Source organism: Catellatospora methionotrophica (genome assembly GCF_011297335.1).
Taxonomy (GTDB): Bacteria; Actinomycetota; Actinomycetes; order Mycobacteriales; family Micromonosporaceae; genus Catellatospora; species Catellatospora methionotrophica.
The window spans coordinates 228,799-285,067 of sequence record NZ_JAAOTJ010000005.1 but is presented as its reverse complement, the minus strand read 5'-3'; the positions used below and the strand labels follow the sequence as shown (position 1 = coordinate 285,067).

The window sequence follows — 56,269 nt, the reverse complement described above, 5'->3', positions numbered from 1 at the left end:
AGATCGCGTACGAGGTGAAGAACGGGAAGAGGGGCCGGATGCTGCGCAATCCCACGTACACCGGGATCGGGCCGAAGTTCTGGCAGTCGATGGACATGCTGTCCAGCGAGATCGAGTACTGGGGCACGCCGAACTGCGGCAAGGGCCAGCCGACGCAGGTCGGGCACACCGGCCACCCGTCCGCCCCGGCCCGCTTCCAGAACGTGCGCGTGGGGGTGCGGGCATGAGCGAGCGGAGCGAGCGAATCATGAACCGGTCCGATGCCGGTGACGAGCGCAGCGAGGAGCGGGCATGAGCGAGTCCATTGCCGAGCAGGTGCTGGACCTCGCGGCGCGGGCGCTGCCCGGCGCGGAGGTCGACGTCACCGCGCACGCCGTGCACCGGGCGCTGACCCGGTTCGCGAACTCGCGCATCCACCAGAACGTCGCCGAGGACACCGTCTCCGTACGGCTGCGGGCGCACCTCGACGGCCGCACCGTCACCACGACCACGACGCTGACCGGCCCGGAGGGACTGACCTCGCTGGTCTCGCGGACCGCCGCCGCGGTGCGCTCGGCCCCGCGTGATCCGGGCTGGCCCGGCCTGGCCCCGGCGGCCTCGCTCGCCTTGCCGGGCACGGTCGACGAGGCCACCCGCGACGCCTCCCCCGACGACCGCGCGGCCCGGGTGCAGGCCTTCATCGAGGCGGCGGGCGGGCTGGAGACGGCCGGCTACTGCCAGACCGGCCACTGGTCCGGGGCCTACCGCAACTCGGCCGGCCAGGCGCTGGCCGCGCAGGCCACGACCGCGGACCTGGACGGCATCGCCCGCGACGCCGGGGCGGACGGGGTGGCCCGCCGCTCCAGCGTGCGCCTGTCCGACCTGGACGGCGCGGCGCTGGGCACCCGTGCCGCGGGCAAGGCCCGGTCGCAGGCCGACCCGGTCGAGCTGCCGCCCGGCCGGTACGAGGTGGTCCTCGAACCGGAGGCGGTCTCCGACCTGCTGACCAACTTCGCCCTGTTCGGCTTCAACGCCAAGGCGGCACAGGAGCGGCGATCGTTCGCCGAGCTCGGCACGGCCCAGTTCGACGAGGCGATCAGCCTGTACGACGACCCGCGCGAGCCGTTCGACGGCGAGGGCACCCCGCGCACCAGGCTCGCCCTGGTGGAGAAGGGTGTCACCACGGCACTGGCGCACGACCGGCGCACCGCGGCGGCGGCCGGGGCGGCCTCGACCGGCCACAGCGGCAGCCCCGCCTGGGGGCCGATCCTGGACAACCTCGGCTTCGCCCCGGGCGGCGACCGCATCGAGGAGATGATCTCGCGGGTCGGGCGCGGCCTGCTGATCACCGATCTCTGGTACACCCGCGTGCTCGACCCGCGCACGCTGGCGCTTACCGGCCTGACCCGCAACGGCGTCTGGCTGATCGAGAACGGCGAGGTCACCCGGCCGGTGCACAACATGCGCTTCACGCAGCTCTACCCGCAGGCGCTCGCGCCGGGCGCGGTGCTCGGCGTCGGCGCGGAGGCCGTGCCGCAGCCCTCGCGGGTCTTCCTCGGCGCGTGGACCGCCCCGGCCCTGCACCTGGCGTCCTGGAACATCACCGGCGGCGCGGCCGGCTGAGCCGCGACCATAGCGCTGTCAAGGAGTGCTCGTTTCGGGACGCTCAAGCGTCCCGAAACGAGCACTCCTTTTCACACCTACCCCGACCGGACGGTGCGCAAGGTCGCGAATCGGGCTCGCTGAACGGCATTACCGCTGGTGGTGGACCCCGGCAATGGCGCGATGTGACACATCACAGTGTCCCGAGTCACATGATCGACATCTTTCGGCGTAACGTGTCCGTGATTGATCCACGCACGTGTTCCCACGACTGCGTACCTCAGGGAGCGACGAAGATGACGACGACGGCAACGAGGCCGGCCGGCGCGAAACCGCGCGCCGCGATCGAGGCCAAGACGTTGCGAACCGACCGCTGGTGGCTCGCACCGGTGCTGACGGTCATTGGCCTCACCGCCTGGGTCGCCTACGCGACGTTCCGGGTGTTCATGCAGAAGCTGTACTGGATCGACGCATACCATTATCTGACGCCGTTCTACTCCCCCTGCGTCTCCAAGGGCTGCTACCCGGCCGCCGCCGAGTTCGGACGGTTCCTCCCGGACAACCCGCTGATCCCGTTCGCGGCGCTGTCCCTGCCGTTCCTGCTGCTGTTCCGGCTGACCTGCTACTACTACCGCAAGGCGTACTACCGGTCGTTCTGGCTGTCGCCGCCGGCCTGCGCGGTGCCCGACGGGCACGCCAACTACTCCGGCGAGACGCGCTTCCCGCTCATCTTCCAGAACGCGCACCGCTACGCCTTCTACGCCGCCGTGCTGATCTCGCTGATCAACACCTGGGACGCCGTGCTGGCCATGCACTCCCCGAGCGGCTTCGGGTTCGGCCTGGGCAACGTGATCCTGTGGATCAACGTGATCATGCTGTGGGCGTACACCGCCTCCTGCCACTCCTGCCGGCACATCATCGGCGGCCGCCTGAAGCACTTCTCCAAGCACCCGGTGCGCTACCGGCTGTGGACCTGGGTGTCCAAGCTGAACGCCCGGCACATGGGCCTGGCCTGGATCACGCTGGCGACGCTGGCGATCACCGACTTCTACATCATGGGTCTCGCCGCCGGCTGGTGGAGCGACCTGCGGTTCATCGGCTGAGCCGGGATAGGTGTCACAAATGATCAACATTGAGAAGCACTGGTACGACGTCGTGGTCATCGGCGCCGGTGGCGCGGGGCTGCGCGCCGCGATCGAGGCACGGCTGGCCGGCAAGAAGGTCGCCATCATCTCGAAGTCGCTGTTCGGCAAGGCCCACACGGTCATGGCCGAGGGCGGCGCGGCCGCCGCGATGGGCAACGTCAACCCGAACGACAACTGGATGGTCCACTTCCGCGACACCATGCGCGGCGGCAAGTTCCTGAACAACTACCGGATGGCCGAGCTGCACGCCAAGGAGGCGCCGGAGCGGATCTGGGAGCTGGAGACGTACGGCGCGCTCTTCGACCGGACCAAGGACGGCAAGATCTCGCAGCGCAACTTCGGCGGCCACGAGTACCCGCGCCTGGCCCACGTCGGCGACCGCACCGGCCTGGAACTGATCCGCACCCTGCAGCAGAAGATCGTGTCGCTGCAGCAGGAGGACAAGGCCCAGCACGGCGCCTACGACGCCCGCCTGCGGGTCTTCGCCGAGTGCACCATCACCGAGCTGCTGCTCGACGAGTCCACGGGCGAGAAGCGGATCGCGGGCGCGTTCGGCTACCACCGCGAGTCCGGCGAGTTCGTGCTGTTCGAGGCCCCCGCCGTGGTGCTGGCCACGGGCGGCGTCGGCCGCTCCTACAAGGTCACCTCGAACTCGTGGGAGTACACCGGTGACGGCCACGCGCTGGCGCTGCGCGCCGGAGCCAAGCTGATCAACATGGAGTTCCTGCAGTTCCACCCGACCGGCATGGTGTGGCCGCCGTCGGTGCGGGGCATCCTGGTCACCGAGTCGGTCCGCGGCGACGGCGGCGTCCTCAAGAACACCGAGGGCAAGCGCTTCATGTTCGAGTACGTCCCGGACGTGTTCCGCAAGCAGTACGCGGAGACCCCCGAAGAGGGCGACCGCTGGTACACCGACCCGGACAACAACCGGCGTCCCCCCGAGCTGCTGCCCCGCGACGAGGTGGCCCGCGCCATCAACTCCGAGGTCAAGGCCGGGCGCGGCACCAAGGCCGGCGGTGTCTACCTCGACATCGCCTCGCGCCGCCCCGCCGCCGAGATCCTCAAGAAGCTGCCGTCCATGTACCACCAGTTCAAGGAACTGGCCGACGTGGACATCACCACGCAGCCCATGGAGGTCGGTCCGACCTGCCACTACGTGATGGGCGGCGTCGAGGTCGACCCGGACACCGCGTCCGCGGGCGTGCTCGGCCTGTACGCGGCCGGCGAGGTGTCCGGCGGTATGCACGGCTCCAACCGCCTGGGCGGCAACTCCCTGTCCGACCTGCTGGTCTTCGGCAAGCGCGCGGGCGAGTACGCCGCCAGCTACACCGACACGCTGGGCAAGCGCCCGAAGGTCGACGACAAGCAGGTCGCGGCCGCGGTCGAGGAGGCGCTCACGCCCCTGGCCCGCGACGGCGGCGAGAACCCGTACACCCTGCAGAGCGATCTTCAGGATGTGATGGGCGACCTGGTCGGCATCATCCGCCGCAAGGGCGAGCTGCAGGAGTCGCTGTCGCGCCTGTCCGAGCTGCGCGAGCGCATCCGCAAGGTCGGCGCGAGCGGCGGCCGCCGCTACAACCCGGGCTGGCACCTCGCCCTCGACCTGCGCAACATGCTGGTCGTGTCGGAGTGCACCGCGAAGGCGGCGCTGGAGCGCGAGGAGTCGCGCGGCGGCCACACCCGCGAGGACTTCCCGAAGATGGACGCCAAGTGGCGGCAGGTCAACCTGGTCTGCGCGATCACCCCCACCGGCGACGTGGACCTCACCCACCAGCCGATCCCGACGATGACCCCCGACCTGCTCGCCCTGTTCGACAAGTCCGAGCTGGCCAAGTACATGACCGACCAGGAGCTGTCATGACTCTCAGGCAATTCAAGGTCTGGCGTGGCGACGCGTCCGGTGGCCAGCTGAACGACTACAAGGTCGAGGTCAACGAGGGTGAGGTCGTGCTCGACGTCATCCACCGGCTGCAGGCCACCCAGGAACCCGACCTGGCCTGCCGCTGGAACTGCAAGGCCGGCAAGTGCGGCTCCTGCTCGATGGAGATCAACGGTATGCCCCGCCTCGGGTGCATGACCCGGATGTCCACCTTCGAGGAGGACGAGACCATCTCGATCACGCCGCTGCGGACCTTCCCGGTCATCCGCGACCTGGTCACCGACGTGTCCTTCAACTACGAGAAGGCACAGGAGATGCCCGCGTTCGCGCCGCCGGCCGACCTGGCTCCGGGCGAGTACCGGATGCAGCAGATCGACGTGGAGCGCTCGCAGGAGTTCCGCAAGTGCATCGAGTGCTTCCTGTGCCAGAACACCTGCCACGTCGTACGCGACCACGACGACAACAAGCCGGCCTTCTCCGGCCCGCGCCTGTTCATCCGCGCCGCCGAGCTGGACATGCACCCGCTCGACGCCCGGCACGACCGCAAGGAGATCGCGCAGCAGTCCCAGGGCCTGGGCTACTGCAACATCACCAAGTGCTGCACCGAGGTCTGCCCCGAACACATCAAGATCACCGACAACGCCATCATCCCCATGAAGGAACGGGTCGTGGATCGCCGGTATGATCCGCTGGTGGTATTCGGACGCAAGATTCTCCGCCGTGACCAGCTCGCCGCCACCGTGCCGAGCGGTCCCACGGTGCACGCCGGCCCCGTGACGGTCGCCGACGGCCAGGCCCCGGTCGACTTCGGCCGCGAGCTCACCCCGCCCCAGCCGGCCGAGACCAACGCCTCAGGCCACGTGAACCTGAACGAGATGCTCTCCGACCGGGCGGCCGCCGCGTCCCCGTTCGGCGACGACATCACGTTCCCGATCAACCCGAACAGCCTGAACTACTACCACCCGGAGCGCTGACCCCGGCTCAAGACGATCTTGCGCACCTGTCGCCCTCGGCGGCATACGCGCAAGATCGTCTTTTTGCTGCCCACCACCAGCCCACTCAGGGGCGATGTGTCACTGTTCGCGGCCGGGTTGCGGGTGAAGATCTGTTTCGTGGACGATGGACGCCCTCATGGGGCCGCCATCGTCCACGAAAACGGATCTTCAGGCGCCGTCGCCCATGAATTTGGGGAGAGCGGCGACGATGGGCGCGTCGGCGGGCAGCCAGGGCACGGTGTGCAGTTCGTGGGCGGCGAGCCAGCGGAACTCGGCGTGCTCGATCAGCTGCGGCACGCCTTCGAGCAGACGGGCGGTGTAGACCTTGAGCACCGCGCGGCCGTGACCTAACATCACGTCCTGCCCGACGCGCTCGCCGACCTCGACGAGCACCCCCAGTTCCTCCTCGCACTCGCGCACGAGCGCGTCATGCTCGCTTTCCCCCGGCTCCACCTTTCCGCCAGGAAACTCCCACCGTCCGGCCACCTCGGCCGGTTCGGAACGCTCACAGGCCAGCACGCGCCCGTCGGCGATGATGGCTGCACCGACGATGATTCGGATCTCGGAGGAGAAGTTAGGCACGGCGGACAGCGTGCCAGACAAACCGCCTTCATGGTGAACACGGTGTCACCGAGCGAGTCCGCGCTGCACACACCGTCCCGTGAAGTGCTGGAAGTCGGTTTTGTTCGCGTGGACACGGGCCGCGCGAGAGGGCAGGATAGGTCTCACCGAAGTGTCGGTGCGGACAAGATTCGGCCACAAGCCGATATCGCCGCGTGGGAGATAGCGGAGGTGCGGATGGGTGCGGTCTGGCGACGGGGCCAACGACGCGACTACATCAGCGACGCACTTTCCCAGCTCACCGGATGGGTGCACGAGGGCGACTGCCTCAAACGCACCCTCCCCCTCGACGACACCCAACACGCCGTGCTGACCGAGCGCATCTCGGTGGCGGCGGACACGTTCGGCGTACGACCCCACATCCGCCGTCTCGACGGCCGCACCCAGATCCAGCTATGCGGCGGCGACAACGGTGCGCTCACCGACGCCGAGATAGGCATGGCTGCCCGCGTCGAGGCCGCCTACCAGTCGCTGACCGGGTGAGCAGAGTCGCTGTTTGGCCAGGTGGCGCCGGGGTGGCTCGCTCCACTAAATTCTGCTGGTGGGTTCAGTCAGAACTGCAGGCCTCGCCGATTTCACCGACAGCGCGGCAGCCGTCATAGCGAGCCAGAAGCCAGTCGACGCCGGAACCGCCGCCCCCGAAACACCCGGCGGCCTGCGTGCCCGTTTCGGCAACGCGCTGCGATTCGCCTTCCCCGCACTGCTGACGTACGTCGCGATCAGGGCGGTCGGCGTCCTCGTGCTGTGGGTCTTCGCCCGGCACGCCGGGGTGTCCGTCCTCGAAGTCCTCGGCCAGCGCTTCGACGCGGTCGGATACACCCAGATCGCCGAGCACGGATACGACTTCACGCTCCACACGAAGCCCGACGGCACCCTCACGACGACCAACCTGACCTTCTTCCCCCTCTTCCCGGCGCTCGTCGCGCTGGTGAAGACGATCACTTTCCTGCCCACCCCGGTCGCCGGAATCCTCGTGGCCTGGGCCGCCGGACTGGCCGCCGCGTGGGGCGTCTTCGCGCTCGGCAACCACCTCTTCGACCGTCGCACCGGCGTCATGCTCGTCGCGCTGTGGGCGGCCCTGCCCGCCGCGGTCGTCGAGTCGATGGCGTACACCGAGACGCTCTTCACCGCGATCGTGGCCTGGACACTGCTCGCCGTGCTGAAGCGGCGATGGCTGCCCGCCGCCGCGCTGGCCGTGCTCGGCGGCCTGAGCCGCCCGAGCGCGACGGCCCTGGTGGCCGCGGTCTGCCTCGCCTCGCTGGTCGCGATCGTCCAGCGCAGGGACGGATGGCGTCCGTGGGCAGCGCTGCTCGCCGCGCCGCTGGGCTACGCCGGATACATCGCCTGGGTCTCGATGGTGGTCGGCCGGGTCGACGGCTACTTCTACATCCAGCAGCACGCCTGGAACATCAGCTTCGACGGCGGCCAGGACACGGCCCGGCGGTTCGTGCGGCTGCTCACCGAGAGCATGCCGCTGACCTACTACGTGAGCGCCTTCACCATCCTGACGGCGGTCCTGCTGCTCGTGCTCACGCTGATGGACCGTCAGCCGTGGCCGCTGTGGGTGTTCTCGCTGACCCTGATCGTGCTCACCCTCGGCACCTCCCAGTACTTCTGGGCCAAGGGGCGCTACCTGATCCCCGCGGTCACCCTGCTGCTGCCGATCGCGGTGAGCCTGGCCAGGACGAAGGCCCGGACCATGATCGTCGTGCTCGGCTTCCTCACCCTGGCCTCCGCCTCCTACGGCACCTATCTCACCCTCGTCTGGAAGTACTCCCCCTAGCCGGCACACGCCTCACACACGGGCTTCAGGGAAGAGATTCGATGAACGTTCTCGTACGGCCCGCCGCCACCGCCGACGAGACCCGCTGGCGCGAGCTGTGGGACGGCTACACCCGCTTCTACGAGCGTGAGCCCGACGAGGCGATCACCCGGCACCTGTGGGCGCGCATCCTGGACGCCGACGTGCCTGTCCACGCCGTCGTCGCGGAGTCCGACGGCATCGTCCTCGGGATCGCGAACTACCTGCTCCACGAGAACACGTCCGCCCTCACCCCGTCCTGCTACCTCCAGGACCTGTACGTCGACCCGGCCGTTCGCGCCCGAGGCGTCGGCGCCGCGCTGATCGACTGGCTGTGGGCGCAGACCCGGGCCCGAGGCTGGGCGACGCTGTACTGGCAGACCCGCGAGAACAACTACCGGGCCCGCGCCCTCTACGACCGGTACACCCCGCACAGCGGCTTCCTGCGCTACGTCCTGCGCAGCCCGCAGGCCTGACGATCAGGAGCGGCGCGGACTGCCCGCTCGCTGGGTCAGCAGCACCCCGGCCAGGACCAGGACCGTGCCGCCTACCATCGCGGCGGTCGGGGTCTCGGCGAGGAAGACCGCACCCAGCGCAACCGCCACCACCGGCAACAGATAGGTGACGACCGAGGCCGCCGTAGGACCCACGTCGGCGATGAGGCGATAGTTGAGAACGTACGCGGCACCGGTGCCCAACACGCCCAGCACGACGACGCTGGCGACCGCGTCGACGCGCCAGGTGATCGCCTGTCCGCCGGACACCGGCAAGGCCAGCGCCAGAAGCTCGACCCCCAGAGCAGAGCGAGCAGCGCGAGCCGAAGCGCGTTCGCCTTGTTCAAAGGTCGGTCCTCCTCGTGGCATACGATCCCGCTGCGCTGGTCCCTTCGTCTCGCGACTCACACCAGGGCGCGAGTCAGGAACAGCCCTGTCATCAGGAAGGTCAGCGGCGAGGCGAGCGCGGCCACACCGGCTGCCACCGGCCAGCGCAGGTGCCGCAGCAGGAGCACGACCGGCAGCAGCAGCGTATGGGACCGGAACTGCGCCTGCCCCGCGCCGACGACCAGCGGCGTGATCAGCAGCAGCGGCCCGTACACCGCACCGAGCGCCCAGTCCAGCGCCGTCGCTCGCCGCCGCACCGCCGCGATCACCAGCCCCACTACCGCTAACAGCACCAGACCGGTGCTGAACAGCAGCTCGGCGGAGACCGTGTGCGGCTGCCACTCCAGCAGCGTCAGGTACGTCGTGACCGGGTTGTGCACCCCGTGGCCGTAGTTGCTGGACTGGATGGCAAGGTACGCGTCCCACCGGCCGGTGGTCAGCTGCATGACGCCGAACACCGCGAGCACCCCGGCCCCGGTCATGCCCCCCACGTACGCGGCCACGGCCAGCCTGCGCCAGGCCCATCGACCGGCCGGGATCAGCAGGAACACCACCGCCGCCGGGGCCAGCAGCACGGCCAGCGGGTATGCCGTCGCGGCGACCATGCCCGCCAGCCCGGCGAGCCCCCAGCGCCCGCGTGCCAGCAGCAAAAACGTGACCAGGATGAGCAGCACCGCGAGCGATATCGGGAACGTCGCGTGGAAGTAGACCCCGCTGGGCAGCAGCGCGGCGACGGCGAGGCAGGCGGCCCGGACGGCGGTGCCCGCTCCGGCGAGCAGTCGCGCCAGGACGACCAGCATGCCCAGGCCGCACATCTCGACGACCAGCACACCGGCAACGGCTGAACTCAGGCCGAGCTTCATCAAGACCAGCACGAGGTATGGCAGCAGCGGGAACCAGCCGGCGCTGCCGCACAGGCCGTCGGGTTTGGGCCCGCTCGGATAGACCTCCGCGCACCGTCCCGCGCTGTATCCCGTCTCCGCGATGCCGAGGTAGATACCGCCGTCCCAGCGGATCCGAGAACCGGTGTCCAGCCAGTCGAAACCGAGCCAGTACGCGGTGGCACCGTGCAACACGTGGCCGAGCAGGTACGCGAGCAGCGGCAGCCACGTAAGCGTCCAGATCCGGACCGGCCAGCCCGGCGCGGCGACGCTGCCGATGGGAGCGCGGGCCTGCCGGGGCACGCGCGGCGGCGATACGGCACCGGGGGCCGCGACCTCGTCGCCCTCCAGCACCGAGCGCGGCGTGCTCACTCGGGCACCGCTTCGAACCGATGCGGGGCAAGCGCCGGAAGGGTCCCCCGTTCACACAGAACGTGCATGGGCGTCACGTTAGGCGAGCGCCGCCGCGCCCGCCGCCCCGTCTACTCTCGCCGTCGTGAGCCCGGCGATCCGTGGGTGCGCCTAGCTGCTGCGGGCGTAGTACAACTCCGCGTGGCAGTCGGGGCGGCAGGCGCAGACACCCGATTTCAGCAGCTTGACCTGTAGGGGGACCGGCGTGTTCGGGTGGCAGGCGATGTAGTGCCGAAGCAGGAACACCCGGGTGCCGAACTCCCTCGCCTCCGCGGCGGCCAACCTCACCAGAGCATCGGCCGGGGACTTCGGGTTGAGCAGGGCATTCCACACCACCGAGTCGTCCTCGTCGGCCATCAGCCGGGCGAGAGCGGCGGCCGGGGCCATGGGATTACGTGCGACGTAGAGCCGAACAGGCCTGATCTCGTCGTCGGCCAGCGCCTTGAACCTGGCAGCCGACGTCCAGTGGTTCCTGGCTTCCAGTACGCGACGGTATCCGGCCGTCCACTCGGCCCGCGTTCGCACCACCCGCTCGTACACGGTCGCGATGCTGCCACGAGCCGATACGATCCGCGACCCGTTTCGCACTTCAGACAGTCCGCTCACGCGCGGCTCCAGTGGCGGCATCATGGTGACCGACGAACTGATCCAGATGCTCGCCGTACACGCACCTGGAGACTTCGACGCGGAGGTGAGGACGTGCGGGCAGAGCGCGCCGACGACGAGTTTCTGCGGATCAGGCTGACCAGCGAGCTGGCGCGGATCGGGAGATCGTCGTCAAGTACGAGGAGGGGCTCGGCTTCCACCGGGCGAGAATCGAAGCCAACAGGTACGAGTTGGGTAAGCTCGACGAGCGACTGGGAGGCTGACGGTGGATGTGATCCGAGCGATCGACGAGGCGACCCGGGCCGAGCATGAGCGCTGGGTGGCCGAGGTGCAGGGTTGGGTCGAGGCCGCACGCGAGCGAGGCGACGAGGTCGCGGTCCGCCGCTATTTGTCGCAGATAGACCGTCTCGAGGCCATTCCGAAGCCCTGGGAGAACCAGCAGCGCGCCGCGTAGCCACAGGTCAAATGACCCGACGATGACAACCCCACCAGACCGGCCGAGAGCGCCCCGCTCGACCGGCGGCCACGGCAGACAACCGTTGGTCTGCCGGTGGTACTCATGTCACATGGCGCTTCGAAGCTATGCCGACGTACCGAACCGGATCGTGCGCCTGTTTCTTGAACAGGCAGGGCGTCAATACGACCAGAACCGGGGCCTGCCGCTCTTTCGGAGCATGACAGCTCCTCTGCTGGCCCGCTTCGGCAACTCCTGCGCCTACTGCGGTCACGCGACTGCCTTAGTAGCGGAGCATGTTGTGCCGATCAATCGCACGGCGGTCGGATTGCACGCCTGGGGAAACATCGTCCCGGCGTGCGAACCATGCAACAAGATCAAGGCCGGCCATCCATGGGAAGAACACCCGCGGCTCGACTGGCCGCGTAAGAGCGCTATTGCCGCCTACATCGCCGAGTACCAGTACCAGCCGGACATCACCGAACTTCGTATCGTGGTGGAGAAACTCTACGAACTGGCCGACACGCAAACCCGAGCATTGATCGACTTCGGGCTCGTCGCGTCGCGACCGCACATCGCTGGCCTGCACACTTCGGTACCCCCAAGCCCGTGAACTCCGGTCGCGGCCTCGACCAGGCAGCTACGTTATGAGCGGGTTCCGGATTCTTCCCATCCTGTTCGCGGAACAGCCGCGCACATCTCGCATCCCCTTGGCCCCACGCTGAGACCGCGTTTATGACGCGCCAACCTCGTTAATGCGGGCCGCGACGATGCTCCCGGGCAAGGGCCCGTCAGGCTGCCGGATCGCCGATGGCTCGGTCGAGTTCCAGGAGCGCGATCGGAGTGCCCTCGCCGAAGTCGTGGTCGTGGCTGCGGCCGGTCTCGGCGAAGCCGTGCTTGGCGTAGAAGCGGCGCGCCTGAGCTGAGTCCCGCAGTGTCCACAGATGCACGCGGTCGTAGCCCGCGCCCCGCAGCCGGTCCAGGGTGTCGGTGAGCAGTGCCGCCGAGAGACCGGTGCCCCAGAAGTCCGGGTGGGCGAAGAGGGAATGGATCTCCGCCAGTCCAGGACGAGACGAGGCCCCGGAGCGGATGAACGCACCCGGCCGGTCGTCCAGGAACCCGAGCAGGACCGGATCCCCGCCCTCGGCCAGGATGGCGTGCCATTTGGTGCGCCGCTCCTCGATCCCGGCGGCCGCGATCCTCGGCGTGCACAACGGGCCGTGCGAGACGCCCCAGGAGTTTGCGTGGATCTCACCGAGGATGTCGCCGTCGCCAGGTCCCGCCTCGCGGATCGTGATCATGCTGGGCATGAAGCCGACCCTATACCCAGGTCCTGAGGCCCCGGGCTGGCCCCTGAGCAGGGGCGCAGCCAGGGTGAACCAGAATCCGTCAGACGTTGAAGCGGAACTCGACCACGTCGCCGTCGGACATGACGTACTCCTTGCCCTCCATGCGGACCTTGCCGGCCGCCTTCGCGGCTGCCATGGACCCGTTCGCGACCAGGTCGTCGTACGCGACGATCTCGGCCTTGATGAAGCCGCGCTGGAAGTCGGTGTGGATGACCCCGGCGGCCTCGGGGGCGGTGGCGCCGACCGGGATGGTCCAGGCGCGCGCCTCCTTCGGGCCCGCGGTGAGGTAGGTCTGCAGGCCGAGGGTGCCGAAGCCGACCCGGATGAGCTGGTTGAGGCCGGGCTCGGACTGGCCGATCGACTCCAGCATCTCGGCTGCGTCCTCGGGCGACAGGTCGATCAGCTCGGACTCGATCTTCGCGTCCATGAAGACGGCTTCGGCGGGGGCGACCAGGGCGCGCAGCTCGTCGAGGAAGGCGGCGTTGTGCAGCTCGGCCTCGTCGACGTTGAAGACGTACAGGAACGGCTTGGCCGTCATCAGGTGCAGCTCGCGCAGCTCGGCGAGGTCGATGCCGGCCTTGGCCGCGCCCGCGAACAGGGTGGTGCCGCTGTCGAGCAGGGCGTGGGCGGCCTTCGCGGCGGCGACGATGCCGGCCCGGTCCTTGCGGACCCTGAGCTCCTTCTCGAGCCGCGGCAGCGCCTTCTCGATGGTCTGCAGGTCGGCGAGCATCAGTTCGGTGTTGATGGTCTCGATGTCGTCCTTCGGCGAGACCTTGCCGTCGACGTGTACGACGTTGGGGTCGCTGAAGGCGCGGACGACCTGGCAGATGGCGTCGCAGTCGCGGATGTTCGCGAGGAACGCGTTGCCCTTGCCCTGGCCCTTCGAAGCGCCCTTGACCAGGCCCGCGATGTCGGTGAAGCTCACCGGGGCGGGCAGGATGCGCTGCGAGCTGAAGAGCTCGGCGAGCTTGTCCAGCCGCTGGTCGGGCAGGCCGACGACGCCCACGTTGGGCTCGATCGTGGCGAACGGGTAGTTCGCCGCGAGCACGTTGTTGCGGGTCAGCGCGTTGAACAGGGTGCTCTTGCCGACGTTGGGCAGGCCGACGATGCCGATGCTGAGGCTCACGACATCAAAGCTTACTGACTCGTCCCGCCCTCCCCTCCTCCCCGCCCTGTCCCGGTGACCCCGATCGCCCGAGGAGACGTCCGATTTCCGCTAGCAGGTCGGCGGGCAGGCGGGCAGGGTGGAAGGCGTGGAGAGTTATTACCGGGCGGTGAGCAGCCGGGACTCGCGGTTCGACGGGCGGTTCTGGTTCGGGGTGACGTCGACGGGGATCTATTGCCGGCCGTCCTGTCCGGCGCGTACGCCGAAGTCGGAGAACGTGAAGTACTTCGTCAGTGCGGCCGCCGCGGCGCGCAACGGGTTCCGGGCGTGCCGGCGGTGTGCGCCGGACGCGGTGCCGGGGTCGCCGCAGTGGGACAACCGGGCCGATGTGACGGCGCGGGCGGTCCGGCTGATCGGGGACGGGGTGGTGGACCGGGGCGGGGTGCCGGAATTGGCGGCCCGGCTCGGGTACACCGAGCGGCACCTGAACCGGCTGCTCAGTGATGAGCTGGGGGCGGGGCCGCTGGCGCTGGCGCGGACCCAGCGGGCGCAGACGGCGAAGACCCTGATCACGAAGACGGGGCTGGGGCTGTCGGAGATCGCGTTCGCGGCGGGATTCGGCAGCATCAGGCAGTTCAACGACACCTTCCGGGAGGTGTACGGGTGCGCGCCCTCCACGCTGCGGCGCGAGGCGGCTCCGGTCGACGGGGTGCTGTCGCTGCGGCTGAGCTACCGCGCTCCGCTGCACGGCGAGGCGCTGTTCGGCTTCCTCGGGGCGCGCACGATCAGCGGGGTCGACGTCTACGAGGACGGGCGGTACAGCCGGTCGATGAGCCTGCCGCACGGCATGGCGACGGTCACGCTGTGGCCCGGCACTCCCGCGCCGCACGGTGGCGAGACGGGGGTGGGCTCGGGGTTCGTCGAGGCCGCGTTGCGGCTGGCGGACATGCGGGATCTGACGCCCGCGGTGGCGCGCTGCCGTCGGCTGCTGGACCTGGACGCCGACCCGGCCGCCGTGGACGCCGTGCTGGCCGCCGATCCGGCGCTGGCCACGGCCGTGGCCGCCGAGCCGGGGGTGCGGCTGCCGCGCAGCGTGGACGGGTTCGAGATGGCGGTGCGGGCCGTGGTGGGGCAGCAGATCAGCGTGGCGGGCGCGCGTACCGTGCTGGCCCGGCTCCTGCCACCCGCCGAGGCCGCGGCTGACCGGTCCGACCTGCCCACCAGGCTCTTTCCGACGCCGGAGGAGTTGCTGGCGCTGCCCGACGAGGCGTTCTCGATGCCCGCGTCCCGGCGGCGCACCCTGCGCGCGGTCGCCGAGGCGGTGCGCGACGGGCTGCGGCTGGACGCGGGCAGCGACCGGGCCGCGACCAGGGAGGCGCTGCTGGCGCTGCCCGGGGTGGGGCCATGGACCGCCGACTACATCGCGCTGCGGGCGCTGGGCGATCCCGACGTCCTGCTGACCACCGACCTGGGCACCCGGCGCGGCGCGAAGGCGCTCGGCCTGCCCGACGACCCCGTGGAACTGGCCCGGCACGCCGAACGCTGGCGGCCGTGGCGTTCGTACGCACAGATCCGACTCTGGAGAGCAGCATGATCACGATTGAGACCCCGGCCGGGCCGTTCACGATGACCGGTGACGGCACGGCCGTCACGGCGGCGGCCTTCGACACGACGCTGCCGTCCGTGTGGGCCGCGCCCGGTGAGGTGCCCGCCGCGGCGGTCGCCGCGGTGCGCGCGTACTTCGGCGGCGACCTGGCCGCACTGGACGGCGTGGCGGTCAGCCAGCACGGACCGGCCTACCTGGAGCAGTGCTGGGACATGCTGCGCACGCTGGACGGGCCGGTCTCGTACCGCCGCCTGGCGGAGCTGACGGGCCGCCCGGCGGCGGTGCGCGCGGCGGCGCAGGGCTGTGCCCGTAACCAGATCGCATTGATCGTGCCGTGCCACCGGGTGCTGCGCACCGACGGCAGCCTGGGCGGCTACCGCTGGGGGCTGGACGTCAAGCGGTGGCTGCTGGAGCACGAGTCGGCGCACCGCTGAGACCCGACTCACGCTGGTTCACGTATTTCCTACTAGCCCGATAGGAGTTATCGAGTTACGCTGTCCAGGTAATTGCTGAGTCGCTCGTGGAGGGTCCCGTGCCGCGAACGTTCCGATGTCGCAGTGGATTCGCACACCTGCCCACCCGACCCGCAACGACCAGGAGTTCCGATATGACAGTCATGCTCACCGAGCCCGCGTACACCGACACGCAGCTTCCGACCGTCCGCCGTGCCGCCGCCATCGCGGCCGACGGGGACGAACCCCTCACCGTGACGCTGACCCTCAAGCTGACCGGCCCCGACGCGGCGACCGCGGCGACCCGGCTGGTACACGCGCTGGCCGACGCCGAGCCGCTACGCGACACGGTCTGGGACGGCGAGATCGCGCCGCCCGAGCTGCCGGTGGCACCCCCGCTGCCGGAAAACCTCGTGCTCATCGATCCGACGAGCCGCACGGTGACCGTGCAGGGGCAGCCGGTGCGGTTCACCCGCCGCGAGTTCGAGCTGCTGTTCTTCCTGGTACGCCACACCGGCGCGGCGTTCACCCGGCTGCAGCTGATGCGGGCGGTCTGGGGGCACGAGTTCAGCGGCGAGCGCACCGTCGACGTGCACGTGCGCCGGGTGCGCGCCAAGCTCGGCGTGCACGGCACCGGCCTGGCCACCGTGCACGGCTTCGGCTACCGGCTGGAGCCGGGCAACGGGATCGGGCTGCGCCGGGCCGCCTGAGGCCGACCGCGCCGCGCCGCGCCCTGCCGCAGTAGGGTCTGTCGCCATGGCAGACGAGCAGAAGAACAGCGGCGCGGCCACCCCGGCCGCCGAGCCCGCCGACGACCTCAGCGTCACCCATCACGAGGTCGCCGGGCTGCGCTACACCGCCACCGCAGGACGCGTCGTGGTGCGCGCCGAGGGGCACACCGACGACGCGTTCGACGGACACCGGGCCAAGGCAGAGATGTTCATGGTCGCGTACACGCTGGACGGGGCCGACCCGGCCACCCGGCCGGTGGTGTTCGCCTTCAACGGCGGCCCCGGCTCGTCCAGCGTGTGGCTGCACCTGGGCGTGCTCGGGCCGCGCCGGGTCGTGATGGGCGACGCGGGCGCGCTGACCGGCCCGCCGTACGCGCTGGCCGACAACGCCGAGACGCTGCTGCGCCATGCCGACCTCGTCTTCATCGACCCCGTGTCGACCGGCTACTCCCGCGCGGTCAAGGGCGGCAAGAGCAAGGAGCACCACGGCTTCACCGGTGACGTGGAGAGCGTCGGCGAGCTGATTCGGCTGTGGACGTCCCGGCACGGCCGGTGGACGTCGCCGAAGTACCTGTGCGGCGAGTCGTACGGCACGCTGCGCGCCGCGGCGCTGGCCCACCACCTGCAGGACCGGCACGGCATGTGGCTCAACGGGCTGATGCTGATCTCCAGCGTGCTCAACATCGGCACCCTGGAGTTCCATCCGCACCTTGACCTGGCGTACCCGCTGTTCCTGCCGACGTACGCGGCGATCGCCCACTACCACGGGCTGCACGGCGACCGGCCGCTGCGCGAGGTGCTGGCCGAGGCCGAGGAGTTCGCCGACCGGTCCTACCCGTGGGCGCTGGCCCGGGGCGCGCGGCTGTCGGCGGCCGAGCGCACCGCGGCGGCCGGCACGCTGGCCCGGCTGACCGGCCTGGACCCCGACTACGTGGACCGCATCGACCTGCGCCCTGAGCACGTGCGCTTCTTCACCGAGCTGCTGCGCTCGCGCCGCCGTACGGTGGGCCGCCTGGACGGGCGCTTCCTCGGCTGGGACGCCGACTACGGGCGCGAGCAGTGGTCCAGCGACCCGTCCATGGACGCGATCATGGGGCCGTACACCGCGGCGATCAACCAGTACCTGGCCACGGACCTCGGCTACCGCAACGACCTGCCGTACAAGACGCTGACCGGGGACGTGCACCCGTGGTCGTTCAAGGAGTTCGAGGGGCAGCACGTCAACGTGGCCGACAAGCTCGCCGCCGCGATGCGCGCCAACCCGCACCTGCGGGTCCAGGTGGCCTGCGGCTACTTCGACGGCGCGACGCCCTACTACGCCTCCGAGCACACGTTCGCGCACCTGGAGATCCCCGCCGAGCTGCGCGGCAACATCGAGTTCAAGTACTACGAGGCCGGTCACATGATGTACGTGCACGAGCCGAGCCGCCTGGCTCAGGCTCAGCACCTGGCGGATTTCGTCACGGCCTGACCCCACCTGCCCGGCGCGGGCGGGCGAACGGCGCGGGAGCCGGTCGCACCGCCGTGCCGGGCGGGTGGAGCCCTGCAGGTCGGGTAAATCACCGGTTCGGATGATCCACATATGGCCGATCGCATCTAGGCTCGGTTCGCCGTGTCTATTGAGGAGCTTCAGTGTCGTCCGATTTCCGGGAGTTTCAGCAGATCTGGCAGCCCCGGATCTCCGCCGAGATCTATGCCTTCACCGGAGACCGCGACGCCTCGGCGGAGATAGCCCAGGAGGTGTTCAGCCTGGCGGGCAGCCGGTGGACCCGGCTGGAGCGCCAGGAGGACCCGATCCGCTGGGCCCGCCAGGAGGCGTGGCAGCGGGTCGACGAGCGCTGGCTCGGCACGTCGCGGCCCGGTGACGACGGCACCAGCCCCGCCATGGTCGCCGCGCTCTCCGTGCTCGACCCCGCGACCCGCCGTACGGTCGTGCTGCTGCTGGCCGACGTGCCCTCGCACGAGTACGTCGCGCTCGGCGCGACCGCCATCCCCGCCGCGCAGTGGGACGAGGCCCTGGAGCACCTGGCCAACTCGCTGCCCGGCCAGGACCCCGCCGCCCTGTTCGGGCAGCTGTGCACCGGCTGGGAGATCGCGGTGCCGCGCTCGCGGGCCGAGCCCCACCAGCCGAAACGGGCGTCGCACTCGCTCCCCGCCACGCGCCGGCCACGCCGTACCGGCGCGCTGGTCGCCGTCGGGGCGGTCGCCCTGCTGGTGGTCGGCGTCGTGGTGGTGACGAAGTGGACCGCCGAACCCGCCGGGGGCAGCGCCGCGCCGGAGGTCTCCGCCAGCGCCACCCCCGACATCGCGTGGCCCGAACCGTCCGCCTCGGAGGAACCGCTCCCGACACCGAGCGGCACGACCGCCCCGCCGAGCCCCGCGCCCAGCGCCTCCCGCGGCAGGCCGACGCCCACCCCGACGCGGGCGGGCACGACGCCGCGGCCGGGCAACCCGCCCGCCACCACGCCGTCCAAGTCCCCCACGCCTTCACCGTCTCCGGCCTGCGTGCCGTCGGTGAACGTCACGGCCGCCGACAGCGGCGGCACCGTCACGTTCACCGCCGAGGCGGTCGACGGCAAGCTGGAGTTCTGCGGCGGCCAGCGGGCCGTGTGGTGGGCCAGCTACACCCTGGTCGGCGACGTGCTGCAACTGGCGGGCCACGGCACGCAGAACCTGAACACGACCGCGCCGACCTGGTCGGCCTCGATCGATTTCACCGCGTGCGGCGGTGCCTGGTACTACGGCCGCAACGCGGTCAGCTTCCCTGACACCATCCCCGTAGCCGACCAGGGCAGCGCCTTCGGCGGCAACAGGCTCGGCGGCGGCGACAGCCCCTGCCCCTGACGCCCGGACACGAAGGAAGGGCACCTTCCACATCGCATACGCGATAAGAAGGTGCCCTTCCTTCGTACGGGTCAGGAGGAGGCCGCGGCGGCCTTCATGTCGCGCTTGAGTTCCTGGGGCAGCGAGAAGATCAGGCGCTCCTGCACCGTGACGACCTCCTCGACGTCGGCGAAGCCGAACTCGGCCAGGCGCACCAGCACCTCGGCGACCAGTTCCTCGGGGACGCTCGCGCCGGAGGACAGGCCGACCGTCGTCGCGCCCTCCAGCCAGGCCGGGTCGATCTCATGGGCGAAGTCGATCAGGTGGCCCTGGCGCGCACCCGCGTTCACGGCGACCTCGACCATGCGGACCGAGTTCGACGAGTTGCGCGAGCCGACCACCAGGATCACGTCGCACTCGGGAGCGATCTGCTTCATCACCTGCTGGCGGTTCTGCGTCGCGTAGCAGATGTCGTCGCTGGGCGGCGACTGCAGCAGCGGCAGCTTCTCCTTGAGCCGGGCCACGGTCTCCATGGTCTCGTCGACGCTGAGCGTGGTCTGCGACAGCCAGACGACCTTGCTCGGGTCGCGCACGGTCACCGCGTCCACACCCTCGGGGCCGTCGACGAGCTGGATGTGCTCGGGAGCCTCACCGGCCGTGCCGATGACCTCCTCGTGCCCCTCGTGCCCGATGAGCAGGATGTCGTAGTCCTCCGCCGCGAACCGCTTCGCCTCGTGGTGGACCTTGGTCACCAGCGGGCAGGTGGCGTCGATGGCCTTGAGGTTGCGCTCGCGCGCCTGGTCGTGCACCACCGGGGCGACGCCGTGCGCCGAGAAGATCACGGTGGAGCCCTCGGGGACCTCCTCGTTCTCCTCGACGAAGATGGCGCCCTTGGCCTGCAGGGTGGTGACGACGTGCTTGTTGTGCACGATCTCCTTGCGTACGTAGATGGGGGCGCCGTAGAGCTTCAGCGCCTCCTCCACGGTCTGCACGGCGCGGTCCACGCCGGCACAGTAACCACGGGGCTTGGCCAGCAGGACACGCTTGCGAGGAGTCTCGATCACCCGACCATCGTACCGTCGGCCTAAGGTGAGCCCTGTGACGGAGCAGAGCTCGGCGGAGCAGCCGTGGCCCGTAAGAGTGGTCAGCCAGAAGATCAATGCCTGGATCGGGCGACTGGGCTGGATCTGGGTTGACGGGCAGGTGGCACAGCTGTCCCGGCGACCGGGTTCGGCGACGGTCTTCCTCACCCTGCGCGACCCCTCAGCCGACCTGAGCCTGACCGTCACCGCCAGCCGGGACGTGCTCGACAGCGGCGCGCCGCAGCTCAGCGAGGGTGCGCGGGTGGTGCTGCACGCCAAGCCGGAGTGGTTCGCCCAGCGCGGCACGCTGAGCCTGCGGGCCGACGAGATCCGCCAGGTCGGCGTCGGCGAGCTGCTGGCCCGCCTGGAGCAGCTGAAGAAGCTGCTGCACGCCGAGGGGCTGTTCGACCCGCGCCGCAAGCGGCGGCTGCCGTTCCTGCCGCGCCGGATCGGCCTGATCACGGCACGTGCCAGCGCCGCCGAGCGCGACGTGCTCAGCAACGCGCGCCGCCGCTGGCCCGCCGTGGACTTCCGCGTGGTCAACGTCACCGTGCAGGGGCCGACGGCGGTCCCGTCGATCATCGGGGCGCTGCAGTCGCTGGACAACGACGAGAACGTGGACGTGATCATCATGGCTCGCGGCGGCGGGGCGGTCGAGGACCTGCTGCCGTTCAGCGACGAGGCGCTGTGCCGGGCGGTGTTCGCGTGCCGTACACCGGTGATCTCCGCGATCGGGCATGAACCGGACACTCCGCTGGTGGACTGGGTCGCTGATGTGCGGGCGTCGACGCCGACGGATGCCGCCAAACGGGTGGTCCCCGATCTGGGTGACGAGATTCGCCTGATCGAGCAGGCACGCGGACGGGTGAACCGGGCGATGCGGCACCGCGTCGAGCGTGAGCAGCAGCGCCTCGACAGCCTGCGCAGCAGGCCCGCGCTCGCGAAGCCATACCAGATGATCGAGAACCGGGCGACCGACGTGGCGGCGCTGCGCGACCGGGCCGCGCGGGCGCTGACCCACCGGGTGCACCGGGCCGAGGGCGACCTCACACACACCCTGGCCCGGCTCCGTGCACTGTCCCCCGCCGCGACGCTGACCAGGGGGTACGCCATCGTCCAGCGCGCCGACGGCCACGTCCTGCGCGCCGCTTCCGAGGCGTCGCCCGGCGACGTCCTGCGGGTACGCCTCGCCGAGGGCGAGCTGGCCGCCACCGTGACCACCACCGACGAGGAGAAGGCATGAGCAAGCGCACCGAGGCCGCGGCCCCCGCCGCCGAGGAACTGACCTACGAGCAGGCCCGCGGCGAACTCGCCGAGGTGGTGCAGAAGCTGGAGTCCGGCGGCGGCACCCTGGAGGAGTCCCTGGCCCTCTGGGAGCGCGGCGAACACCTCGCCGCCGTCTGCCAGCGCTGGCTCGACGGCGCCAAAGCCAAACTCGACGCCGCCTCCTCCTGACCCACCCCACATCACGCCACCGCGCCCACACCACCGCCACGCGCGCCGTCGCGCCACCGCGCGCCGCCACGCCGCCACGCGGCGGCGCCTCCTCGGTCGCAACTCTTAAAGAGTCGCGGCCACAGACGCTCCCTAAGCCGCGACTCCTTAAGAGTTGCGGCAGGTGGGCGGGCCCGACGCGAGCGGCGGGTGGGCGGGTGGTGGGCGGGTGCGGCGTGAGTGTGGGCAGGGGTGAGGGGTCGGTGGGGGTGGCCTGGTGGGTTAGGTGCGGGAGGCGATGCGGACGGCGAGGAGGGTTAGGGCGGCGCCGGCGAGGGTGAGCAGGTCGGGGCGGCCGGCGGGGCCGGGGATGACGGCGTCGATGGCGAGGGCGCCGAGGATCTGGCCGGCGATCATGCCCAGGCCGAGCAGGAGTACGCCGATGCGGTGTACGACGGCGGCCGAGATCGCGATGAACACGATGCCGAGCGGGCCGCCGACGTAGAGCCAGGGCTCGGCGGGGAACGTGCCGGGCGGGCCGCCGCCGCGGATCGCCGACTCGATGCCGAGCGCGACCAGCAGCGCGACCGAGCCGACCGCGAAGTTCAGCAGGGTCGCGGGCCACGGGGAGCGGGCGGCCAGCGCCACCCGGCCGTTGACGGCCTGCTGCCAGGCCACGCCGATCCCGGCCAGCAGCGGCAGCGCCGCGAAGCCGAGCGAGCGCGGGTCGCCGAAGCTGCCGCCGACCGCGATGACCACGGCGACCACGCACAGCAGCGCGCCGAACGCGCGGTTGCGGGTGATCAGGCGCGGGCCGCCGGGGCCGATCCCGAGCCGGTCCATGGCCAGGCTCGACGCGGACTGCCCGGCGACCAGCGCCACGATGAAGATCGAGACGCCGAGCCAGGGCACGGTGAGGCCCTGGGTGGTGACCAGGAACGCGCCGCAGGCTCCGCCGACGCACTGCCACCAGCGCAGCCCGCCGTCCCGGACGGCGGTGGCGATGGCGCGTACGCCCCGGTGCATCCACGGCAGGGCCAGCAGCAGCACGGCCAGGCCGACGCCGAACGAGACCGTGGCGGCGGCGATGCCGTCGCCGAGCTGGTGGCCGAGTTCGCCGTTGATGCGGGACTGCAGGGCCAGGCAGCTGCCGCCGAGCACGGCCAGCGCGACACCGACGGCCCGGCCGGGCCCGAAGGTCACGGCCGGACCTCGGAGTACGTGCTCACGCGAAGTCGACCACCGAGTAGCCGGCGAGCTTCTCCAGGCGGTGGTACGAGTCGATGACGCGGATGGTGCCCGACTTCGACCGCATGACGATCGACTGGGTGTACGCCCCGTTGTCGCGGTAGCGCACGCCGCGCAGCAGGTCGCCGGAGGTGACACCGGTCGCCACGAAGAACACGTTCTCGCCGGTGACCAGGTCGTCGTTGGTGAGCACCCGGTCCAGGTCGTGTCCGGCGGCGACGGCCCGCTCCCGCTCGGCGTCGTCGGTCGGCCACAGCCGGGCCTGCATCGCGCCGCCGAGGCACTTGAGCGCGCACGCGGCGGTGATGCCCTCGGGCGTGCCGCCGATGCCCATCAGCACGTCGACCTCGGAGTTCTCCCGCGCGGCGTAGATCGCCCCGGCGATGTCGCCGTCGGAGATGAAGTTGATCCGGGCGCCCGCGTCGCGTACCTCGCGGATCAGGTCGGCGTGCCGGGGCCGGTCGAGGATGCAGACGGTCAGGTCGGACACGCGTACCCGCTTGGCCTTGGCGATGCGGCGCAGGTTCTCGGTCCAGCCGGCGGTGATGTCGATGACGTCGGCCGCCTCGGGGCCCACGACCAGCTTCTCCATGTAGAAGACGGCGCTGGGGTCGAACATCGCGCCGCGCTCGGCGACGGCCAGCACGGCCAGCGCGTTCGGCATGCCCTTACTCATCAGCGTGGTGCCGTCGATCGGGTCCACCGCGACGTCGACCTCGGGGCCGCTGCCGTCGCCGACCCGCTCGCCGTTGAACAGCATCGGGGCGTTGTCCTTCTCGCCCTCGCCGATGACCACGGTGCCCGCCATCGGCAGCGAGTTGATCAGCTTGCGCATGGCGTCGACGGCCGCACCGTCGCCGCCCTCCTTGTCGCCCCGGCCGACCCAGCGGCCCGCGGCCATGGCCGCCGCCTCGGTCACCCGGACGAGATCGAGTGCCAGGTTCCGGTCGAGATCCTGCGGAGTACGGGTGGCCATGCTGCTCCTCCTACGATCGGCTGAACTGATCCTGTCATGCCCCGGCCTGAACGTACGTTCGGGATGTTGCGATCAGGTGACCTCGTGACGGTGTGACCTGTGACATCGGTCAAGATGGGGGGGTGAGCAGCGTGGAGACCGAGCAGACCGAGCAGGCGTCCGTGCCCGCGTCGGGTGGCCGCACCCCCAGGGACATGGCCCTGTCCCTCGGCATCCTGCTGGTCCCGGTGCTGCTGATCGTCCTGGGCTACCGGCTGTTCTACGGCTGGGACACCGCCGTGACGGTCGATCCGGCGAACGCGATCGCCAGCGCCGGGCGGGCCTCGTTCGCCCCGCTGCCGCTGGCCGCCCCGGACGGGTGGCAGACCGTGACGGCGAAGTGGGAGCCGGGCGTGCTGCGCATCGGCTACCTCGACCCCGACAACAACGGCGCCCGGCTGGTGCAGTCCCGCACCGCACTGGACGCCCTGGTCAAGGACGAGCTGGACGGCAAGGCCCAGCCGGACGGCGAGACCGTGGTGGGCACCGTGACCTGGCAGCGCTTCCGCGCGCCGGACGAGCAGACCGTGCTGGCCCGCACCGCCGGCAACACCACCACGCTCCTGGTCGGCCAGGGCGCCGACCTCACCGGGCTGGCCGCGGCCATCACCCCCCGCTGACGGGGTACCGCCCGAGCAGTCGGCCGGACGGCGATCCGGCGGAACACCTCTGTCGGATTTCCCTCACCATTTATGCCGCGCCGGGCGAGCCGGGACCAGACGATCCGGGGACCCCCTCCGCCGTACAGGTGGACGCCGGGGGTATTTGTTAACGACTACGGTGATACCCGCCCGCCGCGCCGTCGCGAGACGCTCTCGTGCCGCGCGGGCCACGACCCCGCACGGGCCCGCTCTGCGCCGCGAAGCCACGAGGACATCACCATGACTGCTCACCCTTCCCCGGAACCTTCGCGCGCCCGGCGCCGGGCCCTGTCGGGCAGGCGACCCGCCGGCCGTCGCGGCAACCGGGCCGACGCGGCGATCGCCGCCGGGCTGGCCGTGTTCGCGCTGGTCACCTGCGCGGCCGCGGCACACCGGCCGTCGCTGTCCAGGGACGAGGCCACCGCGGTCGCCGCCGACCTGCGGGCGCTGTACGAGCGCATCCAGGGCACCCCCGCGCAGCGCACCGCCGCACTGGTGATCGCCCACGTGGCCCGCGAGGAGCCGGTGCGCGAGTGCATGAAGTCGTCGGGCTTCAAGTACACGCTCGCGCCGTTCGCCGAGCCGTTCACCGACGGTTCGCGCCTGCTGCTGCCGACCGAGGTGTCCGCCGTCGTCGACCCCGGCGCGCAGGACGCCCTCACGCTGATCCCGCAGACGGTCGCCGAGGAGCCCGTCGCGGCGGAGCGGCCGAGGGACCCGTCCTACAAGCGGCTGTCGGCGGCCAAGAAGCGGCTCTACGACGACAGCGTGCTGATGTGCGAGCCGCCGATCGAGGGCCAGCCCGAGGTGGGTACGCCGGCCGTCAGCGGTGACCTGGACGCCGAGTTCCTCGACATGCTGCGCCGGATCGGCGGCGACCTCGACATCGCGTCGCGGATGGAGTTCTACTCGTCCTGCATGGGCAAGCTCGGCTACCGCGTGCACACCGTCGGTGAGCTGTACGCGGCGGTGAGCGCGAAGTTCGCCGACGACCAGGGTGTGCCGCTGCGGCCCGAGTCGTCGCTGATGCCGCACGCGCAGGCGTACCAGCAGGACGCGGTCAAGGCCGACGCCACCTGCCGCACCCCGGCCTGGTCCGGCGCGATGAGCCTCGCCCAGGGCGAGCTGGCGGCGTTCACCGAGGACCACGCCGACCAGCTGGCCGAGCTGGACGCCGCGTGGGCGGCGCTGGAGGCTCGTGCCACGGAGGCCCGCGCGAAACTGGCGTGAAAACGATCAGGGGCGGGTGAGCACCCCGCCCCTGATCGTTCACGTGCATCAGGCGTCGCGGTAGGACGCGGCAGTGGCGGCGAGGGTGTCGTCCAGGGGCGTCGGCTTGAGGCCGAACACCTGCTCGGTGTGCGAGCTGTCCATCGTGAACGGTGCGGCGAACTGGTAGTGCGTGGTCCGCATCTCCTTGAGCATGGTCGAGAACAGGCCCGCCGCCCACAGCACCGCGTACGGCACCCGGCGCACTCTGGCGGTGGGCAGGCCGATCAGCTCGTTGGCCCGCTGCGCGGCCTGGCGGATCGAGACCGGGGGCGGCGTGGGCACCAGCCAGGCCTGGCCCCAGGCCCGCTCGTCGGTGGCGAGCGCGACCAGGGTGCGGGCCACGTCGTCGATCGCGGTCCAGCTGTGTGGGGCGTCCGGGTCGCCCATGACGTACGCCGTGCCGCCCTTCGCGGTGCGCGACAGCGCCATCTCGTTCAGCACCCCGTAGGAGCCCGGACCGGCGAAGTCGCTGGCCCGTGCCTCGACGGCGCGCAGCCGCCCGGCCCGGTGCGCGGTCAGCGCGTCCTGCCACATCCGCACCCGCAGGGCGAGCTTCGGGTGGGTCGCGGCCAGCGGGGTGTCGTGGGTGATCGGGCCGGTGACGGGGCCGTAGCCGTACAGGTTGCTCATGGTGACCAGGACCGCGCCGGACGTCTCGGCGGCGTGCAGCAGCGCGGCGGCCAGCGGCGGCCAGTCGGTCAGCCAGCGGTGATAGGCCGGGTTGGCGCAGTTGTAGAGGGCTGTCGCGCCCGTGGTCAGGGCGGCGAGGCGGGCCGCGTCGGTGGCGTCGGCGGTCACCAGTTCGATACCGGGGGCCTGCGGGCCGGTGCCCCGGCGGGTGATGACCCGGACCTGCTCGCCGCGCTCGGCCAGCAGCAGTGCGGTGGCGGATCCGACGGGTCCCGCGCCGACGATGACGTGCATGTCCATCTCCCCAGATCTGTGATTCATTTCGAGAGCAGTGCTCTCTGTTGCCAACAGTGAACACTTTCCCGCGCGTCGCTGTCAAGAGCAGTGCTCTCGTTTTGTTGTTATGCTCTCCGACATGACCGCCAAGAGCATCCGGGCCCGCGTACGCGACGAGCTGACCAGCGAGATCAAGGCCATCGCGCGACAGCAGCTCGCCACGGACGGGGCCAACCTGTCGCTGCGCGCCGTGGCCCGGGAGCTCGGCATGGTCTCGTCGGCGGTCTACCGCTACTTCCCCAGCCGCGACGACCTGCTCACCGCGCTGATCATCGACTGCTACGACGAGCTGGGCGAGGCGGCCGAGACCGCCGAGGCGGCCGTCGACCGGTCCGACCTGCTCGGCCGGTGGCTGGCCACGGGCCACGGCATCCGGGACTGGGCTCTGGCCAACCCGGCCGAGTACGCCCTGATCTACGGCTCGCCGGTGCCCGGCTACCGGGCCCCGGAGACCACCGTCGGCCCGGCCGCCCGCACCACGAACGTCATCCTCGCCCTGCTCGCCGACGGTGTCGCCGCGGGCACGCTCACCGTGGCCGACCCCGTGCCGGGCGGCGGCATCGTGCTGCCGCTGCCACCGGAACTCGGCGCCGAACTGGACCGCATCGCCGCGACCGTGTGCCCGGACGTGCCCCGGGAGGTGCTGTCGCGCGGCATCACCGCCTGGATCCAGCTGTTCGGCACGGTCACGTTCGAGCTGTTCGGCCGCCTCCAGAACATGATCGAGAGCAGCCGCCGGAACTTCTTCGACCGCCAGCTGCGCGTCATGGCCGTGTACGTCGGCCTGCGGTGACGGGTGCGGCATTGCCCGCCCGGCGCGGGGCCGCCAGACTGTCCCAGTGATCGTGGTAGCCGGAGAGCAAGTAGTCGACCTAGTCCCCGCCGGGGAGGCCCTGCTGCGCGCCGCGCTCGGCGGCGGCCCCGCCAACACCGCCATCGCGGCGGCCAGGCTCGGCGCGCCGGTGGCGATGGCGGCGCGGGTCGGCCGTGACTCCTTCGGCGCCGCGTTCGGCCGACGGCTCACCTCGTCCGGCGTCGACACGCAGTACCTGGTCGCCACGGCCCAGCCGTCGGCGCTGGCACTGGCCACCGTCGACGAGGACGGCGAGGCGCGCTACGACTTCTGGCTGGCCGGGGCGGCCGACTTCGGCTGGCGCGAGCGCGAGCTGCCCGAACTGCCCGACGGCAGCACCATCCACATCGGCTCGCTGGCCGCGTTCCTGCCGCCGGGCGCGGACACGCTGGAGCGCTGGGCGCTGCGCCACCGCGACCGGTGCACGATCACCTTCGACCCGAACGTACGCAGCGTCGCGCTGGCCCGCCCCGACTCGCTGGTCCGGCTCGAACGCCTCGTCGAGCTGGCCCACCTGGTACGCGCCAGCGAGGGCGACCTGACCCACGCGTACCCGCACGTGCCCCCGATGGAGACGGCCCGCCGCTGGCTGGCCGCCGGGCCGCGGCTGCTGGTGCTGACCCACGGCGACGCGGGCGCGGTGGCGCTGACCGCCACCACGGAGGTGACCGTCGCCGCCCCCGCCATCACGATGATCGACACCATCGGCGCGGGCGACACCGCGATGGGCGCGCTGCTGGCCTGGCTGCACGACGCCGGCCGCCTCGGCGACCAGCTCCAGCGCGAACTCGCCCCGGAGACACTGCGCCTGATGCTGCGCCACATGTGCGACGCCGCCGCCCTCACCTGCACCCGCCCCGGCGCCGACCCGCCCACCCTCGACGAACTCCGCGCCTTCCAGCTCATCTGACTCCGACCCACCACCCGGCCGCCATCCCCCCCGGCCGCGGCAGCCCTGCCACCGCCGAGATCGCCGTCTCGGGTCAAAACCTCGGGTCTCGCTCCACTTTTTGACCCGAAACGACGATCATCACGGCGTGGCGGCTCGGCCAGGGTCAGACGACGTCCTCGGAGGAGTGGCCGGGGAAGAGGTGGGCGGCGGGGTCGATGACGATGGCGGCGTTGTTGACGGCCGTGGCGGCCTCGCCGAAGCCGGTCGCGATGAGCCGGACCTTGCCGGGGTACTCCACGATGTCGCCGGCGGCGAAGATGCGCGGCAGGTTGGTGGCCATCGTGGAGTCGACGGTGATGTGCCGCTTGTCCAGGGCCAGACCCCACATCGCCAGCGGTCCCAGGTCGGCGGTGAAGCCGAGCGCGGCGACCACGACGTCGGCCGGGATCTCCTCGGTGCCGTTGAGCTCGACCGACTCGACCCGGCCGTTGCCCAGGATCTTGGTGACCTGGCTGTTGATCTCGATGCGCACCGGCAGTGCCCGGACCCGCGCCACGGTCGCGGCATGGGCCCGGAACTTGTCGCGCCGGTGCACCAGGGTGACGCTCGCGGCGACCCCGGCCAGCGCCAGCGCCCAGTCGAACGCCGAGTCGCCGCCGCCCACGATCACCACGTGCTTGCCGGCCAGGCTCGTCGGGTCCGGCACGAAGAAGATGATGCCGGTGCCGGTGAAGCCGGTCGCGGCGGGCAGCGGACGCGGGGTGAACGAGCCCAGCCCGCCGGTGATCAGCACCGCGCCGCAGCGCACCTCGGTGCCGTCGCCGAGCCCGAGCACAGGCATGCCGTCGGTGTAGGTCAGTGCCGCCGCCTGCACGCCGAGCCGGTACTGCGGCGAGAACGCGCCCGCCTGCGCCACCAGGTTCGCGATGAGCTCGCGTCCGCGCACCGCGGGGAACCCGGCCACGTCGAAGATCATCTTCTCCGGATACATGGCGGTGACCTGCCCGCCGGCCTCCGGCAGCGCGTCGACGACCAGCGTGCTCAGCCCCCGGAACCCGGCGTAGTACGCCGCGAACAGGCCGGTCGGCCCCGCCCCGATGATCGCGACATCGACCTCGCCACGCTCGCTCACGCCGCCTCCTCTGGATCGAGCCATCTGACTCGTTCACTCCTGGGGTGAACCTAACCGCGCGGGGCGTTCTCCTCAATGGCCGCGTTGATATCCGCGGCGAAGTGCGACACCTGGGTGTAGACCCCGGGGTACGCCGCGCGGCCGCACCCCACACCCCAGCTGACGATGCCGACCTGCACCCATCGCGTGCCGTCGCGGCGCAGCAGCGGACCGCCCGAGTCGCCCTGGCAGCTGTCCTTGCCGCCGCGCTTGAGGTCACCGGCGCAGATCATGTCCGCGTCGGTGAAGCCGTACCCCTGCGAGCGGTAGATCTTGCCGCAGGCGTCGTCCCCGACGTACGGCACCTGAACCTTGCGCAGGTAGCGCTGCTGGGTGCGGTCGCCCTCGCGGGTCGTTCCCCAGCCGACCGCGGTGAGCGTGCCGCCGTCCAGCGCACTGCCGGACGGCAGCGCGACGACCGGCCCGTCCACCGGGCGGGCCAGCCGAATCACGGCCCAGTCGTCGCCGCGGGTCACGTCGGAGAAGCCGCGGGCCCGCCAGACCTGGCTGCTGCGCACCTGGACCGTCCGGCTGGAGCCGAGATCGGCCGCGCCCGCGGTCACCGTGATCGACGTGTTGGACCCGGTGCGCCCGACGCAGTGCGCGGCGGTCAGCACGTACTGGGTGCGCACCAGGGTGCCGGCGCAGCCGTTGTTCAGGCGGACCATCCAGGGGAACTCGCCCGCCCCGGCGCGCGTACCGCCGATCACCTCGGCCCGGGGCGGGTCGTCCGGCCGGGCCACGGCGGGCGACGCCACCGTCGCGGCCATCGCCGTCACGCACAAGAACAGCGCGATCGCCCGCATCAGCATCCTCCGAGGTCGATGGTGATGCCGATATTAGCGTGTTTGGGTGATTAATCCTTTATGTTGCTGAAGCTCCTCGGCGGGCGGCCGCGGTATCGCCCTTGCGCGCCATCGGCACGTGCTCACCGGCCCGCGCCAGGCCGAACGGCGGCATGTTGGCGTAGAGGACCTCGTAACGGCCCGCTGCCACCAGGTAGGTCTCGTGCCAGATGCCCACGTCGCCGTTGCCGCCGACCGCCTTGTTGAAGGCGTGCCAGGCCGGGCGGTGCGGCAGTGCGGCGTCCTTGGCGAACGCCTCCAACTGCTCGACGCTGCGCCAGTACTGGATGGTCAGCGGGCCACGGGGCGTGATGGCGTACTCGACCGCGAGCAGGCCGAGCTCGGGCCGCTGGGCGAGGGTGCGCAGCATGCGCGGCATCGCGGTGAGCGCGCCCCACCACTGGTGGATCTTCCAAGGCTTGTTGAACCGCATGCCGATCAGGAAGACCACGAAATCGCCTTCGATGTCGGCCGACATGCGGCCCGGGAACACGGCTGCCATGACTCTCCCCTCCGATAACTGGATAGTATCACTATCCGCTATCCGGTCGGTTATCGTCAACCGCGATGAAGATTTCCGAGCTGAGCCGCCACAGCGGCGTGTCGCTGCCCACGGTCAAGTACTACCTGCGCGAAGGGCTGCTGCCCGCAGGCCGCTCGACGGGCCGCAACCAGGCCGAATACGACGTGACACACCTTCGCCGGCTGCGGCTGATCCGTGCGCTGATCGACGTCGGCAACCTCAGCGTGGCCGGGGTGCGGCAGGTCCTGCTGGCCGTCGACGACGGCGAACTACCCGGCCACCACCTGCTCGGCACCGCGCACGAGGCGATCGCGGGCGTGCCGAGGGCCGATCGCGGCGGTCCGGCCTGGCAGGCCGCCCGGGAGGAGGCCGCGCGGATCGTGGCCGACCGGGGCTGGCGGGTGCACGAGCACGCGCCCGCGCTGGACCAGCTCGCCGACGCCATCGCGGCACTGCGCGAGCTCGGGCAGCAGGACATGCTGGCGATGGTCGACGGCTACGCCGAGGCGACCGAACGGCTGGCCGTGCAGGAGGTCGGCCTCGTGCTGGCGCGCGGCGACCGGGCCTCCATGGTGGAGGGCCTGGTCACCGGGACCGTGCTCGGCGAGGCGGTGCTGACCGCGCTGCGCCGGCTGGCTCAGGAGCACACCAGCGCGGGGCTCACCGAGCCGCCCGGCTGACGGGTCAGTACCAGCCCTCTTCCTCGGACTGCTGCCACGCGCCGCACGGCGTCTTGTAGCGGTTCTTGATGTACTCCAGGCCCCACTTGATCTGCGTGGCCGGGTTGGTCTCCCAGTCGGCGCCGTACTTCGCCATCTTGTTGCCGGGCACCGCCTGCGGGATGCCGTGCGCCCCGGAGCTCTTGTTGTGGGCCTTGGGGTTCCATCCGGACTCCCGGGTCCACAGCTTGTTCAGGCAGGCCATCTGGGTCAGGTCCATGCCTGCGGCGAGCACCAGCGCGCACCCGATCGCGCGGTTGCCGGTGAACTCCTGGCAGCTCTTGGGGATGGGCCCGAAGTCGACCGGGGTGGTGGTCCGGGCGGCCCCACGGCGGCTGATCTCCTTCTCCACCGCGGCGGCGCGGGCCGCGGCGGCCTTGGCCTCGGCCGCGGCGCGGTCCTTGGCCGCGGCGAGCTGCTGGTGCTGCTGCAGGGTGAGCGCGGCCGACTCGGCCTGCGCGACGGTCTGCGCCTGGTGGCCCGCGGCGGACCCGTCGTTCTGGGACTGCCCCGCCTCGTCGAGGCGCATCGCGCCGGCCGTCCCGCCCAGCAGGGTCAGCACTGCCAGCGTGCGCGCGATCAGACGGCCGGTCGCGGGGTGGGTGCTGCGGGGGACGCTGCGTTGCCGGAACACGGAGGATCCTCTCGGCGGCGGGGCCCCGGTCCGTCCCGAGTGCAGGGGATGGACGGTCCCAGGGGAGCGCCGTGCCGGGCAGCCGGGGCGCCACACGGCGGCCGCGGGGGGCGGCACACCGGACACGCCGGATGCAAGGGCGCTCGATGCCCACCCTTGCGCAGTGGACCGGGGCCTGTCGTCGCCCGGCTGGATGACTGTGGCCCCGGTCACACTCCATAGAGGGTCAAATCAGGACGGAATCACTCCTCCAGGAGATCGGTCACCACTTCGGCGATGGCCGAACGCTCCGACCGGGTCAGCGTCACGTGGGCGAACAGCGGATGCCCCTTGAGGGTCTCGATCACCGCTGTGACACCGTCGTGGCGCCCTACCCGGAGGTTGTCGCGCTGCGCCACATCGTGGGTGAGCACCACCCGCGAACCCGCGCCGATGCGCGAGAGCACGGTGAGCAGCACGCCCCGTTCCAGCGACTGGGCCTCGTCGACGATGACGAAGGCGTCGTGCAGGCTGCGGCCGCGGATGTGGGTCAGCGGCAGCACCTCCAACATGCCGCGTTGCAGCACCTCGTCGCGGACGTTGTCGTGCACCAGCGCACCGAGGGTGTCGAACACCGCCTGCGCCCACGGCGACATCTTCTCCGCCTCGGTGCCGGGCAGGTAGCCCAGCTCCTGGCCGCCGACGGCGTACAGCGGACGGAAGACGATGACCTTCTTGTGCTTGCCCCGCTCCATCACCTGCTCCAGCCCCGCGCACAGGGCCAGCGCCGACTTGCCGGTGCCGGCCCGGCCGCCCAGCGAGACGATGCCGACGCTGTCGTCGAGCAGCAGGTCGAGCGCGATGCGCTGCTCCGCCGAACGCCCGCGCAGGCCGAAGGCCTCCCGGTCGCCGCGGACCAGCCGCACCGTCTTGTCGGTGTGCACGCGCCCGAGCGCCGAACCGCGCCCGGCGTGCAGGATGAGTCCCGTATGGACGGGCAGCCCCGCCGCCTCGTCCAGGTCGATGTCCTCGCCGCCGTAGAGCGCGGCCATCTGGGCATCCGTCAGGTCCACCTCCGCCAGACCGGACCAGGTCGGGTCTACCGCCTGGTCATGCCGGTACTCGTCGGCCGCCAGGCCCACCGCGGCGGCCTTCACCCGCAACGGCATGTCCTTGCTGACGAGGGTCACCTGCTGCCCGTCGGCCGCCAGACCGAGCGCGACCGCGAGGATGCGGGCGTCGTTCGTGTCGTTGCGGAAGCCGCTGGGCAGTATCTGCGGGTCGGAGTGGTTGAGCTCCACTCGCAGAGTTCCGCCGGCGTCGTTCACCGGCAGCGGCACGTCCAGCCTGCCGTGCTTGACCCGAAGATCGTCGAGCAGTCGCAGCGACTGCCTGGCGAACCAGCCGAGCTCCGGGTGGTGCCGCTTGCCCTCCAGCTCGGAGATGACCACGAGCGGCAGCACCACGTTGTGCTCGGAGAAGCGGCGGATCGCGGCCGGGTCGGCCAGCAGCACGGAGGTGTCGAGTACGTACGTTCGTATCGGGACATCGACCATGACTCACGCTAACCGCAAGAAACCCGTTTGGCCAGCATGTCTTCGCGATCAGTCCGACGATCCGCCGATCCTGGCATCATCCGGTCGGGGGATGCCGCCGCTCGCTTCACGTAGCCGCAGCGTGACTGAACGTCGTGAAACGAGCGGCGAATCGGCGTTTCAGTACCAGCTGACATCCTCGAAATGCGCCCACGCGCCGGCGGGCGTGTCGTACCGGTTCTTGATGTAGTCCAGGCCCCACTTGATCTGCGTGGCGGGGTTGGTCTTCCAGTCGTCGCCGAACTTCGCCATCTTGCTGCCGGGCAGCGCCTGCGGGATGCCGTACGCCCCGGAGCCGGAGTTCTCGGCCTTGTGGTTCCAGCCGCTCTCGTGATTCCACAGCTTCACCAGCGGGCTCATCTGGCTGTACGCGAAGCCGAAGCTCGGCAGCAGCTTGCAGGCCGTGAGCTGGTTGCCGGAGAAGCTCTTGCACGAGGTCGGGGTGGGCGTCGCGGCGGTGCGCTGCACCGTCGGCTTCGGCTTCGGCTTCGGCGTGGCGGGACGGTTCGCCTTCGGCGTGTTGGCCCGGGTCGCGCTCGCGCTCGGGGTGGGGACGGCCTCGGCGCTCGGCGTCGGGGACGCCGCCAGGAGGCGGTCGTAGTCGCGGGTGGCCGCCGCGGCCTCGGCGGCACGGGCCGCGGCCAGTTCGGCGCTCACGGAGCCGGCGTCGGGCTTGGCGGCGACGCCGTAGCCGACCGCGCCGAGCACGGCGGCGCAGAGCACGCCGAGGGCGATCTTTCGGGAGTGGACGGCCAGCAGGCGGGCCGGGCCGCTGCGCTGACGGAGTTCACGGTGGCGGCCCAGCAGAGGGTCACGGGGTGTCGACACGAGTCGGTCCCTTCGTAGGGGGTTGCCGCGCCTCCGGGGGAGGAAGGCGCTGGTCAGGGACCCTGCCGGGTTTTCCGGCGGCGTGCCAAGTCCGTCACGTCGAACGTGAATCAGGTCACATTCTCAACGGGAGCGCAGGTAGGAGAGGTGGAGGAATCGGACTCGGGCTATGGGTGGAAAACCCTGAGTCTCACGCACCGAAGCGGCGCTGGCGACCGGCGTACGCCCGCAGCGCGCGCAGGAAGTCCACGTGCCGGAAGTCCGGCCAGTTCAGCTCGCAGAAGTAGAACTCCGAGTGCGCCGACTGCCACAGCAGGAAGCCGGACAGGCGCTGCTCGCCGCTGGTCCGGATGATCAGGTCCGGGTCGGGCTGGCCGCGGGTGTAGAGGTGCTCGGCGATGTGCTCGACGTCCAGCTTCTCGGCCACCTCCTCGAGCGTGGCACCGGCCTTGGCGTGCTCCTGCAGCAGCGAGCGCACCGCGTCGGCGATCTCCCGGCGGCCGGTGTAGCCGACCGCGATGTTGACGTGCGCCCCGCCCTGGCGACCCGCCGTGCGCTCCTGGGCGGCCTTGAGCGCGGCGGCGGTGTCGGCGGGCAGCAGGTCGAGCGCGCCGACCATGCGCAGCTGCCAGGGGTTGCCGTCCTCGGCCAGCTCGGTGCTCAGGTCCTCGATGATCTCCAGCAGCGGGTCCAGCTCGGCGGCCGGGCGGCGCAGGTTGTCGGTGGCCAGCAGGTACAGCGTGACGTGGGCGATGCCCGCCTCGTCGCACCAGCGCAGCAGTTCCTTGATCCGCGCCGCGCCGACCCGGTGGCCGTCGTTGGGGTCCACGTAGCCCATGTCGCGCGCCCAGCGGCGGTTGCCGTCGCACATGACGCCGACGTGGCGGGGCCGCGGCTTGCCCGCCAGCAGCTGGATGAGGCGGCGTTCATACACGGAGTAGACGAGGTCGCGGAGTTTCATCCTGGGCAGCCTAACGCCGGTGGCGCTGATCAGCGCGGCTGCCAGGCGTCCGGGACCGTGGTCAGATCTCGGACGGCCTCGGGCAGCTGGCCGGTGACGGCCTGGGCGAGGGTCACCTCGTCGACGACGCTGCGCACCGCGGAGCGCACCGCGACCCAGACCAGCGGCAGGTGGGTGGAGGTGCCGGTGTAGCTGGTCTGCTCGGGGCGGTGGCCGCGTACGCCCGCCAGCGGCCCGTCGACGGCCCGCAGCACCATGCCGATGGTCACCTCGGCGGGCGGCGAGCTGAGGCTGTAACCGCCGTCGGCGCCTCGCACGGCGTGGATCACTCCGCTGCGCCGCAGGTCGGCGAGCACGGCTTCGAGGAACTTGCGGGGCAGCCCCTGAACGTCCGCGAGCGCCTGTGCCGAGATGGTCGCCGGGTACGCGTTGGCCAGCTCCAGAGCGGCCCGGACCGCGTAGTCGCCTCTAGCCGAGATCTGCACACCCCCATGATGCCCGCAGGCCCGCCGACATCGTCAGCGGGCCTGCGAGGTTGTGCCAAGATCCTCGTCGAAACGTCACTCGGTGACGTTGAGGCGGGCCTTGAGCGCGTCGAGCTCGGACCAGAGGACGGCCGGGAGCTTGTCGCCGAACTTGTCGAACCACTCGGTGATCTGCGGGATCTCGGCGGTCCACTCGTCGGGGCGGACCTCCAGTGCCAGCTCGATGTCCGCAGTGGGGACGTCCAGCCCGGTCAGGTCGAGGTCCTGGGCGCGCGGGACGAAGCCGACGGGGGTCTCGATCGCACCGCCCTCGCCCTCCAGGCGCTCGACGACCCACTTGAGCACCCGGGAGTTCTCGCCGAATCCGGGCCACAGGAAGCGGCCGTCGTCACCACGGCGGAACCAGTTGACGTAGAAGATGCTGGGCAGCTTGTCGGCGTTGCCGTCGACGCCCTTGCCCATGGCGATCCAGTGGCGGAAGTAGTCGCCGGCGTGGTAGCCGATGAACGGCAGCATCGCCATCGGGTCGCGGCGCACCACGCCGACCTGGCCGACCGCGGCGGCGGTGGTCTCCGACGACAGGGTCGCGCCCTGGAAGACGCCGTGCACCCAGTCGCGGGACTGGCTGACGAGCGGGATCGTCGTCTTGCGGCGGCCGCCGAACAGGATCGCCGAGATCGGCACGCCCCGCGGGTCGTCGTACTCCGGCGCGAGGATCGGGCACTGGGTGATCGGCGCGCAGAAGCGCGAGTTCGGGTGACTGGAGACCTGGTCGGAGTCCGGGGTCCAGTCGTCGCCGTGCCAGTCGGTGAGGTGGGCCGGGGGCTCGCCCATGCCCTCCCACCAGATGTCGTTGTCGTCGGTGCGGGCCACGTTGGTGAACAGCGAGTTGCCTGCGGCGAGCGTGCGCATCGCGTTCGGGTTGGTCTTCCAGTCCGTGCCCGGCGCGACGCCGAACAGGCCGTACTCGGGGTTCACCGCGTACAGGCGGCCGTCGTCGCCGAAGCGCATCCAGGCGATGTCGTCGCCCAGGGTCTCGACCTTCCAGCCGGGGATGGTCGGCTCCAGCATGGCGAGGTTGGTCTTGCCGCACGCCGACGGGAACGCCGCCGCGATGTAGTGCACCTTGCCGGCCGGGTTGGTCAGCTTGAGGATCAGCATGTGCTCGGCGAGCCAGCCCTCGTCGCGGCCCATCACGCTGGCGATGCGCAGCGAGTAGCACTTCTTGCCCAGCAGCGAGTTGCCGCCGTAGCCCGAGCCGAACGACCAGATCTCGCGGGTCTCCGGGAAGTGCGAGATGTACTTGGTGGTCGAGCACGGCCACGGCACGTCGGCCTGACCCGGCTCCAGCGGCGCGCCGACCGAGTGCAGGGCGGGCACGAAGTCCGCGGTCTCGCCCATCGCCTCGAGCACGTTCGTGCCCATCCGGGTCATGATCCGCATGCTGGCCACGACGTACGCCGAGTCGGTGATCTCCACGCCGAACATGGGGTTCTCGGCGTCGAGCGGACCCATGCAGAACGGGATGACGTACATGGTGCGGCCGCGCATGCAGCCCCGGTACAGCTCGGTCATGAGCTGCTTCATCTCGGACGGGGCCATCCAGTTGTTCGTGGGGCCGCAGTCGGCCTCGTCGACCGAGCAGATGAACGTGCGCTCTTCGACCCGTGCGACGTCGGAGGGGTCGGTGCGCGCCCAGAAGGAGTTGGGCCGCTTGACGGGGTCCAGGCGGACCAGGCTGCCCGCGGTGACGAGTTCGGCGGTGAGCCGGGTCCACTCGTCCTCGGAGCCGTCGCACCACACGATGCTGTCCGGCGTGGTGAGCTCTGCGATCTGGCGCACCCAGGCGAGCAGCCTCGGGTGGGAGGTCGGATGCTGGTCAAGCCCTGCGATGACTGCCGGCGCGGTCATGGAGTTCTCCTCGTGGTCGTCTTTGACCGACGGATACGACTGACGACGGCCAGGTGGCCGCGGGTCGTCCGGGATGTGGCCTCAGCGTAAGCCCGGTTTGTTGCCTGAGACCGTTCCCGCCTTGTGAATAAGTGCACAAGCGTCGGTCCAAGTGCTTCTTCGCGCACGATTCTTCGGCCGAACGCGCACGTTTCCGCAAATCCCCTTTTCGATCTTGAAGCGTTACTGTCGCGCGACGGCACTGGCGCGTGCGAGCCCGGTCACGCTCCTCCGCATACCCGGTTCCAGGCCCGAGCGAACGCTCCATCGCGACTTCATCATGAGCTCCGCATATTCCGCAAATCGGGTGATTGGTCTAACGTCCCTAGCAGCCGGCGAAACCGTGACATTCCCCCCGGAGGCGGCCGTGACCAGTACGTCTTACCCTGCCCAGGATCAGCCCACCGACCCGAACAGCGATCCACAACTCATCTCCGCCGTCCGCGGCGGCGACACCGACGCGTTCGGCCTGCTCTACGAACGCCACTTCGAATCGGCACGGCGGCTGGCGCGGGTGCTCAGCACCGACCACGCCGACGCCGACGACCTGATCGCCGACACCTTCACCAAGGTGCTGGCGGTGCTGCGCAAGGGCGGCGGGCCGGACACCGCCTTCCGGGCGTACCTGCTCACCACCATGCGGCACACCCGCTACGACCGGGCCCGGCGCGAGCGGCGCGTCGAGCTCACCGACGACCTCACCCGGTACGAGACCGCCGAACCCGTCGACGACCCGACCATCTCCCGGCTGGAGACGTCGTACGCGGCCCGCGCCTTCAACCGGCTGCCCGAACGCTGGCGGGCCGTGCTCTGGCACACCGAGGTCGAGGGCGAGAGCCCGTCGCAGGTCGCCCCGCTGCTCGGGCTCACTCCCAACGGCGTCGCCGCGCTGGCCTACCGGGCCCGCGAGCGTCTGCGGCAGATGTATCTACAGGAGCACATCGCGCTCACCGGCAACCCGCGCTGCCACTGGACCGGGGCGCACCTGGCCGGGTACGTACGGGCCGCGCTGGCCAAACGCGACCGGGGCAAGGTCGACGAGCACCTGTCCAGCTGCGCCGAGTGCCGCCGCCTGCACCGCGAGCTGACCGAGGAGAACGCGGGCCTGCGCAACGTCGTCGCACCTCTGTTACTGGGGGCCGCCGCGCCCGCCTACCTGGCCGGTGCGGGCAAGCTCGCACTCGGTGGCCGGCTGGCCACCGCCTGGGGGGCGCTCGTGCTGTGGTGGCCGCAGGTGTGGCAGACGCTGCGCGGGCGGGCGGCCACCACGGCCGTGCTCGCCGTCGGCGGTGGTCGGTGGCTGCTGACCGCGCCCCGCCACGTGATCAGCCGGTACGGCATCGCGAACCTCGTCGCGGGCACCGGGCTCGGGGTGGCCTCACTCGCCGGGATCATCGTGTTCGTGGCGATGACGGCCACGCCCACGCCGCCCACCACGCCGTCGCGGGCGGCCCCGGTTCCGGTGCCGGTGCCCGCCGCGCCGCCGGTGTTCGTACCCCCGGCTCCGTCGCCCGCGGCGACCACCGCGCGGCCGTCGCCGTCGCCGCCCGCCCCCACCACGCGGGGTCCGGCGATGGTGCTGCCACCAGCGCGACCCGCCCCGGCCACCGTGCCGAAACCGCCTCCCGCGGCCGCGCCCGCACCCGTCGCGCCGGTCGCTCCGACTCCCCCGGCCGAGCCGGACGCCGCGGTGTCCGCGCCGGAGTTCACCGAGGTCGACCTGGTGGCGGGCCAGGCAGGCACCCTGCCCATCCCGGTGCGGGCGTCCGCCGACGACCGCGTGGACTCCCCGGACACGGACGGCATGGACGTGCCGGACACCGGCACCGGCGCGCCTGCCGACCGGCAGGGCGACGAACCGGCGGCGGTCCGGCTCCGGCCTGCTTCCTTCGTCGCCCCCGCGCCGACACCGGCGGAAACCGGGCTCGCTCCCGCGGTGGGGGACGCCGCGCCGCCCGGGGCGGTGCGGATCGACGTGACACTGCCCACAGGCATGCGGCTGGCCGGGACCGGGGCCGGGGACGGCTGGCAGTGCGAGGCGACCGCGACCGGCGCGTCCTGCGACCGGCCGCGCTGGAAGAAGGGTGCCCGGTCGGTGGCCCGGCTGCCCGTGCTGGCCGACGCCACCGTCAGCGGCTTCCAGGAGATAGGCGTGACCGCGACGTACGGGCAGCGGCACCGCGTCACCGCGTTCCGGGTGCCGGTCGCACCGTCCGGGTTGCGGCTCGGGCACGCCGCCCGGGGCCGGGTAGACGTGGCGCTCGCGGGCAGCACCCTGCTGTCCTGCGTGCCCCGCCCGCTGTGCCTGCTCGGCACGGACAACAACGTGCTGGACATGTCCCCGCTGCTGCCCGACGTCGGCGAGCCCGCCGCACCGGCGGGGCTGCTCGACGAGCCGGGACCCGCCGGGCCGAAGGGGCCGATCGCGTCCCTGGCCGGGGACAAGGCCGCCAGCGGGGCCCGGCTGGACCTGCCCGAGGGCGCGAAGGTGCGCTGGGCCGGGCTGGTGGTCGCCGCCTCCGCGGCGCGGCTGCCCGAGCTGGTCGCGCTGCACGGCCCGCAGGGCGACTGGCAGCCGGTGCAGGTGCGGTTCGGCCATGCCGAGTCCGGCACGTCGCTGACCCAGGGCTTCGCCGACGTGACCAAGCTGCTGCGCAGGGGCGGCGGCGGGGACTGGTGGCTGACCGCCCCGGCCGAGCCGCTGCCGCGCGGCCGCAAGCAGTTCGCGGGCTGGACGCTGGCCGTGGTGTACGAGCACGGGGACACCCCGCGCGGCGAGGCCGCGGTCTACCTGGGCCCCCGTGCCGGGCGCGGGGACGTGGCGACCAGCGTCGGGCTGGGCGGCGCGGGACCGGTCCGGGTGGGCCTGGCCCTCTGGGACGGCGACCTCAAACTGACCGGCGACGAACTGCTCATCGACGGCTCCCCGGCGGGCGAGCCGGGCAACCTCGGCGGCGGCCGCAACGCCGGAGCCGCGGCGGTGGCCTGCCGAACCGTGCCGGGGCTGTGCCCCTGGCGCACCCCGGGACTGGACGTGCTCCGGGCCGAGGGCAAGGCCCCTGTGGGCAGCACCGCCGAGCTGCGGATGGGCGGCGATCCGATGGAGGTGGGAGTGCTGGCGGTGATCACCGGGCCCGCGCAGGCGGAAGGCCCTGCCGTGGCGGCACGGTAGGCTCGCGGGGTGACCCCCGAGACGCCGACCGCGCCACCCGCCGCAGCACTGCCGCTGCGGCTGGTCGCGCAGTTCCGGCACCTGATCCACGAGCTGGGCAAGTTCGGCGCCGTCGGCGGCGCGGCGTACGTCGTCGATTTCGCCGTCTTCAACCTGCTGCGCTCGCCGACCGGCCCGCTCGCCGCGGCGGCGATCTCCACGGTGGTCGCGGCGACCGGCGCGTTCTTCGGCAACCGCTACTGGACCTGGCGGGACCGGGAACGCTCCAGCTTGACCAGGGAATACTCGCTGTACTTCTTCTTCAACCTGGTGGGCCTGGGCATCACGCTCGCGGTGGTGTGGCTGAGCCACGACGTGCTGGGCGCGATCTGGCCGGGGATCTTCCACACCTGGCTGGCCGACAACATCGCCAAGATGCTGCTCGGCACCGGTATAGCCAGCGTCTTCCGGTTCTGGGCGTATCGCCGCTTCGTCTTCAACGGGGCACCGGCCGTTCCGGCCCCCGCGCCCGCCCAGGTGGGGTGAGTTGGCTTGCATTCGGAGTTGCGCTGCCGCCCCCTCCTCACCAACTCGCGTAAGGTGGCCCAGTGCGCCCTGACCTGACGATGCTCGATCGCCTGTTGCCCGAACGCCTCCGCAAGATGGGGCCCGAGGCCCTGAAGTTCGCCATCGTCGGCGGTGTGAACACCGTGGTCAACTTCGTGGTGCTGAACGCCCTGGTGCTGACGATCTTCCCGACCGGCCAGCTCAAGGCCAACGTCGTGGCGACCGTCGTGGCGATGGTGACGTCCTACCTGATGAACCGGCACTGGACCTACCGCGACCGGATGAGCCAGGCCATGGGCCGCGAGTTCATGCTGTTCGTGCTGTTCAACGCCGCGGGCCTGGCCATCGAGCTGGCCATCATGGGCGCCACCAAGTACGCGCTGGGCCTGCACGGCCTGCTCGCGCTCAACGCGGCCAAGCTCCTGGGCCTGGTGCTCGGCACGATCTTCCGCTTCTACACGTACCGCACGTTCGTGTTCGCCCCCGCGAACCAGGTCGCCGTCGCGGCCGGTGGCGTCGACGCCGACTTCGGCCCCGCGCACGTGCACGTCGACAGCGTCGAGGAGCTGGTCGACGCGGAGGCCGCCGCGAGCGCGCTGGCCGGAGTGCCGGTGCCCGCACAGGTGCGCCCCGACGACTTCGCCAGGCTCACCGCCCCGCTGGAGGCCGAGTTCGCGGCCGACAACCGGGCCGCCGAGCAGCTGGCCGCCCTGGACGCGGAGTTCACCGACACGGAGCTCGCCGAGGAGCTCACGCGCGCGAAGCCGCGCCCAGAGCGGTAGCCTGCGTCACTGCTTCTCTTCGACCTTGGTCTGCTGGACCGGGGCGGCCGGGCGCTCGTTGTCGTTGTACGAGTGCGCGTCCCGGTCGGCCTCGACCAGCTCGTACAGCGTCGTCTGCACCTTCTCGACGTGCGGGATGTCGTTGAGCACCGACTGCCCGCGCTCGCCCGCCGACTCGATGGTCAGCGTGCCGCAGCCCAGCAGCCGCTCGATGAACTTCTGGCTCATCGCGTGGTCGTTGACCCGCGACAGCGGGATGTCCCGGCGGTCCCGCGAGAAGACACCGGTCTGCAGCAGCACGCGCTCGTTGGTCAGCACGTAGTGCGTGGTGCGCCAGACCAGCCACGGCCAGAACGTCAGCCAGGCCACCGCGACGACGGCCAGGCCCGCCACGATGTAGACCAGCATCGCGTCGAGGTCGAACAGCAGCGCGGCGATCACCGCGGCCACCGCCAGCACCAGGACCGTCACCGGCCGGATCATGGCCTTCCAGTGGGGGTGCAGGTCGAGCACCACGTGCTCGTCCGCGGTCAACACGTCCTCAGGGAACGCCATCCGTGCCTCCTCGTTACAGCCTGCGATCAAACGCACGATTGTCCGCGAGCAGGGTAGTTCCACCAGGCGACGCCCTGCCATCCGCCATCGGTGCTCCGTCGGCAATCGGTCTGTCGGTTCCCGGCGGTAGCGCTCACCGAACGCGCTGTAGTCGCGGGAGCGGTGTGTGCGCGAATCGGCGTGCTCGTTTCGGGACGCTGGAGCGTCGGCGAAACGAGCGCTCTCCAGTCGCGGATGGTGCGAGGTGCGAGCGCGGTACCGGTACGTAGCGCGGTTCAGCGCAGGTGGACGACGTCGCCCGCCGCGACCGGACGGTCACCCGCCCCGGTGCGCACGACGAGGCGGCCGTCGGTGTCCACGGTCACCGCCTCGCCGGTGAGGTCCGTGGCGCCCGGCAGGATCACCGACACCTGCCGCCCGAGCGTCCCACACAACCGCAGGTACGCGTCCCGCAGGCCGCTGGTGTCCGGGTCACCGCCCGCCTGCCGCCAGGCGTCGTAGCGCGCGCCCAGCCGCTCCAGCAGCACGGCCAGCAGCTCGGTCCGGTCCACCTGCGCAGCGCCCGCCAGCAGCAGCGACGTCGCGGGCAGTCCGGTCGGGGTGTCCGGCAGCTCGTCGGCCGTCAGGCTCACGTTCAACCCGATGCCGATCACCACCACGCCAGGCACCGGCACCTCGGCCAGCAGCCCCGCGCACTTGCCGCCGCCGATCAGGAGATCGTTGGGCCACTTCAGGGCGGACTCCAGCCCCGTCACCGCACGCACCGCCTCGGCCAGCGCGACCCCGGCGAGCAGCGGGAGCCAGCCCCAGCGCGAGACGTCCGGGGCGGGCCGCAGCAGCACGGACACCGCCAGCCCGGCGCGGGGCGGGGACACCCACGTGCGCCCGAGCCGGCCGCGCCCGGCGGTCTGCGCCTCGGCGGTCACCACCAGCCCCTCGCCCGCGCCGTCGCGCGCCGCGGCGGCCACGTCGGCGTTCGTCGAGCCGGTCTGCGCCAGCACCTCGACCTGCCAGCGGGTCAGGACCGCGAGACGGTCCGGCTCCAGCGGTGATCTGCTCGGTTCCACCGCCGGAGCGTACCCAGCCGGCCCGGCGGCAGCCGGGTCGACGCGAAGATTCGGCTGGTCGCCTTACTTCGGAACTCTTCTTAAGGAGCGACCGGTGCAGGCCGCGCGTCAGCCCGCGTGCCGGGCGCGGGCCGGGACGGGATCGGCGTCGGTCATCGACATCGGGCCCAGCCACTCAGGAAGCACGATCTCCGTCCCGCCGGCCGTCGCGGCGGACACCCGGCGGCCCCGCTGGATGGTCTCGACCCGGTGGTGGCGCGACGAGGCGTCACCGGGCTGCGGCTCCGCCCGGCGCGCGGCGGGCCGGGGCTTCAGCGCGACCACCGGCGCAGGGGTGCCGGTAGCAGGCTGGCTCACGTCGGACGAGCTTGCGTCAGCCTTGGCCGGTCCAGGCGAGCCCTCGGCAGCCGAGTCCGTGGGTGAGGCTGCGGCAGGGCCGGTCGCGAGGGACCGGGGTCGCGGGCGGCTCGCGGGGCGGGTCGCCGTGCCGCTCGCGACTTTGCTGCTCGCGGCCGTGCCGCTCGCCGCCGTGCCGCTCGTCGCGGCGCGGGACGTCTCGGCAGCGGGCTCGGCGAGGGCGCTCGCTGCGGCCGCGCGGTCGGCGCGGGCGCTGGTGGCCGTCGGCGGTGCGGTCCGGCGCGGTCCCGGACGCGGCCGCGTGCGCGGGGAACCGCGCCCGGCGGGCGGGTCGGGTTCGCCGCGGTCGTCCGACTGCCACGGCCGCACCACGGCGAGCACCGTAAAGCCGCCCACCAGCAGCAGCACCCCGAACAACGTCGTCACAACAATCTCAACGATTCGCCCGAACCGGACGAAACGAACGACCCATGACCGATGGCCCGAACGGAGCCGGTACCGGGGTGTGGTGTAGATGACTGAACGGGGGTTCAGGCGGGCTATAGAGTCCGGGGCGTGACTACTACGGTGCCGGACAAAGGCCGGGTCGACGCGCGGACCACGGCGGGCAAGCTTGCGGACTTCGAGCGGCGGGTCGAGGAGGCCGTGCACGCCGGGTCGGCGCGGGCAGTGGACAAGCAGCACGCGCGGGGCAAGAAGACCGCGCGCGAGCGGATCGCGATGCTGCTCGACGAGGGGTCGTTCGTAGAGCTCGACGAGCTGGCCAGGCACCGGTCGACGGCCTTCGGGCAGGAGCGCAACCGGCCCTACGGCGACGGCGTGGTCACCGGGTACGGCACCGTGGACGGGCGGCCGGTGTGCGTGTTCGCGCAGGACTTCACCGTGTTCGGCGGGTCGCTGGGCGAGGTGTTCGGCGAGAAGATCGTCAAGGTGATGGACCTGGCGATGAAGACCGGGTGCCCGGTCGTCGGGATCAACGACTCCGGCGGGGCGCGCATCCAGGAGGGTGTGGTCTCGCTCGGGCTGTACGGCGAGATCTTCTTCCGCAACGTGCGCGCGTCGGGGGTCATCCCGCAGATCTCGCTGGTCATGGGCCCGTGCGCGGGCGGTGCGGTGTACTCCCCCGCGGTCACCGACTTCACGGTGATGGTCGACCAGACGTCGCACATGTTCATCACGGGTCCGGACGTCATCAAGACGGTGACCGGCGAGGACGTGGGCATGGAGGAACTGGGCGGGGCGCGCACGCACAACACCAAGAGCGGCAACGCGCACTACCTGGCCTCCGACGAGCAGGACGCGGTCGACTACGTGAAGTCGCTGCTGGCGTACCTGCCGAGCAACAACCTGGACGCCGCGCCGGTCTGGCCGGTGGCCGCCGACCTGGCCGTCAGCGACACCGACACCGAGCTGGACACGCTGATCCCGGACTCGGCGAACCAGCCCTACGACATGCACGCGGTGCTGGAGTCGATCCTCGACGACGGCGAGTTCCTGGAAGTGCAGCCGCTGTACGCGCAGAACATCCTGACCGGGTTCGGCCGGGTCGAGGGGCGGCCGGTCGGCGTGGTCGCCAACCAGCCGATGCACTTCGCGGGCTGCCTGGACATCGCCGCGTCGGAGAAGGCCGCGCGCTTCGTGCGCACCTGTGACGCGTTCAACATCCCCGTGCTGACCTTCGTGGACGTGCCCGGCTTCCTGCCCGGCACGAGCCAGGAGTGGGACGGCATCATCCGCCGGGGGGCCAAGCTCATCTACGCGTACGCCGAGGCCACCGTCCCGAAGATCACCGTGATCACCCGCAAGGCGTACGGCGGCGCGTACGACGTCATGGGGTCCAAGCACCTCGGCGCGGACCTCAACTTCGCCTGGCCGACGGCGCAGATCGCCGTGATGGGAGCGCAGGGCGCGGTCAACATCCTGCACCGCGCGGAGCTGGCCGCGGCCGACGATCCGGTGGCCCGCCGCGCCGAGCTGATCGACGAGTACGAGGACGCCCTGGCCAACCCGTACGTCGCCGCCGAGCGCGGTTACGTCGACGCGGTGATCCGGCCGTCGGCGACCCGCGCGCACATCGTGCGGGGGCTGCGCGCGCTGGCCGCCAAGCGGGAGACGCTGCCGCCCAAGAAGCATGGAAACATCCCGCTGTGACGGCGACCGTTAACCGCTGAGTGACGGTCATGTGGCAGAACGTTCACGCCGACCCGTCGCTGTGTCACGATGTCGGGATGTCCGTGCAGGAACCCGCCGATCGTCACCTGCTGCCGCGCCGGTACACGGTGCTGGTCGACGTGGGCTACCTGTACGCGGCCTCCGGTGAACTGCTGCTGGGCACGTCGAACCGCTCGGAGTTCAAAGTGGACGCCGAGCGGATGATTCATGCCCTCATCGCGCAGGCGGCCAGCGGGCTGGGCGCGGACCTGCTGCGGCTGTACTGGTTCGACGCGGCGCGCGACCGCGTGCCCACCATCGACCAGCGCGTCATCGCGCAGATGGCGCAGGTGAAACTGCGGCTGGGCAACCTGAACCTGCGCGGGCAGCAGAAGGGCGTGGACGCGCAGATCCGCAGCGACCTGGAGACGCTGGCCAGGCACCGCTCGGTCACCGACGCGGTGCTGGTCGCGGGCGACGAGGACATGCTGTCCGCGGTCGAGGCCGCGCAGAGCTACGGGGTGCGGGTGCACCTGTGGGGCGTCGAGCCGCCGTACGGCACCAACCAGGCCGAGCGGCTGGTCTGGGAGAGCGACACGGTGTACACGCTGGACGCGGAGTTCGTCCGGCCGTACTTCGCGCCGACGGGACGGATCCGTACCCCCACACCCGCCGAGGTGTTCTCCGGCCGCCCCGCGATCGCGCTGCCCGCCGCGCAGGTCTCGGCTCCCCCGGAGCCCCGCCCGGTGCCCGCCGCGCGGCGCGCGCACCCGCAGCCGCCGGACCGCCTGGAGATCGTCGAGATCGGCGAGTACGTGGCCCAGAAGTGGATCCTCACCCGGGGCCGTGACAACATCGGCGACCTGCTGCCGGGTCCGCTGCTGCCGACGGTCATCGACAAGGAGCTGCTGGTGGAGGCGGAGAAGGAACTGGGCATCTCGCTGCGCCCGTTCGAGAAGGCACGGCTGTGGGTCCGCGACGGCTTCTGGTCACGGGTGTATCGGGAGTTCGGTCTCGCCAGGCCGAACGGGGAGGGTTGAGATGACGGAACAGCCGGTGATCCGGATCGAACGTGGCACACCGACGGCCGAGGAGGTCGCGGCGCTGGTGGCGGTGCTGTCAGCGCGTCCCGCGTCGGGTGCCGTACCCCCGGCGGAGGTGTCGGCATGGTGGCGCAGCGGGCTGCCCGCGGTGACCGCCGCCGGACCCGGCGCGTGGCGGCGCTCCGGCCTGCCTCGCTGACCAGCGGAGGAGCACGACCGATAGCCCGGTGTGCATCCTTGCCCCATTTCGGTAGTCTGCCAGTGCTGGACCGCGTTGGTCACTGACCGCGGCACCGCCGATCGCGGACGAGGAACCCCTGGGGAGGGCGTGCGAGATGGGTCTGCCCGAAGAGGACAAAGGGCCTGCCTGGCTACGTGACTACGGTCGCGAGAGCGGGTACACCAAGTCGAACGCGATGACGGGTTACGACGAGGGTTCCCTCGCCGTCGACCTGCAGAGCCTGGTCGACTTCGCCGAAGCGCTGGAGACGGAGCACACCAAGGACTACCGGCCGCACGCGGACGAGGTCTTCAAGGACATGTCGGCCAAGGTCGCCGACCCGCACGCCGACTTCATCGAGCTGTGCTCCAGCCTGGGCTGGCAGCGGGAGCTGCTGGTGCAGACCTCCGACGCGCTGCTCAAGCACGACCAGGCGGTGCTGGCGTTCGTCGCCGCGGCCCGCGAGATCAGCAAGAAGTACGGCGAGGCCGACGCGCTCGGCGCGGCCAAGGCGCAGGACGTGAACCGCAACCTGACCGTGTCGGTGCCCACCACCGCGCAGGTGCCCGCGACCACGCAGCCGCCCACCGCGCAGACGCCCGGCACGACCCCGTCGGCCACCACCATCCCGCAGGTCACGCCCACGGGCGGCACGGCGACCGACACCGGAGGGGACTACTGATGGGCATCCCACCCGAGGACCGGGCACCAGCCGGCACCAACTGGTACGGCAAGTCGATGCAGGAGATGTGGGACCTGACGGCGGGCCGCCAGCTCGCGCCCCACTACACCCAGGCGTCCGGCTGGAAGCGGGCCGGTGAGCTGGCCTACCTGCACAAGAGCCGCCTGCAGACGTACCGGGAGAAGCTGGCGCAGGCCTGGCCGCCGGAGTCCAGTGACGCCGCCAAGGCGTACCTCGCCAAGCTCGACGAGCTGATCGTCGCGGTCGAGGACGTGGCCCGCGTGTCCACCCAGAACCACCAGTACTCCCGCGACATCCCGGCGGCGTTCTACGAGGCCGAGCGCAAGCTCCAGCCGATCCGCGACGACTACAACCGCATCGATCGCGCGGTGCGCAACGGCGAGCCGACCCCGCTCCCGAGTGGACAGACGCCGGAGAAGTACCTGCAGGGCAAGCTGGCCGAGGCCCGGGACGTGATGCGCGGGCTGTCCGCCGACCTGTCCCTGGTCCGGGTCAGCATGGCCCCGCCCCGGCCGTACCTGCCGCCGGTCGGGCACCGTGGCGAGAACGAGACCGACTACGGCGGCGTGGTGCCGCCGGTCATCCCGCCGGTGACGCCGTTCGGCGGCTCCGTCGCCCCGGCACCCAGCGTCTCCGGGGCCACGCTGGCTCCGATGCCGATCACCACCGGCCCTGACCTGACCGGACTGGCTCCGGCTCCCACCACGCCCACGCCCACGATCCCGGGTGTGCCCGGCCCGGTCACCCCCGGTGGCACACCGCCGCTGGGTGGCACGCCGCCACTCGGCGTCATCGGCGCTCCACCGCCGGTCCCGGGCCTGCCCGGGGTGGGCAGGCCGGTGCCGGGCAGCCCGGTCATCGGCGGTCTCGGCCCGAACGCGGGCGTGCCGCGCGCGATGCCCGCGGGCGGGGTCATCGGCGGCGCACCCGGCGGCGGCATGGGCGCTCGCGCCGGTGCCGTGGGCGCGCGCACCAACCCGGTCGGCGGCATGATCGGCGGCCCCGGCGGTGCCGGTGGCCTGGGCGGGCGCGGCGCGGCGGGCACGGTCAGCGGCCGCGGCGCGGTAGGCGCCACCGGTGGCCGCGGGGCCAGCGGCTTCGGCGCGCCCATGGGCGGCGCGCCCGGTGCCGCCGGCGGTCGCGGAACCAACGTCGGCGGGCCCATGGGCGGGGCGCACGGCGCGGGCAGGCGCCGCGACGACAACGATCCCGACTTCGACCCGGACACCCTGTGGGCCGTGGACGCGGGCGGGGCGCCGGTGCTGGACGCGCCGGACGCGCCCGGTCCGGTCGACCCCGGTCCGGCGATCGGGCTCACTCGATGAGATTCGCCGCACGTCTGGCGGCGGTGAGCCTGCTCGCCGCCGCCACCACGGTCGGCGTGGGCAGTCCCGCCCTCGCCGACCGGTACCGCGACGACCAGTGGCACCTGCCGTTCCTGCGCATCGCCCAGGCGCACGCCATCAGCCAGGGCGAAGGGGTGACCGTCGCCGTCATCGACAGCGGCGTCGAGGGCAAGCACCCCGACCTCACCGGCAACGTGCTCAAGGGCTTCGACACGATCGTCGGCGGCGACGGCGACGGCTGGGGCGACGACGAGGGCCACGGCAGCAGCATGGCCGGGCTGATCGCGGGCCACGGCCACGGCGCGGGCGGCAAGGAAGGCGTGCTCGGCATCGCGCCGAAGGCGAAGGTGCTGCCGATCCGCATCTCCACGGCCAAGGGCCACGGCGGCGGCGACGCCATCGCCATCGGCATCGACGAGGCCGTCAAGCGCGGCGTGAAGATCATCTCGATCTCGGAGTCGGCCCCCTCGGGCGACTCCTCCGTGCTGATCAAGTCGGTGGAACGCGCCCACGCCGCAGGCGTGCTGGTCATCGCCGCCGCGGGCAACCAGCCGAAGGACTACTACGTCGCGGCCCCGGGCCGGTACCCCGGCGCGGTCGCGGTCGGCGCGGTCGACCAGAAGGGCACGGTCGCGCCCGTCTCGGTACGCGGTGACGAGGTGCAGCTGGTCGCGCCCGGCGTCGACATCACCAGCACCAGCCGCATCAACACATCCGCGAACACGCAGTACCGGCGCTCCAGCGGCACCAGCCCGGCGACCGCCATCACGGCCGGTGTCGCGGCCCTGGTGTGGTCGAAGTATCCGCAGCTCACCGCTGACCAGGTGCTGGAGCGGATGACCCGTACCGCCGTGGACAAGGGCGCTCCCGGCCGGGACCGCGACTACGGCTTCGGCGTCATCGACCCGGTCGCGGCGCTCACCGCACCTGCGGCATCGGCCGCCGCACCCACGGCGGCGCCTTCGGCCGAGGCCACCCTGACGAGTGCCATCACCATGCCGAACCCCGGCGCCGGAGGCCTCACCGGTGTCACCCTCCTGCTGATCCTGCTCGTCGGCGGGGTTCTGCTGGCGATCGTCGCCGTCGTGGTGTTCCTGGCCCTGCGCCGACGACGCTGACCTGACCTTCGAAGCGACCCTGGCAAGATCGCCGTTTCGTGTCGAAATCTGCGGCCTGACCTCGTCTTTGGACACGAAACGGCGATCTTGCCTGCCGGAGCCCGACGCGCGGCCGCGCCGGGCTCGGCACGGGTGGCGAGCGCACCGATCGACGGCCGGTACGCTGCCGTGCATGGCAGCTCGACCGACCTTCATCCTCGCCTCGGCAAGCCCGGCCCGCCGCACCCTGCTCGACGCGGCGGGCATCGACGCCGAGGTCATCGTCAGCGGGGTCGACGAGGACGCCGTCGAGGCGACCACGGCCGAAGCCCTGAGCGGGGTGCTCGCCCGGATGAAGGCGCACGCCGTCGAGCAGCGCCTGCGGCACAGCGCCGCCGCGCCGGAGCGCGCCCTGGTGCTCGGCTGCGACTCGGTGCTCGCCTTCGACGGCCAGATCCTCGGCAAACCCGACGACGCCGAGGACGCGATCAAGCGCTGGCAGGCCATGCGCGGCCGCAGCGGGGTGCTGCACACCGGCCACTGCCTGGTGGAACTGCCCAGCGGCCGGATCGCCGAGGAGGTCGGCTCGACCGTGGTCCACTTCGCCGACCTCAGCGACGCCGAGATCGAGGCGTACGTCGCCACCGGCGAGCCGCTGTGGGTCGCCGGCTCCTTCACCATCGACGGGCTGGGCGGCCCCTTCGTCGAGCGCATCGAGGGCGACCACAGCAACGTCGTCGGGCTGTCCCTGCCGCTGCTGCGCCGCCTGCTCGCCACGCTGGACATCCCGATCACCGAACTGTGGCGCGAGCGCTGACCATCCGCCTGGCATAGGGTCGCCTTGTGAGCCGACCCGCCCCTCGGCCGGCGCCGACGGCGGGTGCGAGTTGCCGCGTCAGCGAGCGCTGACGGCGAGCGGAGCGAGGAGGAGTCATGGGCCGCGCCTTCATCACGGTCACCGACGAGCTGCACGATTACGTCGTCGCGCACGGCACCCCGCCCGGCGACCTGGAGCGTGACCTGGTCGCCGAGACGCTGCGGGCCACCGGCGGCGCTTCGCGCATGCAGATCGAGCCCGAGTACGCCGCGCTGCTGACCATGCTGACCCGGCTGACCGGCGGTCGGCACGCGGTCGAGGTGGGCACGTTCACGGGCATGTCCTCGCTGGCCATCGGCCGGGGGCTGGCCGAGGGCGGCAGGCTGATCTGCTTCGACATCTCGGCGGAGTACACGGCCATCGCGCAGCGCTACTGGCAGCGGGCCGGGCTCGACGACCGGATCGAGCTGCGCCTCGGCCCCGCCGCTGAAGGCCTGGCCGCCCTGCCCGCCGAACCGCACCTCGACCTGGCCTTCATCGACGCCGACAAGGAGGGCTACGCCGCGTACTGGGACGCCCTGGTGCCGCGTATGCGCCCCGGCGGGCTGCTGATCGTCGACAACGTGCTGTGGTCCGGCCACGTCCTGGACGAGAAGCCGAAGGACTCCTCGACAGCCGCCCTGATCGCCTTCAACGCCAAGGCCGCCGCCGACGACCGCGTCGACGTCGTCATGCTCCCCTTCTCCGACGGCGTAACCCTCGCCCGCAAACGCTGACCCCCTGACCCGTCGGCACGCCTCGGGGCATGATCGCTGTTTGCGGTCAAGAGCTGCGGTTAAACACAAGGTTTTGACCGCAGACAGCGATCTTCATCGTGGCGACGTGGATCGAGGCGGCGTTGAGCGGGGCGGGGTCAGGCCGGGTCGAGGGCGGCGTTGAGCGGGGCGCGGGTGGTGGTGGCGAAGCGCCAGGCCAGCAGGGCCGCGCCGGCGATGAGCACCGGGATGAACAGGAAGGCGGCGTGTGCGCCGACCTGGTCGGCGACCAGGCCGAGCAGCAGCGGGCCCGCGCCGAAGCTGACCGCCATCGAGTACGACGCGACCCCGGCGGCCCGGTCCGCTTGACCCGGTGCGGCGGCCACCGCCAGCGAGATCGCCAGTGGGTAGTGCATGGCGTTGCCGAGCCCGACGACGACCAGCCCCGCCACCGCCGTCACCGCGCTGCCCGCGCTCCAGAACAGGGCGAACCCGGCCAGGCTCAGCACCAGCGCGCCCAGGTAGAGCGGGATCGACGGCAGCCGCAGCGCGATCCGGGCCCCGGCCAGCCGCCCGGCGAACATGCCGCCGACGATCGCCGACATGACGGCCGTGGCCCCGCCCGGGGACATGCCGACCTGGTCGCGCAGCACCTCGGCGGTCCACATGGACAGCACGACCTCGACCGCGCCGGTGACCGTCATCATGCCCCAGGCCAGCCAGTACGCCGTCGGCAACGGCGGCCGACCGCCCTTCGCCAGCGGCACGGCCGACGCGGCGGAGACGATCTGCGGCTCGATCGCGGTGGGCAGCCCGTCGGTCACGACGGCGGCAGGAGCGCCGCCGCTCGCGGCCGGGTCCGCCGCGTCCCGGGGTGCCCGGCCGCCCTCCAGAGGGGCGACCGGCCCGGCCGCGTCCGCGAATGCGCGGCCGTCCGTGGCGAGAGTCAGCGGTGGATTGGCGGGAAGGCCGGACGGGATGCGTACACCCTTGATTTTGGCGAGGGCCGCGACCAGGGCGATCAGCGCGACCAGCAGCGCGAGACCGGCGCGCCAGCCCAGCCCGGCGCGCATGGCCGCGCCGATGACCAGCGGGGCGACCAGCCCGGCGGCGCAGGCGACCGCGTTGGCCTCGCTGATCGCGGCGGGACCGGCCGGGCCGTGGCGCTCGGACAGCGCGGAGACGATGCCGCCGATCGCGGCGATCCCGGCGGTCGCGGTGACGATGGTGAGGCCGATGGTGACCGCGAAGTATGCGGGCAGCAGCACGTAGCCGAGTACGCAGGCCGCGATGACGGCCTGGCAGGCCCAGAGGACCTGCCCGCGCCCGAAGCGGCGGGACAGGTGGGGGTAGAGCGCGCCGCCCGCGACGGCGCCGACCGCGATGGCGGTGCTGTGCAGCCCGGCGACGGCGGCGGAGGTGCCCTGCTCGTCGCGCAGCAGCGGGACGATCGGGCCGAAGCCGTAGTTGAAGTAGCCCCAGAGCCCCAGCTGCAGGTAGATCAACCAGGTGGCGAGGTCACGCGAGAGCCGGGGCACCTGACGAAGCTACGCTCCTTACAGGTGCCCCGGCCCTGGGTTGAGACGGAGCTAACGGATCGAGACGGAGCTGACGCGTCAGCGGACCGACTTCGCGAAGGTCCGCGAGGAGATCAGCAGCGCCAGCACGGTCAGCGGGGTGAGCACGGCCAGGGCCTGCCACACCGCGTCGTCGCCGGGGTGGCCCGCGAACAGCGCGCGTACGCCGTCGGTGGCCCACTTGAACGGGTTGGCCTTGGCGACGTTCTGCAGCCAGGCCGGGGCCAGCGTCAGCGGGAGGAAGATGCCCGCCAGCAGCATGATCGGCTGGATGACCGTGTTCAGCATCGGCGCCATGGCGTCCTCGCTGCGCAGGGTCAGGCCCAGCGCGTACCCGGTCGACGAGAGCAGCAGCGTCATGAGGCCGATCAGCAGGTACGCCAGCAGCGCGTCGCCGACGGCCACCCGCAGCCCGAACGGCACCGCCAGCAGCGTCACCAGCACGGCCTGGAACAGCAGCTGCACGACGTCGCGCAGCGAGCGTCCCAGCAGCAGCGCGACCCGGCTGACCGGGGTGACCCGGTTGCGCTCGATCACGCCCGCCCGCAGCTCGGCGATGATGCCGAACCCGGAGAACGCGCTGAACAGCGCGACCATGACCAGCATGCCGGGCACGAAGATCTGGTACGCCAGCTCGTCGGAGATCGGCTGCCCGCCGGACAGCGCCTTCTTCATCAGGGGCGCGAACAGCAGCAGGTAGAACAGCGGCTGGATGATGCCGACGGCCACCCAGACCGGGTTGCGCAGCAGCAGCTGCATCTGGCGCTGGAAGACCAGCCAGGTGTCACGAAGGAACTTCACTGCTCAGCTCTCCCTCAGGCTGCGGCCGGTCTTGGCCAGGAACACGTCGTCGAGGCTGGGGCGGTGCAGCTCGATGCCCTCGATGGCGACGCCCTCGGCGTCCAGGGTCCGCAGCACGTGCGGGATGGCGCTCGCGCCGTCCTCGACGTACAGCCGCAGGGACTGCTCGGTGGTCTCGACCTTGCGCACGTACTCGGCGTTGTCGAACAGGTCGGCGGCCTTGGCGACCTCGCGCGCGTTGACGGAGACGACGTCGCCCAGGACCTCCTGCTTGAGGTCGGCGGGCGTGCCCTCGGCCACGATCTGGCCGTTGTCCATGATCGCCAGGCGGTCGCAGAGCGCGTCGGCCTCGTCCAGGTAGTGCGTGGTGAGGAAGACGGTCATGCCCATCTCCCGGAGTTTGCGCACCTCGCCCCACATGTGGGCGCGGGACTGCGGGTCCAGGCCGGTGGTCGGCTCGTCGAGGAAGACGACCTTCGGCGAGTGGATGATGCCGAGCGCGATGTCGACGCGGCGGCGCTGGCCGCCGGAGTAGGTCTTGCAGCGGCGGTCGGCGTACTCGGCGAGCTCGAAGGTGTCGAGAGCCTCGGCGGCGCGGCGCTGGGCGTCGGCCTTGCCGATGCCGTACATCCGGGCGTGCAGCACCAGTTCCTCGCGGCCGGTGGACTCGTCCCAGGTGCTGCCGCCCTGGGCGACGTAGCCGATGCGGCGGCGCACCTCGCCGGGCTCCTTGCGCAGGTCGGCACCCGCGATGACGGCGGTGCCGCCGTCGGGCTCCAGCAGGGTCGCGAGCATCCGCAGGGTGGTGGTCTTGCCGGCGCCGTTGGGGCCGAGGAAGCCGAAGATCTCGCCTTCGGCGACGCTCA

At 71.5% G+C, this 56,269-nt stretch carries 58 protein-coding genes (2 of these 58 running past the window's edge); 33 read left to right on the top strand and 25 right to left on the bottom strand.

The window, feature by feature from the left end:
- The 5 genes from HAV40_RS15800 to HAV40_RS15780 form a co-directional block, all read left to right on the top strand.
- Nucleotides 1-227, top strand: partial view of a TldD/PmbA family protein gene (locus tag HAV40_RS15800; protein ID WP_166381807.1) — the final stretch only. It extends 1,210 nt beyond the left edge of the window; the window shows 227 of its 1,437 coding nt (coding positions 1,211-1,437); the start codon falls outside the window, past its left edge; its stop codon occupies nt 225-227.
- Nucleotides 228-291: 64 nt separating this feature from the next.
- Nucleotides 292-1,602, top strand: coding sequence for a TldD/PmbA family protein (locus HAV40_RS15795; protein ID WP_166381805.1), 1,311 nt, complete (start codon nt 292-294; stop codon nt 1,600-1,602).
- Nucleotides 1,603-1,877: 275 nt separating this feature from the next.
- Complete coding sequence (locus HAV40_RS15790; RefSeq protein WP_166381803.1) at nt 1,878-2,684, top strand: hypothetical protein; 807 nt, start codon at nt 1,878-1,880, stop codon at nt 2,682-2,684.
- Nucleotides 2,685-2,703: 19 nt separating this feature from the next.
- The gene (locus HAV40_RS15785; RefSeq protein WP_166381801.1) at nt 2,704-4,587 is read left to right on the top strand and encodes a fumarate reductase/succinate dehydrogenase flavoprotein subunit; all 1,884 of its coding nucleotides are present in this window, start codon (nt 2,704-2,706) and stop codon (nt 4,585-4,587) included.
- Nucleotides 4,584-5,579, top strand: a complete 996-nt coding sequence (locus HAV40_RS15780; RefSeq protein ID WP_166381799.1) for a succinate dehydrogenase/fumarate reductase iron-sulfur subunit — start codon at nt 4,584-4,586, stop codon at nt 5,577-5,579. Before HAV40_RS15785 ends, HAV40_RS15780 begins: the two co-directional genes overlap by 4 nt.
- Nucleotides 5,580-5,768: 189 nt before the next feature.
- Here HAV40_RS15780 and HAV40_RS15775 read toward each other — a convergent pair whose 3' ends face one another.
- Entirely contained in the window at nt 5,769-6,182 is a 414-nt protein-coding gene (locus HAV40_RS15775; RefSeq protein WP_239086525.1) for a (deoxy)nucleoside triphosphate pyrophosphohydrolase, read from the bottom strand.
- Between the two features lie 30 nt (nt 6,183-6,212).
- Here HAV40_RS15775 and HAV40_RS39210 point away from each other — a divergent pair, with 30 nt between their 5' ends.
- The 3 genes from HAV40_RS39210 to HAV40_RS15760 are packed head-to-tail and all read left to right on the top strand — an operon-like array spanning nt 6,213 to nt 8,498.
- Complete coding sequence (locus tag HAV40_RS39210) at nt 6,213-6,704, top strand: 4a-hydroxytetrahydrobiopterin dehydratase (protein ID WP_409364984.1); 492 nt, start codon at nt 6,213-6,215, stop codon at nt 6,702-6,704.
- Between the two features lie 58 nt (nt 6,705-6,762).
- Nucleotides 6,763-8,004, top strand: coding sequence for a hypothetical protein (locus HAV40_RS15765; protein WP_166381797.1), 1,242 nt, complete (start codon nt 6,763-6,765; stop codon nt 8,002-8,004).
- Between the two features lie 41 nt (nt 8,005-8,045).
- Nucleotides 8,046-8,498, top strand: a complete 453-nt coding sequence (locus tag HAV40_RS15760; protein WP_166381795.1) for a GNAT family N-acetyltransferase — start codon at nt 8,046-8,048, stop codon at nt 8,496-8,498.
- A 3-nt stretch (nt 8,499-8,501) separates the two neighbouring features.
- On the opposite strand, the gene HAV40_RS15755 is transcribed toward HAV40_RS15760, so the two are convergent.
- The 3 genes from HAV40_RS15755 to HAV40_RS15745 all read right to left on the bottom strand — a co-directional run bounded on the left by HAV40_RS15755 (nt 8,502) and on the right by HAV40_RS15745 (nt 10,735).
- Nucleotides 8,502-8,885, bottom strand: coding sequence for a DMT family transporter (locus HAV40_RS15755; protein WP_166381793.1), 384 nt, complete (start codon nt 8,883-8,885; stop codon nt 8,502-8,504).
- 35 nt (nt 8,886-8,920) lie between these two features.
- A complete protein-coding gene (locus HAV40_RS15750; RefSeq protein ID WP_166381791.1) occupies nt 8,921-10,156 on the bottom strand; it encodes a hypothetical protein in 1,236 nt (411 codons plus the stop codon).
- A gap of 150 nt (nt 10,157-10,306) precedes the next feature.
- A complete protein-coding gene (locus HAV40_RS15745) occupies nt 10,307-10,735 on the bottom strand; it encodes a hypothetical protein (protein WP_166381789.1) in 429 nt (142 codons plus the stop codon).
- 331 nt (nt 10,736-11,066) lie between these two features.
- Here HAV40_RS15745 and HAV40_RS15740 point away from each other — a divergent pair, with 331 nt between their 5' ends.
- Both HAV40_RS15740 and HAV40_RS15735 read left to right on the top strand, forming a co-directional pair.
- Nucleotides 11,067-11,255 carry a hypothetical protein gene (locus HAV40_RS15740; protein WP_239086527.1) on the top strand — a complete coding sequence of 63 codons (189 nt, stop codon included), beginning with the start codon at nt 11,067-11,069 and terminating at the stop codon, nt 11,253-11,255.
- A gap of 112 nt (nt 11,256-11,367) precedes the next feature.
- Complete coding sequence (locus HAV40_RS15735; protein WP_166381787.1) at nt 11,368-11,868, top strand: HNH endonuclease; 501 nt, start codon at nt 11,368-11,370, stop codon at nt 11,866-11,868.
- 178 nt (nt 11,869-12,046) lie between these two features.
- On the opposite strand, the gene HAV40_RS15730 is transcribed toward HAV40_RS15735, so the two are convergent.
- Nucleotides 12,047-12,565: a GNAT family N-acetyltransferase gene (locus HAV40_RS15730; RefSeq protein ID WP_203671550.1), complete on the bottom strand. Its 519-nt coding sequence runs from the start codon at nt 12,563-12,565 to the stop codon at nt 12,047-12,049.
- 79 nt (nt 12,566-12,644) lie between these two features.
- Nucleotides 12,645-13,730 carry a redox-regulated ATPase YchF gene (ychF, locus tag HAV40_RS15725; RefSeq protein WP_166381785.1) on the bottom strand — a complete coding sequence of 362 codons (1,086 nt, stop codon included), beginning with the start codon at nt 13,728-13,730 and terminating at the stop codon, nt 12,645-12,647.
- A gap of 127 nt (nt 13,731-13,857) precedes the next feature.
- Between ychF and HAV40_RS15720 the strand changes: the two genes are divergently transcribed.
- From HAV40_RS15720 to HAV40_RS15700, 5 genes are all read left to right on the top strand, one after another.
- Complete coding sequence (locus HAV40_RS15720) at nt 13,858-15,303, top strand: DNA-3-methyladenine glycosylase 2 family protein (protein WP_239086529.1); 1,446 nt, start codon at nt 13,858-13,860, stop codon at nt 15,301-15,303.
- Complete coding sequence (locus HAV40_RS15715; protein WP_166381781.1) at nt 15,300-15,749, top strand: methylated-DNA--[protein]-cysteine S-methyltransferase; 450 nt, start codon at nt 15,300-15,302, stop codon at nt 15,747-15,749. The genes HAV40_RS15720 and HAV40_RS15715 overlap by 4 nt, the downstream gene beginning before the upstream one ends.
- Nucleotides 15,750-15,922: 173 nt before the next feature.
- Entirely contained in the window at nt 15,923-16,477 is a 555-nt protein-coding gene (locus tag HAV40_RS15710) for a winged helix-turn-helix domain-containing protein (RefSeq protein ID WP_166381779.1), read from the top strand.
- Nucleotides 16,478-16,523: 46 nt separating this feature from the next.
- On the top strand, nt 16,524-17,969 hold the full coding sequence (locus tag HAV40_RS15705; RefSeq protein WP_166381777.1) for a S10 family peptidase: 1,446 nt from the start codon (nt 16,524-16,526) through the stop codon (nt 17,967-17,969).
- 161 nt (nt 17,970-18,130) lie between these two features.
- Nucleotides 18,131-19,342, top strand: coding sequence for a SigE family RNA polymerase sigma factor (locus HAV40_RS15700; protein WP_166381775.1), 1,212 nt, complete (start codon nt 18,131-18,133; stop codon nt 19,340-19,342).
- Between the two features lie 71 nt (nt 19,343-19,413).
- Here HAV40_RS15700 and HAV40_RS15695 read toward each other — a convergent pair whose 3' ends face one another.
- A complete protein-coding gene (locus HAV40_RS15695) occupies nt 19,414-20,385 on the bottom strand; it encodes a 4-hydroxy-3-methylbut-2-enyl diphosphate reductase (protein ID WP_239086530.1) in 972 nt (323 codons plus the stop codon).
- 34 nt (nt 20,386-20,419) lie between these two features.
- On the opposite strand from HAV40_RS15695, the gene xseA reads away from it, so the two are divergent.
- Complete coding sequence (gene xseA / locus HAV40_RS15690) at nt 20,420-21,646, top strand: exodeoxyribonuclease VII large subunit (RefSeq protein ID WP_239086535.1); 1,227 nt, start codon at nt 20,420-20,422, stop codon at nt 21,644-21,646.
- Nucleotides 21,643-21,858, top strand: coding sequence for an exodeoxyribonuclease VII small subunit (locus HAV40_RS15685; protein ID WP_166381769.1), 216 nt, complete (start codon nt 21,643-21,645; stop codon nt 21,856-21,858). The genes xseA and HAV40_RS15685 overlap by 4 nt, the downstream gene beginning before the upstream one ends.
- A gap of 261 nt (nt 21,859-22,119) precedes the next feature.
- On the opposite strand, the gene HAV40_RS15680 is transcribed toward HAV40_RS15685, so the two are convergent.
- Nucleotides 22,120-23,040: a DMT family transporter gene (locus HAV40_RS15680; RefSeq protein WP_166381767.1), complete on the bottom strand. Its 921-nt coding sequence runs from the start codon at nt 23,038-23,040 to the stop codon at nt 22,120-22,122.
- A 22-nt stretch (nt 23,041-23,062) separates the two neighbouring features.
- Nucleotides 23,063-24,061, bottom strand: coding sequence for a class II fructose-bisphosphatase (glpX, locus tag HAV40_RS15675; RefSeq protein WP_166381765.1), 999 nt, complete (start codon nt 24,059-24,061; stop codon nt 23,063-23,065).
- Nucleotides 24,062-24,183: 122 nt separating this feature from the next.
- Here glpX and HAV40_RS15670 point away from each other — a divergent pair, with 122 nt between their 5' ends.
- Both HAV40_RS15670 and HAV40_RS15665 read left to right on the top strand, forming a co-directional pair.
- Nucleotides 24,184-24,720, top strand: a complete 537-nt coding sequence (locus tag HAV40_RS15670; protein ID WP_166381763.1) for a DUF4245 family protein — start codon at nt 24,184-24,186, stop codon at nt 24,718-24,720.
- A 261-nt stretch (nt 24,721-24,981) separates the two neighbouring features.
- Nucleotides 24,982-25,971, top strand: a complete 990-nt coding sequence (locus HAV40_RS15665; protein WP_166381761.1) for a hypothetical protein — start codon at nt 24,982-24,984, stop codon at nt 25,969-25,971.
- Between the two features lie 48 nt (nt 25,972-26,019).
- On the opposite strand, the gene HAV40_RS15660 is transcribed toward HAV40_RS15665, so the two are convergent.
- Nucleotides 26,020-26,943 carry an NAD-dependent epimerase/dehydratase family protein gene (locus HAV40_RS15660; protein WP_166382022.1) on the bottom strand — a complete coding sequence of 308 codons (924 nt, stop codon included), beginning with the start codon at nt 26,941-26,943 and terminating at the stop codon, nt 26,020-26,022.
- Between the two features lie 115 nt (nt 26,944-27,058).
- Here HAV40_RS15660 and HAV40_RS15655 point away from each other — a divergent pair, with 115 nt between their 5' ends.
- On the top strand, nt 27,059-27,772 hold the full coding sequence (locus HAV40_RS15655) for a TetR/AcrR family transcriptional regulator (RefSeq protein ID WP_166381759.1): 714 nt from the start codon (nt 27,059-27,061) through the stop codon (nt 27,770-27,772).
- Between the two features lie 46 nt (nt 27,773-27,818).
- A complete protein-coding gene (locus tag HAV40_RS15650; protein WP_166381756.1) occupies nt 27,819-28,742 on the top strand; it encodes a carbohydrate kinase family protein in 924 nt (307 codons plus the stop codon).
- Nucleotides 28,743-28,887: 145 nt separating this feature from the next.
- Here the strand turns inward: HAV40_RS15650 and HAV40_RS15645 are convergent, their stop codons facing one another.
- The 3 genes from HAV40_RS15645 to HAV40_RS15635 are packed head-to-tail and all read right to left on the bottom strand — an operon-like array spanning nt 28,888 to nt 31,242.
- Entirely contained in the window at nt 28,888-29,856 is a 969-nt protein-coding gene (locus tag HAV40_RS15645; protein WP_239086536.1) for an NAD(P)/FAD-dependent oxidoreductase, read from the bottom strand.
- 50 nt (nt 29,857-29,906) lie between these two features.
- Nucleotides 29,907-30,701, bottom strand: a complete 795-nt coding sequence (locus HAV40_RS15640; protein WP_239086538.1) for a S1 family peptidase — start codon at nt 30,699-30,701, stop codon at nt 29,907-29,909.
- A 58-nt stretch (nt 30,702-30,759) separates the two neighbouring features.
- Nucleotides 30,760-31,242, bottom strand: coding sequence for a DUF4188 domain-containing protein (locus HAV40_RS15635; RefSeq protein ID WP_166381750.1), 483 nt, complete (start codon nt 31,240-31,242; stop codon nt 30,760-30,762).
- A gap of 65 nt (nt 31,243-31,307) precedes the next feature.
- Here HAV40_RS15635 and HAV40_RS15630 point away from each other — a divergent pair, with 65 nt between their 5' ends.
- Nucleotides 31,308-31,943: a MerR family transcriptional regulator gene (locus HAV40_RS15630; protein ID WP_166381748.1), complete on the top strand. Its 636-nt coding sequence runs from the start codon at nt 31,308-31,310 to the stop codon at nt 31,941-31,943.
- Nucleotides 31,944-31,947: 4 nt separating this feature from the next.
- On the opposite strand, the gene HAV40_RS15625 is transcribed toward HAV40_RS15630, so the two are convergent.
- The 6 genes from HAV40_RS15625 to HAV40_RS15600 all read right to left on the bottom strand — a co-directional run bounded on the left by HAV40_RS15625 (nt 31,948) and on the right by HAV40_RS15600 (nt 38,375).
- On the bottom strand, nt 31,948-32,616 hold the full coding sequence (locus HAV40_RS15625) for an aggregation-promoting factor C-terminal-like domain-containing protein (protein ID WP_239086540.1): 669 nt from the start codon (nt 32,614-32,616) through the stop codon (nt 31,948-31,950).
- 242 nt (nt 32,617-32,858) lie between these two features.
- Nucleotides 32,859-34,151: a PhoH family protein gene (locus tag HAV40_RS15620; protein ID WP_166381746.1), complete on the bottom strand. Its 1,293-nt coding sequence runs from the start codon at nt 34,149-34,151 to the stop codon at nt 32,859-32,861.
- Between the two features lie 159 nt (nt 34,152-34,310).
- Nucleotides 34,311-35,018, bottom strand: a complete 708-nt coding sequence (locus HAV40_RS38455; RefSeq protein ID WP_239086541.1) for an aggregation-promoting factor C-terminal-like domain-containing protein — start codon at nt 35,016-35,018, stop codon at nt 34,311-34,313.
- 190 nt (nt 35,019-35,208) lie between these two features.
- Nucleotides 35,209-35,979: an isoprenyl transferase gene (locus HAV40_RS15610; protein ID WP_166381744.1), complete on the bottom strand. Its 771-nt coding sequence runs from the start codon at nt 35,977-35,979 to the stop codon at nt 35,209-35,211.
- 29 nt (nt 35,980-36,008) lie between these two features.
- Nucleotides 36,009-36,464, bottom strand: a complete 456-nt coding sequence (locus tag HAV40_RS15605; protein ID WP_166381742.1) for an RrF2 family transcriptional regulator — start codon at nt 36,462-36,464, stop codon at nt 36,009-36,011.
- Nucleotides 36,465-36,539: 75 nt separating this feature from the next.
- On the bottom strand, nt 36,540-38,375 hold the full coding sequence (locus tag HAV40_RS15600; protein ID WP_166381740.1) for a phosphoenolpyruvate carboxykinase (GTP): 1,836 nt from the start codon (nt 38,373-38,375) through the stop codon (nt 36,540-36,542).
- A 406-nt stretch (nt 38,376-38,781) separates the two neighbouring features.
- Between HAV40_RS15600 and HAV40_RS38450 the strand changes: the two genes are divergently transcribed.
- The 3 genes from HAV40_RS38450 to HAV40_RS15585 all read left to right on the top strand — a co-directional run bounded on the left by HAV40_RS38450 (nt 38,782) and on the right by HAV40_RS15585 (nt 42,914).
- Nucleotides 38,782-41,586 (top strand): sigma-70 family RNA polymerase sigma factor, encoded by a 2,805-nt coding sequence (locus HAV40_RS38450; RefSeq protein WP_166381738.1) that lies wholly within the window; start codon nt 38,782-38,784, stop codon nt 41,584-41,586.
- Between the two features lie 9 nt (nt 41,587-41,595).
- Complete coding sequence (locus HAV40_RS15590) at nt 41,596-42,111, top strand: GtrA family protein (RefSeq protein WP_166381736.1); 516 nt, start codon at nt 41,596-41,598, stop codon at nt 42,109-42,111.
- Nucleotides 42,112-42,191: 80 nt separating this feature from the next.
- Nucleotides 42,192-42,914, top strand: a complete 723-nt coding sequence (locus HAV40_RS15585; RefSeq protein ID WP_166382016.1) for a GtrA family protein — start codon at nt 42,192-42,194, stop codon at nt 42,912-42,914.
- Between the two features lie 6 nt (nt 42,915-42,920).
- On the opposite strand, the gene HAV40_RS15580 is transcribed toward HAV40_RS15585, so the two are convergent.
- The 3 genes from HAV40_RS15580 to HAV40_RS15570 form a co-directional block, all read right to left on the bottom strand.
- Nucleotides 42,921-43,469 (bottom strand): PH domain-containing protein, encoded by a 549-nt coding sequence (locus HAV40_RS15580; RefSeq protein ID WP_166381734.1) that lies wholly within the window; start codon nt 43,467-43,469, stop codon nt 42,921-42,923.
- 275 nt (nt 43,470-43,744) lie between these two features.
- A complete protein-coding gene (locus HAV40_RS15575; protein ID WP_166381732.1) occupies nt 43,745-44,536 on the bottom strand; it encodes a biotin--[acetyl-CoA-carboxylase] ligase in 792 nt (263 codons plus the stop codon).
- A 108-nt stretch (nt 44,537-44,644) separates the two neighbouring features.
- Entirely contained in the window at nt 44,645-45,319 is a 675-nt protein-coding gene (locus HAV40_RS15570; RefSeq protein ID WP_166381730.1) for a hypothetical protein, read from the bottom strand.
- 141 nt (nt 45,320-45,460) lie between these two features.
- Here HAV40_RS15570 and HAV40_RS15565 point away from each other — a divergent pair, with 141 nt between their 5' ends.
- From HAV40_RS15565 to HAV40_RS15530, 8 genes are all read left to right on the top strand, one after another.
- Nucleotides 45,461-47,044: an acyl-CoA carboxylase subunit beta gene (locus HAV40_RS15565; protein ID WP_166382014.1), complete on the top strand. Its 1,584-nt coding sequence runs from the start codon at nt 45,461-45,463 to the stop codon at nt 47,042-47,044.
- A 77-nt stretch (nt 47,045-47,121) separates the two neighbouring features.
- Nucleotides 47,122-48,084 (top strand): NYN domain-containing protein, encoded by a 963-nt coding sequence (locus HAV40_RS15560; RefSeq protein ID WP_166381728.1) that lies wholly within the window; start codon nt 47,122-47,124, stop codon nt 48,082-48,084.
- 1 nt (nt 48,085) lies between these two features.
- The gene (locus HAV40_RS15555) at nt 48,086-48,286 is read left to right on the top strand and encodes an acyl-CoA carboxylase subunit epsilon (protein ID WP_166381726.1); all 201 of its coding nucleotides are present in this window, start codon (nt 48,086-48,088) and stop codon (nt 48,284-48,286) included.
- 136 nt (nt 48,287-48,422) lie between these two features.
- Nucleotides 48,423-48,989, top strand: a complete 567-nt coding sequence (locus HAV40_RS15550; protein WP_166381724.1) for a hypothetical protein — start codon at nt 48,423-48,425, stop codon at nt 48,987-48,989.
- Entirely contained in the window at nt 48,989-50,335 is a 1,347-nt protein-coding gene (locus tag HAV40_RS15545; RefSeq protein ID WP_166381722.1) for a hypothetical protein, read from the top strand. Before HAV40_RS15550 ends, HAV40_RS15545 begins: the two co-directional genes overlap by 1 nt.
- Nucleotides 50,332-51,474, top strand: a complete 1,143-nt coding sequence (locus HAV40_RS15540) for a S8 family peptidase (protein WP_166381720.1) — start codon at nt 50,332-50,334, stop codon at nt 51,472-51,474. Before HAV40_RS15545 ends, HAV40_RS15540 begins: the two co-directional genes overlap by 4 nt.
- A 172-nt stretch (nt 51,475-51,646) precedes the next feature.
- On the top strand, nt 51,647-52,270 hold the full coding sequence (locus HAV40_RS15535; protein ID WP_166381718.1) for a Maf family protein: 624 nt from the start codon (nt 51,647-51,649) through the stop codon (nt 52,268-52,270).
- A gap of 116 nt (nt 52,271-52,386) precedes the next feature.
- Nucleotides 52,387-53,046, top strand: coding sequence for an O-methyltransferase (locus HAV40_RS15530; protein ID WP_166381716.1), 660 nt, complete (start codon nt 52,387-52,389; stop codon nt 53,044-53,046).
- A gap of 137 nt (nt 53,047-53,183) precedes the next feature.
- Here HAV40_RS15530 and HAV40_RS15525 read toward each other — a convergent pair whose 3' ends face one another.
- From HAV40_RS15525 to HAV40_RS15515, 3 genes are all read right to left on the bottom strand, one after another.
- Entirely contained in the window at nt 53,184-54,563 is a 1,380-nt protein-coding gene (locus HAV40_RS15525) for an MFS transporter (protein ID WP_166381714.1), read from the bottom strand.
- A gap of 78 nt (nt 54,564-54,641) precedes the next feature.
- Nucleotides 54,642-55,403 carry an ABC transporter permease gene (locus tag HAV40_RS15520; RefSeq protein ID WP_166381712.1) on the bottom strand — a complete coding sequence of 254 codons (762 nt, stop codon included), beginning with the start codon at nt 55,401-55,403 and terminating at the stop codon, nt 54,642-54,644.
- Between the two features lie 3 nt (nt 55,404-55,406).
- Nucleotides 55,407-56,269 carry the 3' portion of an ATP-binding cassette domain-containing protein gene (locus HAV40_RS15515; RefSeq protein WP_166382012.1) on the bottom strand. 88 nt of this gene lie beyond the right edge of the window, so 863 of the gene's 951 nt are visible here — the last part of the coding sequence; its start codon lies off the right edge, out of view; its stop codon occupies nt 55,407-55,409.

Excerpts from the sequence above, each read along its gene's own strand:
- HAV40_RS15795 (WP_166381805.1), top strand. The coding sequence starts at position 292 with ATGAGCGAGTCCATTGCCGAGCAGGTGCTGGACCTCGCGGCGCGGGCG.
- HAV40_RS15790 (WP_166381803.1), top strand. The coding sequence starts at position 1,878 with ATGACGACGACGGCAACGAGGCCGGCCGGCGCGAAACCGCGCGCCGCG.
- HAV40_RS15785 (WP_166381801.1), top strand. The coding sequence starts at position 2,704 with ATGATCAACATTGAGAAGCACTGGTACGACGTCGTGGTCATCGGCGCC.
- HAV40_RS15780 (WP_166381799.1), top strand. The coding sequence starts at position 4,584 with ATGACTCTCAGGCAATTCAAGGTCTGGCGTGGCGACGCGTCCGGTGGC.
- HAV40_RS39210 (WP_409364984.1), top strand. The coding sequence starts at position 6,213 with ATGGTGAACACGGTGTCACCGAGCGAGTCCGCGCTGCACACACCGTCC.
- HAV40_RS15760 (WP_166381795.1), top strand. The coding sequence starts at position 8,046 with ATGAACGTTCTCGTACGGCCCGCCGCCACCGCCGACGAGACCCGCTGG.
- HAV40_RS15755 (WP_166381793.1), bottom strand. The coding sequence starts at position 8,885 with ATGCCACGAGGAGGACCGACCTTTGAACAAGGCGAACGCGCTTCGGCT.
- HAV40_RS15735 (WP_166381787.1), top strand. The coding sequence starts at position 11,368 with ATGGCGCTTCGAAGCTATGCCGACGTACCGAACCGGATCGTGCGCCTG.
- HAV40_RS15730 (WP_203671550.1), bottom strand. The coding sequence starts at position 12,565 with ATGCCCAGCATGATCACGATCCGCGAGGCGGGACCTGGCGACGGCGAC.
- HAV40_RS15715 (WP_166381781.1), top strand. The coding sequence starts at position 15,300 with ATGATCACGATTGAGACCCCGGCCGGGCCGTTCACGATGACCGGTGAC.
- HAV40_RS15710 (WP_166381779.1), top strand. The coding sequence starts at position 15,923 with ATGACAGTCATGCTCACCGAGCCCGCGTACACCGACACGCAGCTTCCG.
- HAV40_RS15705 (WP_166381777.1), top strand. The coding sequence starts at position 16,524 with ATGGCAGACGAGCAGAAGAACAGCGGCGCGGCCACCCCGGCCGCCGAG.
- HAV40_RS15685 (WP_166381769.1), top strand. The coding sequence starts at position 21,643 with ATGAGCAAGCGCACCGAGGCCGCGGCCCCCGCCGCCGAGGAACTGACC.
- glpX (WP_166381765.1), bottom strand. The coding sequence starts at position 24,061 with ATGGCCACCCGTACTCCGCAGGATCTCGACCGGAACCTGGCACTCGAT.
- HAV40_RS15665 (WP_166381761.1), top strand. The coding sequence starts at position 24,982 with ATGACTGCTCACCCTTCCCCGGAACCTTCGCGCGCCCGGCGCCGGGCC.
- HAV40_RS15660 (WP_166382022.1), bottom strand. The coding sequence starts at position 26,943 with ATGGACATGCACGTCATCGTCGGCGCGGGACCCGTCGGATCCGCCACC.
- HAV40_RS15655 (WP_166381759.1), top strand. The coding sequence starts at position 27,059 with ATGACCGCCAAGAGCATCCGGGCCCGCGTACGCGACGAGCTGACCAGC.
- HAV40_RS15640 (WP_239086538.1), bottom strand. The coding sequence starts at position 30,701 with ATGCGGGCGATCGCGCTGTTCTTGTGCGTGACGGCGATGGCCGCGACG.
- HAV40_RS15635 (WP_166381750.1), bottom strand. The coding sequence starts at position 31,242 with ATGGCAGCCGTGTTCCCGGGCCGCATGTCGGCCGACATCGAAGGCGAT.
- HAV40_RS15630 (WP_166381748.1), top strand. The coding sequence starts at position 31,308 with ATGAAGATTTCCGAGCTGAGCCGCCACAGCGGCGTGTCGCTGCCCACG.
- HAV40_RS15620 (WP_166381746.1), bottom strand. The coding sequence starts at position 34,151 with ATGGTCGATGTCCCGATACGAACGTACGTACTCGACACCTCCGTGCTG.
- HAV40_RS15610 (WP_166381744.1), bottom strand. The coding sequence starts at position 35,979 with ATGAAACTCCGCGACCTCGTCTACTCCGTGTATGAACGCCGCCTCATC.
- HAV40_RS15600 (WP_166381740.1), bottom strand. The coding sequence starts at position 38,375 with ATGACCGCGCCGGCAGTCATCGCAGGGCTTGACCAGCATCCGACCTCC.
- HAV40_RS15585 (WP_166382016.1), top strand. The coding sequence starts at position 42,192 with ATGCTCGATCGCCTGTTGCCCGAACGCCTCCGCAAGATGGGGCCCGAG.
- HAV40_RS15580 (WP_166381734.1), bottom strand. The coding sequence starts at position 43,469 with ATGGCGTTCCCTGAGGACGTGTTGACCGCGGACGAGCACGTGGTGCTC.
- HAV40_RS15560 (WP_166381728.1), top strand. The coding sequence starts at position 47,122 with ATGTCCGTGCAGGAACCCGCCGATCGTCACCTGCTGCCGCGCCGGTAC.
- HAV40_RS15555 (WP_166381726.1), top strand. The coding sequence starts at position 48,086 with ATGACGGAACAGCCGGTGATCCGGATCGAACGTGGCACACCGACGGCC.
- HAV40_RS15550 (WP_166381724.1), top strand. The coding sequence starts at position 48,423 with ATGGGTCTGCCCGAAGAGGACAAAGGGCCTGCCTGGCTACGTGACTAC.
- HAV40_RS15545 (WP_166381722.1), top strand. The coding sequence starts at position 48,989 with ATGGGCATCCCACCCGAGGACCGGGCACCAGCCGGCACCAACTGGTAC.
- HAV40_RS15540 (WP_166381720.1), top strand. The coding sequence starts at position 50,332 with ATGAGATTCGCCGCACGTCTGGCGGCGGTGAGCCTGCTCGCCGCCGCC.
- HAV40_RS15535 (WP_166381718.1), top strand. The coding sequence starts at position 51,647 with ATGGCAGCTCGACCGACCTTCATCCTCGCCTCGGCAAGCCCGGCCCGC.
- HAV40_RS15530 (WP_166381716.1), top strand. The coding sequence starts at position 52,387 with ATGGGCCGCGCCTTCATCACGGTCACCGACGAGCTGCACGATTACGTC.